Source organism: Streptomyces sp. bgisy159 (genome assembly GCF_057707805.1).
On record NZ_JBYIQX010000055.1, the window covers coordinates 1 to 40,622 of the forward strand.

The 40,622-nt window shown below is 70.3% G+C and carries 41 protein-coding genes and 3 pseudogenes; 23 read left to right on the forward strand and 21 right to left on the reverse strand.

What is annotated here, in order from left to right:
• Positions 1-243, forward strand: a 243-nt coding sequence (locus AC3ET3_RS32385; protein WP_435613408.1) for a response regulator transcription factor, incomplete at its 5' end; no start/stop codon positions are given.
• A 70-nt stretch (positions 244-313) separates the two neighbouring features.
• Here AC3ET3_RS32385 and AC3ET3_RS32390 read toward each other — a convergent pair.
• From AC3ET3_RS32390 to AC3ET3_RS32410, 5 genes and pseudogenes are all read right to left on the reverse strand, one after another.
• Positions 314-628 (reverse strand): annotated as a pseudogene (locus AC3ET3_RS32390) (aldo/keto reductase); the annotation flags it as partial.
• Positions 629-683: 55 nt separating this feature from the next.
• On the reverse strand, positions 684-3,077 hold the full coding sequence (locus tag AC3ET3_RS32395; RefSeq protein ID WP_435613409.1) for a beta-xylosidase/alpha-l-arabinosidase: 2,394 nt from the start codon (positions 3,075-3,077) through the stop codon (positions 684-686).
• Positions 3,074-3,892: a carbohydrate ABC transporter permease gene (locus tag AC3ET3_RS32400; protein ID WP_432139618.1), complete on the reverse strand. Its 819-nt coding sequence runs from the start codon at positions 3,890-3,892 to the stop codon at positions 3,074-3,076. The genes AC3ET3_RS32395 and AC3ET3_RS32400 overlap by 4 nt, the downstream gene beginning before the upstream one ends.
• Positions 3,889-4,845: a carbohydrate ABC transporter permease gene (locus AC3ET3_RS32405; protein WP_435613410.1), complete on the reverse strand. Its 957-nt coding sequence runs from the start codon at positions 4,843-4,845 to the stop codon at positions 3,889-3,891. Before AC3ET3_RS32405 ends, AC3ET3_RS32400 begins: the two co-directional genes overlap by 4 nt.
• A 5-nt stretch (positions 4,846-4,850) precedes the next feature.
• A complete protein-coding gene (locus AC3ET3_RS32410) occupies positions 4,851-6,152 on the reverse strand; it encodes an ABC transporter substrate-binding protein (RefSeq protein WP_432139620.1) in 1,302 nt (433 codons plus the stop codon).
• A 147-nt stretch (positions 6,153-6,299) separates the two neighbouring features.
• Here AC3ET3_RS32410 and AC3ET3_RS32415 point away from each other — a divergent pair, with 147 nt between their 5' ends.
• Positions 6,300-7,328: a LacI family DNA-binding transcriptional regulator gene (locus tag AC3ET3_RS32415; protein ID WP_432139621.1), complete on the forward strand. Its 1,029-nt coding sequence runs from the start codon at positions 6,300-6,302 to the stop codon at positions 7,326-7,328.
• Positions 7,329-7,410: 82 nt separating this feature from the next.
• Here the strand turns inward: AC3ET3_RS32415 and AC3ET3_RS32420 are convergent, their stop codons facing one another.
• Positions 7,411-8,232, reverse strand: coding sequence for a restriction endonuclease (locus AC3ET3_RS32420; RefSeq protein ID WP_435613411.1), 822 nt, complete (start codon positions 8,230-8,232; stop codon positions 7,411-7,413).
• A 182-nt stretch (positions 8,233-8,414) separates the two neighbouring features.
• Between AC3ET3_RS32420 and AC3ET3_RS32425 the strand changes: the two genes are divergently transcribed.
• Both AC3ET3_RS32425 and AC3ET3_RS32430 read left to right on the forward strand, forming a co-directional pair.
• A complete protein-coding gene (locus AC3ET3_RS32425; RefSeq protein WP_432139623.1) occupies positions 8,415-8,855 on the forward strand; it encodes an OsmC family protein in 441 nt (146 codons plus the stop codon).
• Between the two features lie 124 nt (positions 8,856-8,979).
• On the forward strand, positions 8,980-9,909 hold the full coding sequence (locus AC3ET3_RS32430) for an amidohydrolase family protein (protein ID WP_432139624.1): 930 nt from the start codon (positions 8,980-8,982) through the stop codon (positions 9,907-9,909).
• 149 nt (positions 9,910-10,058) lie between these two features.
• Here AC3ET3_RS32430 and AC3ET3_RS32435 read toward each other — a convergent pair whose 3' ends face one another.
• From AC3ET3_RS32435 to AC3ET3_RS32445, 3 genes are all read right to left on the reverse strand, one after another.
• A complete protein-coding gene (locus tag AC3ET3_RS32435) occupies positions 10,059-10,730 on the reverse strand; it encodes a DUF2278 family protein (protein WP_432139625.1) in 672 nt (223 codons plus the stop codon).
• Between the two features lie 165 nt (positions 10,731-10,895).
• Positions 10,896-11,042, reverse strand: coding sequence for a hypothetical protein (locus tag AC3ET3_RS32440; protein WP_432139626.1), 147 nt, complete (start codon positions 11,040-11,042; stop codon positions 10,896-10,898).
• A 264-nt stretch (positions 11,043-11,306) separates the two neighbouring features.
• Positions 11,307-12,125, reverse strand: coding sequence for an SAM-dependent methyltransferase (locus AC3ET3_RS32445; RefSeq protein ID WP_435613412.1), 819 nt, complete (start codon positions 12,123-12,125; stop codon positions 11,307-11,309).
• A gap of 93 nt (positions 12,126-12,218) precedes the next feature.
• Between AC3ET3_RS32445 and AC3ET3_RS32450 the strand changes: the two genes are divergently transcribed.
• Complete coding sequence (locus AC3ET3_RS32450; RefSeq protein ID WP_435613413.1) at positions 12,219-12,371, forward strand: hypothetical protein; 153 nt, start codon at positions 12,219-12,221, stop codon at positions 12,369-12,371.
• Between the two features lie 149 nt (positions 12,372-12,520).
• Entirely contained in the window at positions 12,521-13,123 is a 603-nt protein-coding gene (locus AC3ET3_RS32455; protein WP_432158678.1) for a GOLPH3/VPS74 family protein, read from the forward strand.
• A gap of 422 nt (positions 13,124-13,545) precedes the next feature.
• Here AC3ET3_RS32455 and AC3ET3_RS32460 read toward each other — a convergent pair whose 3' ends face one another.
• Positions 13,546-14,121, reverse strand: coding sequence for a TetR/AcrR family transcriptional regulator (locus AC3ET3_RS32460; protein ID WP_432139630.1), 576 nt, complete (start codon positions 14,119-14,121; stop codon positions 13,546-13,548).
• A 53-nt stretch (positions 14,122-14,174) separates the two neighbouring features.
• On the opposite strand from AC3ET3_RS32460, the gene AC3ET3_RS32465 reads away from it, so the two are divergent.
• Positions 14,175-14,996, forward strand: a complete 822-nt coding sequence (locus tag AC3ET3_RS32465) for an SDR family NAD(P)-dependent oxidoreductase (protein WP_432139631.1) — start codon at positions 14,175-14,177, stop codon at positions 14,994-14,996.
• 244 nt (positions 14,997-15,240) lie between these two features.
• Here the strand turns inward: AC3ET3_RS32465 and AC3ET3_RS32470 are convergent, their stop codons facing one another.
• The 7 genes from AC3ET3_RS32470 to AC3ET3_RS32500 form a co-directional block, all read right to left on the reverse strand.
• The gene (locus AC3ET3_RS32470; protein WP_432139632.1) at positions 15,241-15,732 is read right to left on the reverse strand and encodes a LysM peptidoglycan-binding domain-containing protein; all 492 of its coding nucleotides are present in this window, start codon (positions 15,730-15,732) and stop codon (positions 15,241-15,243) included.
• A 264-nt stretch (positions 15,733-15,996) separates the two neighbouring features.
• Positions 15,997-17,022, reverse strand: a complete 1,026-nt coding sequence (locus AC3ET3_RS32475) for a Gfo/Idh/MocA family protein (RefSeq protein ID WP_432139633.1) — start codon at positions 17,020-17,022, stop codon at positions 15,997-15,999.
• Positions 17,019-18,035, reverse strand: a complete 1,017-nt coding sequence (locus AC3ET3_RS32480; protein ID WP_435613414.1) for a Gfo/Idh/MocA family protein — start codon at positions 18,033-18,035, stop codon at positions 17,019-17,021. Before AC3ET3_RS32480 ends, AC3ET3_RS32475 begins: the two co-directional genes overlap by 4 nt.
• Complete coding sequence (locus tag AC3ET3_RS32485) at positions 18,032-18,796, reverse strand: HAD family hydrolase (protein WP_432139635.1); 765 nt, start codon at positions 18,794-18,796, stop codon at positions 18,032-18,034. Before AC3ET3_RS32485 ends, AC3ET3_RS32480 begins: the two co-directional genes overlap by 4 nt.
• Positions 18,793-19,257 carry a PTS sugar transporter subunit IIA gene (locus AC3ET3_RS32490; protein WP_432139636.1) on the reverse strand — a complete coding sequence of 155 codons (465 nt, stop codon included), beginning with the start codon at positions 19,255-19,257 and terminating at the stop codon, positions 18,793-18,795. The genes AC3ET3_RS32485 and AC3ET3_RS32490 overlap by 4 nt, the downstream gene beginning before the upstream one ends.
• On the reverse strand, positions 19,254-19,502 hold the full coding sequence (locus AC3ET3_RS32495) for a PTS sugar transporter subunit IIB (RefSeq protein ID WP_432139637.1): 249 nt from the start codon (positions 19,500-19,502) through the stop codon (positions 19,254-19,256). Before AC3ET3_RS32495 ends, AC3ET3_RS32490 begins: the two co-directional genes overlap by 4 nt.
• A gap of 429 nt (positions 19,503-19,931) precedes the next feature.
• Positions 19,932-20,660, reverse strand: a complete 729-nt coding sequence (locus tag AC3ET3_RS32500) for a GntR family transcriptional regulator (RefSeq protein WP_432139638.1) — start codon at positions 20,658-20,660, stop codon at positions 19,932-19,934.
• A 315-nt stretch (positions 20,661-20,975) separates the two neighbouring features.
• On the opposite strand from AC3ET3_RS32500, the gene AC3ET3_RS32505 reads away from it, so the two are divergent.
• The 6 genes from AC3ET3_RS32505 (at position 20,976) to AC3ET3_RS32530 (ending at position 25,916) form a co-directional block, all read left to right on the forward strand.
• Entirely contained in the window at positions 20,976-22,220 is a 1,245-nt protein-coding gene (locus AC3ET3_RS32505; protein ID WP_435613415.1) for a PTS transporter subunit EIIC, read from the forward strand.
• 41 nt (positions 22,221-22,261) lie between these two features.
• Positions 22,262-22,528 (forward strand): HPr family phosphocarrier protein, encoded by a 267-nt coding sequence (locus tag AC3ET3_RS32510; protein WP_435613416.1) that lies wholly within the window; start codon positions 22,262-22,264, stop codon positions 22,526-22,528.
• A complete protein-coding gene (locus AC3ET3_RS32515; protein ID WP_432139641.1) occupies positions 22,525-22,944 on the forward strand; it encodes a hypothetical protein in 420 nt (139 codons plus the stop codon). Before AC3ET3_RS32510 ends, AC3ET3_RS32515 begins: the two co-directional genes overlap by 4 nt.
• A gap of 1 nt (position 22,945) precedes the next feature.
• A complete protein-coding gene (locus tag AC3ET3_RS32520; RefSeq protein ID WP_432139642.1) occupies positions 22,946-23,725 on the forward strand; it encodes a glucosamine-6-phosphate deaminase in 780 nt (259 codons plus the stop codon).
• 669 nt (positions 23,726-24,394) lie between these two features.
• Entirely contained in the window at positions 24,395-25,309 is a 915-nt protein-coding gene (locus AC3ET3_RS32525) for a tetratricopeptide repeat protein (protein ID WP_432139643.1), read from the forward strand.
• 139 nt (positions 25,310-25,448) lie between these two features.
• Positions 25,449-25,916 carry an ATP-binding protein gene (locus AC3ET3_RS32530; RefSeq protein WP_432139644.1) on the forward strand — a complete coding sequence of 156 codons (468 nt, stop codon included), beginning with the start codon at positions 25,449-25,451 and terminating at the stop codon, positions 25,914-25,916.
• A gap of 253 nt (positions 25,917-26,169) precedes the next feature.
• Here the strand turns inward: AC3ET3_RS32530 and AC3ET3_RS32535 are convergent, their stop codons facing one another.
• The gene (locus AC3ET3_RS32535; RefSeq protein ID WP_432139645.1) at positions 26,170-27,207 is read right to left on the reverse strand and encodes a LysR family transcriptional regulator; all 1,038 of its coding nucleotides are present in this window, start codon (positions 27,205-27,207) and stop codon (positions 26,170-26,172) included.
• Between the two features lie 223 nt (positions 27,208-27,430).
• Here AC3ET3_RS32535 and snpA point away from each other — a divergent pair, with 223 nt between their 5' ends.
• Positions 27,431-28,126, forward strand: a complete 696-nt coding sequence (gene snpA, locus AC3ET3_RS32540; protein WP_435613417.1) for a snapalysin — start codon at positions 27,431-27,433, stop codon at positions 28,124-28,126.
• Positions 28,127-28,389: 263 nt separating this feature from the next.
• On the opposite strand, the gene AC3ET3_RS32545 is transcribed toward snpA, so the two are convergent.
• Positions 28,390-29,400, reverse strand: a complete 1,011-nt coding sequence (locus tag AC3ET3_RS32545) for a GlxA family transcriptional regulator (RefSeq protein ID WP_435613418.1) — start codon at positions 29,398-29,400, stop codon at positions 28,390-28,392.
• Positions 29,401-29,497: 97 nt separating this feature from the next.
• Here AC3ET3_RS32545 and AC3ET3_RS32550 point away from each other — a divergent pair, with 97 nt between their 5' ends.
• The 6 genes from AC3ET3_RS32550 (at position 29,498) to AC3ET3_RS32575 (ending at position 37,010) form a co-directional block, all read left to right on the forward strand.
• Positions 29,498-30,322 carry a dienelactone hydrolase family protein gene (locus tag AC3ET3_RS32550; RefSeq protein ID WP_435613419.1) on the forward strand — a complete coding sequence of 275 codons (825 nt, stop codon included), beginning with the start codon at positions 29,498-29,500 and terminating at the stop codon, positions 30,320-30,322.
• A 435-nt stretch (positions 30,323-30,757) separates the two neighbouring features.
• Complete coding sequence (locus AC3ET3_RS32555) at positions 30,758-31,237, forward strand: hypothetical protein (RefSeq protein WP_435613420.1); 480 nt, start codon at positions 30,758-30,760, stop codon at positions 31,235-31,237.
• 104 nt (positions 31,238-31,341) lie between these two features.
• Positions 31,342-31,989: a hypothetical protein gene (locus AC3ET3_RS32560; RefSeq protein WP_435613421.1), complete on the forward strand. Its 648-nt coding sequence runs from the start codon at positions 31,342-31,344 to the stop codon at positions 31,987-31,989.
• Between the two features lie 468 nt (positions 31,990-32,457).
• Positions 32,458-34,656, forward strand: coding sequence for a glucose PTS transporter subunit IIA (locus tag AC3ET3_RS32565; protein ID WP_432139650.1), 2,199 nt, complete (start codon positions 32,458-32,460; stop codon positions 34,654-34,656).
• Positions 34,657-34,756: 100 nt separating this feature from the next.
• Positions 34,757-35,608: a PRD domain-containing protein gene (locus AC3ET3_RS32570; protein WP_432139651.1), complete on the forward strand. Its 852-nt coding sequence runs from the start codon at positions 34,757-34,759 to the stop codon at positions 35,606-35,608.
• Between the two features lie 562 nt (positions 35,609-36,170).
• Positions 36,171-37,010: a glutamate ABC transporter substrate-binding protein gene (locus AC3ET3_RS32575; RefSeq protein WP_432139652.1), complete on the forward strand. Its 840-nt coding sequence runs from the start codon at positions 36,171-36,173 to the stop codon at positions 37,008-37,010.
• 211 nt (positions 37,011-37,221) lie between these two features.
• On the opposite strand, the pseudogene AC3ET3_RS32580 reads toward AC3ET3_RS32575, so the two are convergent.
• Positions 37,222-37,419, reverse strand: a pseudogene (locus AC3ET3_RS32580) (IS5/IS1182 family transposase); the annotation flags it as partial.
• 87 nt (positions 37,420-37,506) lie between these two features.
• Between AC3ET3_RS32580 and AC3ET3_RS32585 the strand changes: the two are divergent.
• The 3 genes and pseudogenes from AC3ET3_RS32585 to AC3ET3_RS32595 form a co-directional block, all read left to right on the forward strand.
• A complete protein-coding gene (locus tag AC3ET3_RS32585; RefSeq protein ID WP_432139655.1) occupies positions 37,507-38,577 on the forward strand; it encodes a DNA polymerase III subunit beta family protein in 1,071 nt (356 codons plus the stop codon).
• A gap of 23 nt (positions 38,578-38,600) precedes the next feature.
• Positions 38,601-39,110, forward strand: a complete 510-nt coding sequence (locus AC3ET3_RS32590) for a hypothetical protein (protein WP_435613422.1) — start codon at positions 38,601-38,603, stop codon at positions 39,108-39,110.
• Positions 39,111-39,261: 151 nt separating this feature from the next.
• Positions 39,262-39,591 (forward strand): annotated as a pseudogene (locus tag AC3ET3_RS32595) (beta-ketoacyl synthase N-terminal-like domain-containing protein); the annotation flags it as partial.
• Between the two features lie 344 nt (positions 39,592-39,935).
• Here the strand turns inward: AC3ET3_RS32595 and AC3ET3_RS32600 are convergent.
• Positions 39,936-40,514: an AMIN-like domain-containing (lipo)protein gene (locus tag AC3ET3_RS32600; RefSeq protein WP_432139654.1), complete on the reverse strand. Its 579-nt coding sequence runs from the start codon at positions 40,512-40,514 to the stop codon at positions 39,936-39,938.
• Positions 40,515-40,622 lie beyond the last annotated feature (108 nt).

Below are 40,622 nucleotides of genomic sequence, written 5' to 3' on the forward strand. Positions count from 1 at the left end.
GTAGATGCATTGGCGTCCCGCCCCCCCGCGCAACCGATCTCACCGGTGACACCCCGTGAGGAAGAGGTACTGCTCGCCGTCGCCCGGGGACTGACCAACACCGAGATCGCCGACTGCCTGCACATCAGCCTGAGCACGGTGAAGACACATCTGGCGAGTCTGATGGCCAAGCTCGGTGCCCGTAACCGAGTGGAGATCGCGATGTGGGCCTACGAGACCCGCAGAATCCTCCCCGGAAACTGATCCGCGCGAGACGGGCGGAGGCCCTGCCGACGCCGCCCGGGATCACGGCCAGGGCCGGGGGAGAGGCGGCTCAGGTGTCCCCGCCGAGGCTCGACATGAACGCGGGCGGGTAGCGGTCGCCGCGCGCAGCGCCCGGCGGCACCGCCTTCTCGGTCTCCACGAGATCGTCCGCCGTGAGGACCAGGTCCATCGCGGGCAGCGCCTCGTCCAGCCGCTCACGGGTTCGAGCCCCGACCAGTGGGACGAGGTCGTCACCCTGTGCGGCCACCCAGGCGATGGCGAGTTGGGCGACCGTGCACCCCTTGGCGTCGGCGACCCGGCGCAGTGCCTCCACGAGGGCGAGGTTGTGTTCCACGTTCCCGCGCGAGAACCGCGGGCCGGCGGCGGAAGTCCCTTCCGCCGCCGGCCCGCCGTCTCCCCTGGAGGCGCGGTCCCAGGTCCTACGCCGTCGCCGCGACGGCACCCTCCTCGAACAGCGCGTGGAAGCGCCGGGTGTGGTCCACGTGACGCAGCGGACCGTGCAGCGTGACACGTGCCGTCAGGCGGGCGTCGGCGCTGGAGGCGGACAGCCGCAGCTCCAGCTCGCCGGGCTCCACCACGCGCCGGCCGTCGCGGCCGGTGAACGAGGCGAGGTCGGCCGGGACGTTCACCCGGATCCGGCGGGACTCGCCGGCCCGCAGCACCACACGGGTGAAACCCACGAGCCGCTGCACCGGCTGGACCACGGACGCCACCGGGTCGTGCAGGTAGAGCTGGACCACCTCGGCGCCCGGACGCTCACCGGCGTTGCGGACGGTGAACGCGAGGGTCACCTCGCCGTCCGTCGGGGCCGTGTCGGCATCGACCGTCAGGTCGCTCCACACGAACCGGGTGTAGGAGAGCCCGTGTCCGAAGGGGAACGCCGCCGTCGGGTCGACGTTGGAGACCTCGCTGGCCTGCGCGAGCCGCGCACCGAGGTACGTCGACGGCTGGGTGCCCGTGCCGTGGGGCACGCTGACCGGCAGCCGCCCGGAGGGGTTGACCCTGCCGCTCAGCACCCCGGCGAGGGCCGGGGTGCCCTCGGCGCCGGGGAAGAACGACTGCACGATCGCGGCCGACTCCTCCACCGCCCGGCCGAGCGCGTAGGGCCGCCCGGAGAGCAGCACGGTCACCACGGGGGTGCCCGAGTCCAGCAGCGCGTCGAGGAGCTGCTGCTGGGCCCCGGGCAGGGCCAGTGATTCCACGTCGCATCCCTCGCCGCTGGTGCCGCGCCCGAACAGCCCGGCCCGGTCGCCGAGGACGGCCACCACCACGTCGGCGTCGCGCGCGGCCGCCACCGCTTCCGCGAGGTGGGCGGTGTCGCCGTCGTCGATGCCGGTGCCGCGTGCCACGGTCAGCTCCGCGTCGGGGAACTCGAGTCCGAGGCTCTCGCGCAGCGTGGGCAGTGCGATGCCCGCGGGCGTCCCGGGGTGGTGCACGCCGACGTGCTGCGGGAAGGAGTAGCAGCCCAGTACGGCGGTGGCGGCTTCGGCGTTGGGGCCGACCAGGGCGATGCGGGATGGTGCGGCGAGCGGCAGGATGCCGTCGTTGCGCAGCAGCACCACCGCCTCCTCGGCGATCGTGCGGGCCAGTTCCCGGTTGGCGGGGCTGTCCAGGTCGACCGTGCCGCGCAGCGTGTCGGGGTCGTCCGTGCCGGCCCCGGCCAGCGCCGGAGGCACCGGGCTCCAGTCCCGGTCGAGCAGACCGAGCCGCGTCTTCTGGGCGAGCACGCGGCGCAGCGCGCGGTCGATCAGGGCCTCGGGGACGCGTCCGGCGCGCACGGCCTCGGCCAGGGGCGCTCCGAACGTCTTGACGGTGGGCAGCTCCACGTCGACCCCGGCCTGCAGGGCGGTGCCCGCCGCGTCGGCCCAGTCGCCGGCCAGTCCGTGCAGGATCCGGAGGAACGCGATGCCGAAGTAGTCGGCGACGACCGTGCCCTCGAAGCCCCACGTGTCGCGCAGCAGTCCGGTCAGCAGGGCTTCGTCCGCCGCCGACGGCAGCCCGTCGGTGTCGGTGTAGGCGTGCATGACGGAGCGTGCGCCGCCCTCGCGCACGGCCATCTCGAACGGCGGCAGCAGCACGTCGGCGAGTTCGCGCGGCCCGGCGCTCACCGGGGCGAGGTTGCGCCCGGCGCGGGAGGCGGAATAGCCGACGAAGTGCTTGAGGGTGGCGACGATCCCGGCGGACTCAAGGCCCTGCACGTAGGCGGTACCGATACTGCCCACCAGGTACGGGTCCTCGCCGATGGTCTCCTCCACGCGGCCCCAGCGGGCGTCGCGCACCACGTCGAGGACCGGCGCGAGCCCCTGGTGAACACCGACGGCGCGCATGTCACGGCCGATCGCGGCGGCCATCCGGCGGATGAGGCCGGGGTCGAAGGAGGCTCCCCAGGACAGCGGCACGGGGTAGGCGGTGGCCTGCCAGGTGGCGAAGCCCGCCAGGCATTCCTCGTGGGCCACGGCCGGGATGCCGAAGCGGTTGGCGGCGGCGATCCGCGCCTGGGTGCGCATCAGCGACAGCGCGCCGAGCGCCGGGTCGACGGGCGCGGTGCCGAAGGGACGGGTCAGCTGGCCCAGCCCGGCCGGCAGCAGGGCGTCGAGGTCGACGGCGTCGTCCATGTCGTGCTGGTGCGGGGCGACTTCGCCGCCCTCGGCGGAGGCGCCGACCCACACGCCGTACAGCTGGGCGATCTTCTCGTCGAGGGTCATGGCCTCGATCAGCGCCGATACCCGGGTGTCGGTGTCGTGGGCGGAATCGTTCCACAGGGGGGTCTGCGGGGTTTCGGGGGTGGTCTCAACGGCCACGTTGTGGGTCACTTTCCTCCGACGCCCATCAGACCCTGGACCAGGGCGCGACGGGCGAACAGGTAGACGAGAAGGACGGGCACCATGGACAGCGTCACCGCGCCCAGCAGGCCGGGGATGTCGACGCCGTGCTCGGTCTGGAAGTTGTACAGGCCGAGCGTGACGACCTTGGTGGAGTCGGACTGGGTCAGGACCAGGGGGAACAGGAAGCCGTTCCACGCCTGCAGGGCGGAGAACACCACGATGGTGGACAGTCCGCCCCGGGACAGGGGCAGCACCAGCTGGAAGAACATCCGCCACGGGGTGGCGCCGTCCACCGCCATCGCCTCGAACAGCTCGGGAGCGATGTCGCGCATGGCGCCGCTGAGGATCAGCGCCGACATCGGCAGGCAGAACGCCGCCGTCGGCAGGATGACGCCGAGCAGGTTGTCGTACAGCCCGGCCTCGCTGATCAGGTAGAACATCGGGACGATGACCGCCTGCGCGGGGATCGCGAGGCCCAGCAGGAACAGGCGGAAGATCTGCGAGGTGACCCGGCTGCGGCTGCGCACGATGGCGTACGCGAGCGGCGGCACCAGGGCCAGCACGATGGCCACCACGCACACGGTGACCAGCAGGGTGTTGAAGAAGTACCGCCCGAAGCCCGAGTCGAAGGCGCCGGTGTAGTTGTGCAGGGTGAAGGTGTCCGGCCAGGACACCGGGCCCTTCTTGGCGTAGTCCTCGCGGGTGCGCAGGGTCGCCGCGAGCAGCACGTACAGCGGCATGCCGACGAAGAGCAGCCACACCAGCGATCCGGCGCCGGCCAGGTAGTTGGGGCGGCGCCTCATGACACACCCTCCATGGAACTGCGCATCTTGTCGTAGCCGGAGACACGCACGACGATCAGGGAGATGACGGTGGCCGCCACGACCAGGCAGAGCGCGATCGCCGAGCCGGCGCCGAAGTCGAAGCTCTTGAACGCCTTTTGGTACATGTAGTAGGCGCTGATCGTGGTGTCGGTGCCCGGACCGCCCTGGGTGAGGATCAGAACGGTCTCGAAGGTGGTGAGCCCGCCGACGATCATGAGGATCATCGAGGTGATCATCGAGTTGCGCAGCTGCGGCAGGGTGATGTGGAAGAACTGCCGGTAGCGCCCGGCACCGTCGATCTCGGCGGCCTGGTACAGGACCTGGGGAATGGCGCGCGCGGCGCCCTGGTAGATCAGCGTGTGGAACGGCGTGAACTGCCAGGTGCTCACGAACGCCAGCACGCCGATCGCGGTGGTCTGCTCTCCGAACAGGTTGCCGTCACCGAACAGCCAGGTGGCTCGCGCGGGGATGCCGAAGTTGGGGTCGAGCAGCGCCCGCCACAGCACGGAGACCGCGGTGGCGGACAGCAGCAGCGGGATGAAGTAGATCGCGGAGAGAACCGCACGGTTGCGCTGCTGGCCGGCGGCCCACACGCCGAGCAGGATGCTGAGCGGGGTCTGGATGGCGACACCGAGCGCGGTCAGCAGCAGGGTGAGCCAGATGCTCTTGATCATCACCGGGTCGTCGAGGATCCGGTTCCAGTTGTCCGTACCGACCCACCGGGGTGAGCCGAGGCCGTTCCAGCTCATGAACGACAGCACCGCCACCATGATCAGCGGCGCGACGGCGAAGAGGGCGAAGAACAGGGTGGCGGGCAGCGTCCAGACGAAGCCCGGGCGCCCGACCAGGGCGGCGGAGGAGCCCTCCGGCCGCCGCCGGACCTCCTTGCGGGTCCCGGCGGCGGTGGGAGCACTCTTGGTCTGAGTGGTCATGGGTGTCATTCGGTGGGCAGGGCCTGCATGGCCTTGATGAATCCGTCGGCGTCCAGCTGGCCGTTGAAGAACTGCTGCACGGCCTGGTGCATGGGCGTGCTCGCGGCCGGCGGGTAGGCCTGGTCCCACGAGAGCTGGAACGACGGGGCCGCGGCGACCAGGTCGTACTGGAAGCGCGAGTACTCGGGGCTGGCCGAGGTGTCCAGGAACTTCGGCACGTTCGTCGTGGTGGGCAGGTTGCCGATGGCCATCTGCGCCTTGACGAACTCGTCGGAGTACATCAGCTTCAGGAACTGCTGCACGGCCTCGGGGTGCTTGGTCTTCTTCAGCACCGAGTAGAAGTTGTTGGTGTTGCCGACGACGTCGTCCGGGTCGCCCTTGCCGTCGGCGAGTGTCGGGAAGGTGGAGTAGCCGAGGCCCTTGGCCGCGAACTCCTTGGCGTCCGTCTGCTGCTGGGAGTAGTACCAGGAGCCCATCAGCTCGAACGCCGCCTTGCCGGAGGCGACCAGCGCCGGGGAGGCGCCGTTGGTGTACTTCACCGAGTCGTAGTTGGTGCCGAAGGCCCCGGCGTCCACCAGCTCCTTGATCTTGCCGAGGGCCTTCTTGCTGTCCTCGCTCGCCCAGGCGTCCTTGTCGCCCTCCAGAGCCTTCTGGAACAGCTCGGGACCGGCGACACGGTCGTAGAGGTACTCGAACCACATCAGCGTCGGCCACTGGTCACCGCCGCCGAGGGCGATCGGGGTGACGCCCTCCTTCTTGAGCTTCGTGACCGCGGTGAGCAGGTCGTCCCAGGTCTTGGGCGGCTGCACGCCGGCCTTGTCGAGGACGTTCTTGTTGTGGAAGAGCAGCACCGGCTGGGTGCCGCGCATCGGTATGCCGTAGGCCTTGTCGTCGATCACGGCGCTGTTGAACACCGAGGGCAGGAACTTGTCCTTGAGGTTCGGGTCCTTGGCGATGAAGTCGTCGAGCGGCATCAGCAGGTCGGCCTTGACGAACGGCTGGATGCTGCCGCCGCCCCAGTTGAAGAAGACGTCCGGCGCCTGTGGCGTGCCGATGATCGTCTGCAGCTTCTGCTGGTAGTCGGCACCGGGGATGGTGTCGAGCACGGCCTTGACGTCCGACGTCTTGTTGAAGGTGTCCACGATCTGCTTCTCGACCTTGTTGCTGGCGTCGCCGTAGACCAGGATGTGGATCTTCCCGTCGTTCGACGAACCGCTGCCGCTGCCCCCGCAGGCCGTCAGGCTCACAGCCATGGCGAGGGTGGCGCCGCAGGCGAGCAGTCCGTGCAACCGCGTGCGTGTCTTCATCGTCCGCCTTTCGAAAATTTCGGCAGCATTGCCGAAAGTCCATGCGGACGGACAGTAGGGTGCGACGCGATGTCTGGTCAATGACCTTGCTGGCACGCATCCAAAGCGTTATCCCCGCTCGTGACGCAGTGGCCTATCCTGCCCTGCATGTACGGTGACGACGATGGGGTGGGCGAGGGGCGTGTGACCCTCGCGACGGTGGCCCGAAAGGCAGGAGTATCACTTCCGACTGTTTCGAAGGTGCTGAACGGGCGGGCGGACGTCTCCCGGACGACACGCGCCAAGGTGGAACACCTCCTGCGGTCCCAGGGCTACCGCCGCCGCCCGTCCGGCCCTTCTCACGCCCCCCTCGTCGAGCTGGTCTTCCACGAACTGGAGAGCGTGTGGGCCGTCGAGCTCATCCTCGGCGCGGAGAACATCGCCAAGGCGAACGGCGCGACGGTCGTCCTCACCGAGAGCGGCACCCGCCAGGCGCCCGCCGAGGACTGGATCGAGGGGGTGCTCAGGCGGCGGCCGCTCGGCGTCGTCCTGGTCTTCTCCACGCTCCCCGAGCCGGTCAAGCGCCGGCTGCGCTCCCACGACATCCCCTTCGTCATCATCGACCCCGCCGGAGACCCCGACCCCGATGTTCCCTCGGTCGGCTCGGCCAACTGGTCGGGCGGACTCGCCGCCACCCGCCACCTCACCGAACGCGGACACCGGCGCGTCGCCGTGATCACCGGACCCGAGGACCTGATGTGCTCCCTGGCCCGCCTCGACGGCTACCGCTCCGCCATGGCCATGGCCGGTCTGGACGCCGACCCCGCCCTCGTCCGGTACGGCGACTTCCACGTCCACAGCGGCTTCGGCCACGCCATGGACCTGCTCGCACTCCCCGACCCGCCCACAGCGATCTTCGCCGGCAGCGACCTGCAGGCCCTCGGTGTCCTGCAGGCGGCGCGCCTACGGGGCCTGAGCGTCCCGCGGGACCTCTCCGTGGTCGGCTACGACGACGTCTCCCTCGCCCAGTGGGCCAGCCCGCCCCTCACCACGATCCACCAGCCCCTGCGCCACATGGCCGAGGAAGCGACCCGCATGCTCCTTCAGCCGGTGACCCCCGGCCGCGCGGCCCAGCGGATCGAACTGGCCACGAGACTGGTGGTGCGCCAGACGACCGCCGCCCCGGTACGGCGGTGACATCGCCGGCGCACCCCGACCGCTGCGAGGCGGGCCGCCGGTGCGGGGAGGCGTCCTTCCTGTGGCGCTGTGCCACGGGCGTTCAGCCGGCCGGGATCTCCTGCCAGGGCGACGGCGCCGTGCCCGCGGCCCATGCGCACAGCGCTTCCTCGTCGACGCAGACGATGCCGCACTGCTCCGCGTACTCGAGCGCGGGCTGCGTGAAACCGCTGGTCGTGACGAGGAGGGCGAGGTCGGCGCCGTGGACGGCGAAGCAGGTACCGCCGAAACGCTGGAGGTCCTGGGAACCGACGTTGTTCCCGTCGCCGTATCGCTTGCACTGGATCACCAGCCGACGCCCGTCCGGGGTGTTGGCCACCACGTCGGCCCCCAAGTCCCCGGCGCCACCCACGACTTCGACGCCCGTGCAGCCGTCGCGTCCGCACAGGGCGGCTATCTCCGCCTCGAATAGCGCGGGGTCCTCGGCCGGACCCGGCTCTTCTTCCTCCCCCGTCACCGGATCGGTGGCCGGGCACGGCTCCTCTTCCTCCCGCGGGGCGGGGAGAACGACGTCCGGGCAGGGTTCCTCAGGGACACCCGTCCGCGTTCCGGCCGGGGCGGGCGGCGCGTCGAAGGCGTCCACGGCCGTGTGTGCCGCCTGTTCCAGTGTCTCGGTGGCGTGCCGTGCGAGGCGGGAGGGGGAGAGCCTGCGGCGGCGGTGTATCCAGCGCAGGAGGAGGGCGGCGCCCACGCCGGCGAGCGCGAGGACCCACTCGGGCCGGTGCTCGAACGCCCTCGCCATCGCTCGCACGACTGCTCCGGCCAGCGCGATGAGGAGGGCGAGCAGCGCGAAGAAGGCGGCCGTGACGCGCAGACTGAAGCGCGGCTCACGCTTTGGTCCTGTGGGACGAACGGGCTGGCTCATCGTGGTGGTACCTCCCCGGATTGCCGACGTGTGCGACCTCCCGTCTGCCCGAGATCGCGAACTTCAACGCGGCGCGGGGACGGGGCCGTCTGCGGGTGGTCGGTCGGCACCCGGGGGCCTTCGGCCATGTCCTGCCTCCCGTCGCCGGCGCCCCACGCCGGGACGAGGGCTACTGTCTCGGCATGACCGACAACGACCTGCGCTCCGTCACGGTCGAGCGCACCAGCACCGGCCGCTACGTCGCCACCAACGACCGCGGCGGCACGATCGCCTTCGGCACCGCCTCCGGTCCCGCCGCGGACGCCGGGTTCACCCCGGTCGAACTGCTGCTCGCCGCGCTCGGGGGCTGCACGGCGGTCGACGTGGACGTCGCCACCAGCCGCCACGCCGAGCCGGACGAGTTCCGCGTCACGGCGACCGGCCACAAGACCGGTGACGAGCTCGGCAACCGGCTCACCGGCCTGCGGGTCTCCTTCTCCGTCTCGTTCCCGGACGGCGAAGGGGCCGACCGTGCGCGGGCGATCCTGCCGAGGGCGGTGAAGGCGTCGCACGACCGGCTCTGCACGGTCAGCCGCACGGTGGAGACCGGCACGCCGGTCGCCACGGAGATCGAGGAGGCCTGAGGCCCGCGGCCGGCCCAAAGTTCCCGGCTCCGTCGGCCGGGCTCGGCGGGGTGACGGATCCCTCACCCGCCGACAGCGGTCAGGGGCTGGACCCGGCCCCTGCGCCCAGCCGATCGTGGACGCCATGGACGATCACGCAAGGGCACCCGTCGACCGGGCCGGCCTCGTCGAGGCCGGCCCGGAGGAGGCCTTCGAGGTACGCCGCTTCTCGGCCCGGCTCGGCCTGCCCGGCCTGGTCGACGTGCACACGCACTTCATGCCCGAGCGCGTCCTGCGCAAGGTCTGGGACTACTTCGACAGGCTCGGCCCGCTCACCGGCGGCATCGAGTGGCCGATCACCTACCGGGCCGAGGAGCGGCAACGGGCATCCCTGCTGCGGGAATTCGGCGTCCGCGCCTTCACGGCGATGCTCTACCCGCACAAGCCCGGCATGGCACGGTGGCTGAACGACTGGGCCGTCGGCTTCGCCCGCCGCACCCCGGGCTGCCTGCACACCGCCACCCTCTTTCCCGAGCCGGACGTGCGGGCGTACGTCGGCGAGGCCGTCGAGGCGGGTGCCCGGGTGTTCAAGGCGCACGTCCAGGTGGGGGCGTACGACCCGGCCGACGAACTCCTCGACGGCGCCTGGGGACTGCTGGCCGAGGCCCAGGTCCCCGTGGTGATCCACTGCGGCTCCGGACCCGCCCCCGGCAAGCACACCGGCCCCGAGCCGATCGCCCGCGTCCTGGCCCGCCACCCACGGCTCCGGCTGATCGTGGCCCACATGGGGATGCCCGAGTACGAGGACTTCCTGGGCCTCGCCGAACAGTACGGGCAGGTGCGGCTGGACACGACCATGGCGTTCACCGACTTCGCCGAGCGGCTCGCGCCGTTCCCCCGCCGGGCCCTGCCCCGGCTCACGGACCTCGGCGACCGCATCCTGCTCGGCTCGGACTTCCCCAACATCCCCTACCCGTACCTGCACCAACTCCGCGCACTGGAGCGCCTCGGCCTGGGAGACGACTGGCTGGGCGCGGTGTGTCACGACAACGGGGCACGGCTGTTCGGTCTGTGAGGGGAGCCACGGTGGGGCAGGCCCCGGCGTGACCTGCCCCGGGCCCGCCCGGGGCACACCGGCGCCGTCGTGCTCCCGGCAGGCGTCCGGGCGACGCGTGCAGAGCGGTGACATGTGTCGCGGTCGTTGCCGCCGTTGCGGGCCGTGGCTCAGGTGGGCGGGTGTCCGGCGCCGTCGGTGCGGTCCGCTTGGCTGGAGAACTTGTTGAGGAAGACGTCGTAGCGGCCGTCGGGGCGGTGTGCGATCGTCGCTCCGTCCTGCCAGATGCCGTTCTCCGGCCACCACTGGGAGTCCGCCGGGTCGCCCTGGTTCTGGTGGACGTTGTGCATGCCGAGGTCCGCGTGGGGCCGGTTGTCGAAGGGTTCTCCGAAGACGAGGACGCGCTGCCCGGGCACCAGGATGCCCTCCAGCGCGGTGGCGGCCTCGATGTTGCTGCCGGCGTGCCAGGGCCGTGAGCCGAACAGGTCGAGGAGTTGCTGGAGCCAGGACGGCGGGCGCCGCTCGAACAGGACGCCGGAGCGGTCCACCAGCGCGGGATGGCGCAGGTAGTCCAGGGCGCCGGACTCCGGTCGCCGGTCCAGCTCGTGGTAGCCGGGAGGCAGTGTCACGGCCGGTTCCAGGGCGGCGGCGTCCAGTGTGAAGGTCTTCCACCGCACACCCACACTGGACTTGTGGCTGTCGACGTCGACGGCACAGTGGTAGCGACCGTCGGGCGCGTCCACCTCCATGTTGACGTGGAACCAGCGGCCCTGGTCGTCCGGCTGGTCGCGGTGGTGCCCGTGCAGGGTTCCCGAAAGCACGCCGTAATGGTCGAAAGGCATGCCACCAGTGAACCACCGTGAACGCGCTACGTGGTTCACCGGTGACTTCCGGTGCGGCCCCGGAGTCGAGGCCAAAGGTGCCGGTCCGTCAGGCACCACGCGACGGGAGTGGCGCCGCGCGGGGTGCCGCCGGCCGGCGGGAGCGGCGGCGGCAGCCCCGGCTCGTCACCGGCGGGTGCGCAGCTTGCCCAGGAGCCGCTGGGCCTGGGCGCGTCGGCGCGGATCGGCTGCGGCGCGGCGGGCCCGGTCCATGGTGCGCCGGCCCTGCGGGCTCCGCGCGAACCGCTTGATCTTCTCGAGTACTGCGGACACGTCACTCCTCCCCTCGGATGCCCGGCTTCCGGCCGGGCTGCGTGGGTTCACGGTTACCCCGGAACGGCCGGTCCAGCCCTGCGGAACCGCGGTCGTGCGTCCACCCCGCGATCGGCCGGCACCGCCACAGCGAGGCGAACGCTCCGTCGGCGCGGCTGCGTCCTGGGAAGTGGCGCAGGAGGTGCCACCTGATCCGGGTGTCCGGCCCAGCCCCCGGCATCCGCCTCACCGATGGGCGGGCGGCGCGCGGTCCGGGCCTGCGGGTCAGGGCTTGCGGGCCAGGGCGGCGGCGATCAGGTACTCCCACACGGTCAGTTCGCGCTCGCCGCTGTTCCCCCACGGGGTGTTCGCCGGATCGGGACGCCACAGTGCGGCGGGGACGATACCGGGTTCCAGGATCTCCAGCCCCTCCAGCAGGGAGGCGATCTCGGCGTCGGTGCGCCACCGGCCGCGGCCGAACGTCTGCTGGAGTACCCGCTCGGCCTCCTCCGTCTCCGCGTTGTGGCCGGACCGGAAGTGGCTGACGAAGAAGTAGCTGCCGGAGGGCACCTGTTCGCGCCAGTACCGGACGATGCCCAAGGGGTCCTCGTCGTCGTTCACATGGTGCAGGATCGCGCTGAAGACGACGCCGACGGGACGGTCGAAGTCGATCAGCTGCGTGGTGTCGAGGTGCTTACGAACCTCCTCGGGGTTGCGGACGTCGGCCCTGATGAACCGCGTCCGGTCGTTCTCCTCCAGCAGCGCACGCCCGTGCACCAGAACCTGGGGGTCGGTGTCCACGTAGACGACCCGGGACTCGGGTGCGTGCCGCTGGGCGACCTGGTGCACGTTGTCGGCAGTGGGCAGACCGCTGCCGAGGTCGATGAACTGCCGTACCTCCGAGGTCCTCACGATCTCCGCTATCGCGCGGGTGAGAGCCGAACGGTTGGCGAAGGCGATGGCGACCGATCCGGGCAGATCCCGTTTGAACACATCGCCGATCTCCCTGTCCACGGCGTAGTTGTCCTTGCCGCCCAGGAGATAGTCGTACACCCGGGCGATGCTGGGTTTGGTCGCGTCGATACGGGATCCGTCATCCGTCATGGCCGACATCTTCCCCCGGAACGCCGCCGGTCGGCCAGTCCGGCCAACGGCGGTACGGGACAGGGCCGTCGGCGTGGGGCGGGGGTCATCACCATGCGTCTCGGCGACCTGGTCGTGGTCTCCGACGCCACCCCTGAGCGCCGGTCCCAGCAGCTGAAGGGCGACGTGATCACGTTCCCCGGAGCCGGCACCGCGGGCAACGAGGTGCCGGGCGCCGTCCTGGGCGCCGCCGGCGGCGACACCTGACAGCCGGTGAGCGGGGCGCGACCGGGCCAGGACACGAGGGGTGCGGACCGCGGGCGGGCTTCCCCGGGAAGCGGGCGACGGCGGCGCTACGAGCGGTAGCCTCGGGGACGGCCGCCCCGTCCACAGACCCGGAGTCGCCCATGACCGGCATGACCACTGCACAGGACCTCGCGATCGTCGCCGCCGGCCCGCCGGCCGACCCCACCGTGGAGCAGGGCGACCTGTCGATCGCGCTGGCGGGGGCCGAACTCCTCGACCTCGTGGACCGCGAGGCCGTATCGCTCGACGAGGACCGGATCGTTCCCGGTCCGGCCGCCGAGGACGAGGACCCGCTGCTGCGCGAGGCAGCGTCGCTTCTGGTCCGCCGCACCCCCTACGAGACCGTGGAGGACTGGCTGTGGCGCCGGGGCAACGGCCTGGCCGTCCGCTACCGCGACGCCCTCGCGGCCCAAGGGCTCACGACACCCGCACGCGCGCACCGCACACCGTTCCGCAGGCCCCGGGCGGCCCCGGCCGATTCCGCCGCCCTGGACCGGGCGGCCCGGCGCTGGACATCCGGCGAACCCGTCCTTGCCGGGCTGGCGGCAGCCGCCCGCATCACGGACCCGGCGGACGACACGTCCGTCGGCCTGACGGACGCACAGGCGACCGTGCTGGGCAGCGTGCACCAGGCGATCACGGAACTGGCGGCCGAGCGGCAACGCCGATCCATCGAAGCGGCGGCCTTCGACAACATCTGGCGCGGCAACTGAGCACCGAGCACGAGCCTGCACGCCCTCACCGGCGGAAGCCAAAGGGATGCTCCCCCGATTTTTCGACGCTGAAGATCTTCGACGCCGGAGATCCTCCGGGTGCTGGTCGAAACCAGATGGGAAAAGAGGCCCTCGGCTCACCCAGGTCCGGCCCACCGTGACCCGCCCAGGATCTCCCCGGAGGCCGGTGGAACACATCGAGCCGACTCCCCTCACCGGCACCTGACCGGCGACCCCGGCCTGCTCCGCCGTCCTGCCCTGGTCTGCGCGGGTGGCCGACCACGCCCGGTCACCCCTCTCGTAGGCAGCGACGGCACGGTCGTGTGCCGCGCCCGTCCCCACTCCGCCCCTGCCCCCACGCTCCAGCCCGCCCGCTGCCCCGATGCGGCGCCCTCTGCCCCGGGCCGCGGAAGTGGCGGTGGTCAGGGAACAGAGACGCCGCGGACGATCTGGTCGGTGAGCGCTTCCACGAACGTCGGGTCGGTGGGGTCCTGCCGCGCGGCCGCCCGGCCGAGCACCGCCATCAACGCGGACCCGAGGATGGCGTTCGCGGCATCGGCAGGGCTCTCGAACGTGAAGGCACCCCGGTCCCGGCCTTCGATCAGCAGGTCGCGGAGTGGACGGGCGATGCGGGCGTCGTTGGCCTCGAGCGCCGTGTTCATGCGTCCGGCGGCTCCCAGGGCGCTCAGCAGCCCCGCGCACATTCCCGGGTGGGCCCCCAGGTAGCCGACTATCGCCTTGACGACCGAACGCAGCCGTACATGGGCTGGCGCCGCCGGGGCGACCGCCGCGGCCATCTGCTCCGCCCCCTGGTCGACGTGGGCGGCGAGCAGAAACGCCAGCAGATCCTCCCGCCCGGAGAAGTAGTAGTACAGCGTCGCCCGGGATGCCCCGACCATCCGCGCGACGTCCTCGAGGCGCGGCTCCGCATCGAGCCTGAGTACCTCCTCGCTTGCCCTGAGCAGTCGGTCGGTCAGGTCGGGCGGTGGTGTCTTCATGGTCTTGAGGGTACCCGTTGAGCCGTACCGCGGTTTGGACTACAGTCTAGATCATGGTTCAAACACAATATGTACAGCGATACGGCCCGTGGGCGATCGTCACGGGCGCCTCCTCGGGGATCGGGCAGGCGTTCGCGGAACATCTCGCCCGCCAGGGCATCCACCTCGTCCTGGTCTCCCGGACCACCGACCGGCTGCGGGAACTGGGGAACGCGCTCACCGCAGCGCACGGCGTCCGTCACCGCGTGCTGGCACTCGATCTGGAGGAGCCCGACGCCGCCACGCGCCTCGTCGAGGCGACCGCCGACCTGGACGTCGGTCTGCTCGTCTCGAACGCCGGGGCGGGACGGCCCGGCCTGCTGCTGGAGCAGGATCTGGCGGCACTCCACAAACGCTTCCAGTTGAACGCGGTCTCACATCTCGAACTCGCTCACCACATCGGCCGACGGCTCGTCGCCCGTGGCGGCGGCGGGATACTGCTCGTGGCCGCACTCGGGGGGCACGGGATACCTCACATGGCCCATGACAGCGCCGCCAAGGGCTACGTGCTGAACCTGGGCGAGGCCCTGCACCACGAGTTGAAGGGGGCCGGGGTGGACGTGACCGTGCTCCTTCCCGGGAACGTGGAGACACCGATCATCGACAAGCTGGGGATAGACCGTAAGTGGATGCCCCTGCGCACCCTGCCGGCCGACACCGCGGTCCGCGAGGCGATGCGCGCACTGGCCAAGGGCAGACCCCGGCACGTACCCGGACGCTTGATGCGCAACCTGAGCCGCCTCCTGCCGCGTGCGCTGTCGGTCCGGGTGAACGGCCGGATGCTGGGTCGGGCCGCTCAGGCCCTGCAGACGCGGGAGGCAGGGGCGCGGGCCTGATCGCAGCCGAAGGCGTCGACCTTGCCGGACGCCGCCTTCCGCTCGGTGCGCCCAGGTTCCCGCAGGAGCCGGGCGCCCACGCTGACGCCCGGCGGCCTGGGAGTCCCGACCCGCACGAGCGCCGTACGGCTCGGTCCCCGAGGGACGGTGGGTCATCCGGCCACGATGGACCCGGTGACTCCAGGGACCGGCCGTCCGGTGCTGCGGGCCTTCACGAGCGGAGACGTGGAGGTGCGCGTGACCTTCAGGAACCGATCGGTATCCGCAGCACCTGGCCGGGGACGATCACATCGGGGTCGTCGATCCGGGTCGGATTGGCGCGCACGATGCGGGTGTACAGGGACGCCTCGCCGTAATGGGTCTCGGCGATCGCTGACAGGGTGTCCCCCGACCGCACCGTGTACTCCCGGTAGCCGACATAGTCATCCACGATCCGCGGCGCGTAGATCACGGGAACCGACACCCTGTGGACCTCGCTGCCGTCCTTGGCGCTGACCTCGAAGATCTGCACCAGGAGGCGGTCCCGGCGAAAGTCCGTCCCGCCGACGTCCACTTGAAGCTGGAACGCCGCGTACTCGCCCGTTCCGCCCCCGACCGAGAAGTGGCCGGTGACCTCGTGGTGTCCGTCGGTCACCCGGTAGTGGAGCGTCGCCTCGAAACCCGTGCCGATCCCGCCGATCAGTATCGGGTTGCCCACAAGGTCGAACTCATCGGGCTGTTCGATGGTGTTGGCCATGGTTGATCCCTTTGTCTGTCGATTCCTCCTTCTCCCACCGTCGCAACGGCCTCGCATGCCGGTCAAGTGGCATCGCCCGCCGTGCTTGTGACGCCATGTCGGATCGGTGGCGCCGCCGGAGGGAGGACGCCGCCGCACGCGGGTGACGGCCTCGGTAGATGTTCGGCGAGGACGACCGGAACGTGGCGCGCCTGCCTGGGGCGTGGCGGTCAGCACCCGCGTGTGCCGGGGCAGTCAGCGAACGTCGGCGTGTCCGTGGGACGGTCAGGCCGCCGCGACGGCGGCGGGTTGTCCGGTGATGAGGGATCGGTAGGCGGCGAGGACCACGCGAAGGGTGCGTAGTCCTGCGTGTCCGTCGGGGTGGGGGCGTCGGCCGGTGCGGGCGGCGGTGAGGAAGTGGTTGAGCATGGCGGCGTTGAGGTCGGTGGCGGCGGGTTCCCAGCGGGGTGTGGCGTGAAGGGCGTCGTAGCCGGTGAGAAGGGGCGGGAAGGCGTCGAACTCGGCCAGGGCGGCTTCGGTGACGCAGGTGAGGGTGAGGCCGCCCCAGGTGGGGTGGGTGGCGGGATGGCTCCAACTGCAGTCGATGGTGGCGACCAGGCCTCGGGGATAGGTCAGTGTGATCAGGCCGGCGGTCTCGACGCCTCCCGCCGGCTCATCGGATGCGGGGGAGAGGTGGGTGTTGGCCACGGCGTGGACATGGTCCGGCTGTTCGCCGTCGAGGAGGACGTCGAGGAGGTCCGCGACGTGAACCGTGTGGTCCATGACGGCGCCGCCCCCGGAGAGTGCGGGGTCGGTGAACCAGGAGCGCTCCAGCGCCGGCGGCGAGGAGTTGTTGACGCCGTGGACACTCAGGAGCCGGCCGAGCGAGCCGTCCGCGAGGTTGCGCCGCAGGGAGGTGAAGGCGGGGTGGAAGCGTACGGGGTAGGCGGTCATGAGACTGACGCGGGCGGACTCGCAGGCTTCGATCATGGCCAGGGCGTCCGGTTCGGTGGTGGCCAGCGGTTTTTCGCACAGAATGTGGGCTCCCGCGGCGGCCGCCTGTTCGACGAGGTGCCGGTGGCGGGTGTTCTCGCTGGTGATGATGACGGCGCGGGGCTGTTCGGCGAGGGCTGCTTCATAGCTGGAGCGGTAGGAGACGCCCAGTTCGTCGGCGAGGGCCTGGCCGCGGGTGGGGTCCGCGGGGTCGGCGTCGGGGTCGGCGGTGACGAGCTCGATGTCCGGGCGCTCGTGCAGCAGTCGCACGTAGGTCGCTGCGTGGACATGGGCGAAGGACAGGACGGCGACCTTCATCGGTGGTTCTCCTCCGTGAGGGGATGCGAGTGGGTGTCGTCGACCGCGACGGCCCGACCGGTGGCGGCGGATCGTCGCGCCGCTGCGGAGATGCGGACGGCTGCGACGCCGTCGTGCGCGCTGACCCGAGGGGGTGCGCCACCCTGGAACGCGGCCGCGAACTCGCTGATCTGCATGGCGAACGGGTCCTCACCGAAGCCACCGGTCGGAACACCGTCGCCCTGTGCGGCGGGGCTTCCGCTCACACGCAGCGAGGGGTGGGCGAGGGAATCATGGGTGAGGGTGCCGTGCGTGCCCGCGACGTGGAAGGTGTAGCGGAACGGGGTGGCCGGCGGACCCCAGACGCCCAGGACCTGGGAGATCACGCCCGAATCGTGGGTGAGGGTGGCGCTTCCGGTTGCCACGGGGCCGTCGGGGGCGGTGGGGTTGCCGCGCTGGGTGGCGTGGACGCGGGTGACTTCACCGAAGAGCCAGCGGGCAATGTCGATGTCGTGGAGCATCTGGTCGGTGACGATACCGCCGGAAAGGGCAGGGTCGGCGAACCATTCGCTCCAGGTGGGATAGCGGCCGGCGCGTGTGAAGCGGGCGACGGCCACTCGCCCGAGGGCGCCGGACGTGACGGCGTCACGGAGGCGGACGTACGCGGGGAAGAACCGCACCACATGACCGGGGTAGAGCAGTCGGCCCGCCCGGTGGGCGGCGTCGGCCATGCGCTGGGCGTTCTGCGGCGTCAGGGCGAGTGGCTTCTCGCACAGGACGTGCGCTCCCGCCGAGAATGCGGCGAGGGCGATGTCGTGGTGGGTGGTGGTGGGCGTGCAGATGTCGACGATCGCCGCCCAGCCCAGGGCTTCTTCGAGCGAGGCGGCTTCGGTGAGGCCGAACTCCTCGGCGAGCGGGGCGGCTTGCCCGTCGGTGGAGAAGACTCGGATGCGTGCGCCGAGTGCGATCCAGGCCGGTATGTGCGTACGGGCGATGAATCCGGCGCCGATCACGGCCACGTCGAGTCTGTTCATGCTCGGTTCTCCTCGTCGTTGCTTCGTCCTGCCGCATGGCGTGCTCGAAGGGCGCCGCGGACGCCGCGCACGCGGGCGGAGGTGAGGTCGGGGACGGTCCAGCGCGCTCCGGCGGAGGTGAGGTCGGTCGCGGCGGCGGTGGTGGTGACGCCGACGATGTCCCGTACTCCGGCAGCGACCAGGGCATGGACGCCGGAGGGCGAGTCCTCGAAGGCCAGGCAGTGCTCGGGCCGGGCGCGCAGGGCCGCGCACGCCTTCAGATAGCCCTCCGGGGAGGGTTTGCCCGCGGTGGTGTCCTCGGAGGTGACGACCACGTCGACGAGGTGCCGTACGCCGAGGACCTTGTCGAGGAGATGCTGCGCCCACGGGGCGCCGGCGCTGGTGATGACGGCCACCGGGTACTTCACGCGTAGCTGCTGGATGAGTGCGGCAGCGCCCGGTACGGCCTCGATGCCGTCGGCGTGTTCCAGGGTGAAGGCCGTCATGGCGGAGAGCACGGCTGCGACGTCGGTGCCGGTCCAGGGCCCGGGAACGGCGGCGATGACGTCTCCGGGCCGCCGCCCCATGTAGTGCCGCTCGTAGTCGGAGTCGTTCACCGTGACGCCCCAGCTGTCGAAGAACGCCTGCCAGGCAAGGCGGTGGACCCCTTCACTGAGGACGAGGGTTCCGTCCAGGTCCAGCAGGACTGCCTCGCACCGATCTGCGGTGCCGGAACCGTGCGCACCCGGCCGGCCGGGGGTGCCGCGGCGAGCGGCCGTCACGACGCCGCCCAGCTGAACATCAGGGCCCCGGCACGTATCGGTCCGCCGGCCGACGGCGCCTGCGCCGATCCCGGTGCGCTGTCCAGGACGACGACGGGACAGATGGCGGACAGACCCCGCGCGCGAACCGCGTGAGGGTCGAACGTGATCACGTGCCGGCCGACCTCGACCCGTTCTCCTTCGCTGACGTGCGTGCGGAATCCTTCTCCGTTCAGCCGGACGGTGTCGATGCCCAGGTGTACCAGGACAGCCGCCCCGCCTTCGGCCACGATGACGAACGCGTGCGGGCGCACCACGGTGACCTGGCCGCTGACAGGAGCCGCGACATCGACGGGCCGCCGGGCGTCGGCAGGCTCCACCGCCATTCCCGAACCCACCATCTGAGCGGCGAAGACCGGGTCCGGGACGTTGCCCAGCGCCGCGAGGGTCCCGGACAACGGGGCGTGGACCTCAAGACTCACAGCAGCTCCTTGATGTCCTCGGCCAGCGAGTCCGCCTCCGGGCCCACGACGACCTGTACGACACCGGCCGAGACGAGCACGCCGAGAGCCCCCGCCTTCCTGAGAGCGTCGACGTCGACGGCCTCCGTGTCGCGCACCTCGGTTCGCAGCCTGGTGATGCAGGCCTCGATCTCGGCTATGTTCCCGGTGCCGCCGAGCCCCTCGACGATCAACCGCGCTTTCTTGGACATGTCTGTGCCCCTCATGGATGAGCGTGCCGAACGGCGTCCATCGACCGCCGCAAGCAGAACTGGTAAGTACCAGTAGGGACCAGAAGATAGCGGGTGAGGGCTTGGTGGGCAACTAGGGCATGTGCATGTCAAACATGCGGGTCCGGGCGGGGCCGGGAGATGGACGCCGACGGTCGAGTGCGGCACGGGCCGGCGCCGTCCCGCACGCTTCCTGTGTTCTTGTCGCGCCGACGGAGCCTGCCGCGCGGCGGGCGCCGGCGTGTCCGGCGAATGAGATCTTGACCGGCGTCGACCGCGGGGGTGGCGCTCGGCGGACGGCGAGCCTGCGCCCGGTCCGGCCGGCCCTCGAGGCGCGTCGCCGTGCCTGAGGAGGTCCTTGCCGAGCGGGGCGTTCGTGCCGCGGAGGGCGAAAGGGGTGTCCGGCCTGGGGTGGGATGCGGAGGATCAGTTGTCGGACAGGGTCATGTGCAACTGGTAGCGGTCGGCGCGGAACCATGAGCGCGCGTGCTCGACGGGCTGCTTGCCGCTGAAGGCGATGCGGTCGAACGTCATGACGGCAGTGCCCCTGGGGATGCCCAGCAGTGCCGCCGTCTCCGTCGAGGCGGGCCCTGCCCCGACGGTCTGCTCAGCTCGGTCGACGGGCATTGCGAAGCGGGAGGCGAGAGTGTCGTAGACCGACGCCGTGAAGTCGACCGAGTCCAGATCGGGCAGGAGCTGTGCGTCGTACCAGGCGTCCTCGACCGAGATGGGCGTTCCGTCGGCCAGCCGCAGGCGGCGAACGTGCCAGGCTTGCCGCTCCTCGGTCATCCCCAGGGCTTCGGCGGCGGCCGATGTGGGGGGCTCCTGGCTGACGGAGAGGACCACGGTGCCCGGTTCCAGGCCGAGTCGGCGCATGTCCTCGTGGAAGGAGGCCAGGCCCAGCTCCGAGCGGTGGGTGCGTTCGGCTACGAAGGTGCCGCGCCCGTGCACCCGTACGGCCAGGCCTTCCGCCACGAGCTGGCTCAGGGCCTCCCGCACCGTCACCCGGCTGACCCCGTGGTCGACGCACAACTGCCGCTCGCTGGGCAGTGCATCGCCGGGCGAGAGCTGGTTGGTGCACATGTCGACGAGGATCGCCCGCAGTTGTGCGTGTTTGGTCAGCATGCCCTTGCCGGCGATCTGCTGTGCAGTCACTGCGACCCCACTCTCGATTCCCGGGAGGCGCCGTCGCGCCCCTAGCTGGTTACTACCAGTATGCAGCATGCGGGGACTCGCTGTTCCGTAGCGGCGCCGCCCGGGGTTCGCGAGCGATGGATCGGGTGCCGGCGTCCGGGGGGAGTTCCGCCGCTCCGGACCATTGACAGGTCCTGACTCCAGGGTCATCCTGTGGGGCAACGCAACTGGTTACTACCAGACAATACCAGTGGGTTCGGCTTGCTCGGCCACTTCGCGCTGCGTTCCCGCCGGCTCTCCCGCGCCCCGCCATCCGCTCACTCCTCGAGGTTCGTCATGAGCACCGACACGTCCACATCCGCAGGCCGCCGCCCGGGCCTGGCCGGCCTGCAGAAACTCGGCCGCAGCCTGATGCTGCCGATCGCCACGCTCCCCGCCGCGGGCCTGCTGCTCCGGCTGGGGCAGGACGATGTCCTGGGCAGGTTCTCCGCCCTGCAGGACACCGCCCACGTGATCTCCGCCGCCGGCGGAGCCCTCTTCACGCACCTGCCGCTGATCTTCGCCGTGGGCATCGCGATCGGCTTCGCCAAGAAGGCGGACGGCTCCACAGCACTGGCCGCGGTGGTCGGCTACCTCGTCCTCGACGGCGTCTTCGCGGCGATGTCCCCGGTCGTCCTGAAGGGGAAGCAGGACCTCGCGGGCGAGCAGGCCGTCGTCAACTTCGGCGTCCTCGGTGGCATCGTCATCGGTCTGCTCGCGGCGATGCTCTGGCAACGCTTCTACCGCACCGCGCTCCCGCCCTATCTCGGCTTCTTCAGCGGCCGTCGACTCGTTCCCATCCTGACCGCCGTCACCGCCCTGGTGGTCGGGGTCCTGATGAGCCTGATCTACCCCCTGTTCAACAGTGGCCTCACCTGGGTCGGCGAGGCCGTCGACGCGAACAGCGTCGTCGGCGGCGGCATCTACGGAACGGCGAACAAACTGCTCATCCCGCTCGGCCTGCACCACATCCTCAACTCCGTCGTGTGGTTCATCATCGGCGACTACCAGGGCGCCCACGGCGACCTCAACCGGTTCTTCGCCGGCGACCCCGAGGCAGGCATCTTCATGACCGGATTCTTCCCGATCATGATGTTCGCCCTTCCCGCCGCCGCCCTGGCCATCTGGCGCGAGGCCCGCCCCGAACACCGCAAGGCCGTCGGCGGAATCATGCTCTCAGCGGGACTTACCAGCTTCCTCACCGGCATCACCGAGCCGATCGAGTTCGCCTTCCTCTTCGTCGCATGGCCCCTGTACCTGGTCCACGCCGTGCTGACGGGAACGTCCCTCGCCCTCGTCAACGCCCTCGGCATCCACCACGGGTTCACCTTCTCCTCGGGACTCATCGACTACGTCCTCAACTGGGGCAAGGCCACCCACCCACTGTTGCTGATCCCCATCGGCCTGGCCTACGCCGTCGTCTACTACGTGCTGTTCCGCTTCGTCATCCGCCGCTGGAACCTGCGCACCCCCGGGCGCGAGGACGACAACCAGGACACCCCGGAAACCGACCGAGACCGCCGGCCCCAGCCCGCGGCCTGACCGGAAACGCACACCCCGTCCCCTTCGAAAGGAACCCGTCCATGGCGCAGCGCGTCGTCTCCATCGGCTTCCGCAGCGGCCTGCACGCGCGGCCCGCCGCGACCTTCGTCCAGGCCGCCGCGCAGGCACCTCTGCCGGTCACGATCGCCGTCGAAGGCAAACGCCCGGTGGCCGCCGGCAGCATGCTGGGCGTCCTGTCGCTCGCCGTCGGCCACGGCGACCAGGTCATCCTGACCGCGCAGGGCGAACACGCCGAGGCCGTTCTCGACGAACTGGCCGACCTGCTGGGCAAGGAGTCCGACGCGTGAGCCCTGGCTTCGCCACGATGACCGGCTGCGGCGTCGGCCCCGCATCGGCATCCGTACCCGTGGTCCGTGTGACGCCGCCGGCCGTCCTGCCCCCCGAGGAAGAGCCGCGAGCCGCCGCCGGCCGCTCCCTGGCGATGGGGGAGTCCGGCACCGTCGAGCCGTACCCCTCGGCCCACCGTCGGCGGGCACGCGTCAGGGCCCCCCGCCTCACCGGCACACGGATGCGGATCACGGCGCCGACGGCCTCCCTCGCCGAGGAAGCCGCCCAGCCACCCGACCTCGTCCGCGGCATCGGCGTGCAGAGCGCAGAGCTCTCGACCGAAGCGACTTATGCCGCCCTCCACACCACCCCGCCCCCCGTCGGGGAGAGGAGCGACGCACCCGGCAAGGCCGCCTACGACCGGGAGGTAGTGTGAGATGGAGGTGGTGATCCGCCCCGACACCGATGCGGTCGGCCGCACGGCCGCCGGCATCCTCCAGCAGTCGCTGGCCGACGGTGTGACCACTCTCGGACTGGCCACCGGCTCCTCGCTCCTTCAGGTCTACCGCGACCTGGCCCGCCGCCACCGCCGCGAGAACCTCACCTTCAGCGGCGTCGACGCCTTCCTGCTCGACGAGTACGTCGGGCTCCCGGCCGCGCATCCGCACACACCGGCACAGGTGGTACGGCGCGAGCTGGCCGATCATGTCGACCTCGACCCGGCCCGGCTCCACTTCCCCGCCGGCACGGCGACCGACCCCACCGCGGAAGCGCGTCGCTTCGAGCGGCACCTGAACGAGACCGGGCCGGTGGGCCTGCAGTTGCTGGACATCGGAGTGAACGGCCGCATCGGCTTCAACGAGCCGGGCTCCTCGCTGGCCTCCCGCACCCGGCTCAAGACTCTCACCGACGCCACCCGCCGGGAGAACGTACGTTTCTTCGGAGGTATCGACGACGTCCCCCGCCACGTCATCACCCAAGGGCTCGCCACGATCGGTGAGGCGGCCCACCTGGTGCTGATCGCCACCGGCCCGCACAAGGCCCGCGCGGTGGCGGCCGCCGTGGAAGGCCCGGTGACGGCGGCCTGCCCCGCCTCGGTCCTCCAACTGCACCCCCACGTCACCGTCGTGGTGGACGAACTCGCCGCATCACGACTGGAACACGCGGCGTACCACCGCTGCGTCGCACGTCACAAACCCGTCGGCCAAAGGTACTGAGGACGCCTCCCGCCCACGGGAATCGCCGTCGGCCTCGGCGGTACCACGGCCAATGCAGCGCGCCGCGACCGGTGCAGCGCGCCGCGACGGCCACGGCATCGCCGAGGAAACCCTGCGCTCGGAACGCCCTCCCCGAACGCACAGGATGCGGTCGTCGCCACAGTCGTGCGGCGACGGCACTCACCGAGTCCTGCGCGTGCGGGCCGTCGGTCCCTGCGTACCCGGACCGGACCTCGGCCGGACTCCGGTCCGTTCGGCCTGCCCGCGCGATCACCGACGCATCGCCCGGGCGGGGCGACATGACAGCGACCGGACCGCGCCCGGCCGTATGTCCGCCGAAGCCCGTCACAACGACCGGCGCGCCGGCTCGCACCAGCCGCGGGATCTCCCGGCTGGGCGCCGACGCCGGGTTTTCCGGCGCGGCCGATCACCCCGAGACAGCCATGGGCACCCCGCCTCGGCAGCCCGGATGGACTGAGCCTTGTGGGGCGCCCCAGGCCCGTGCACAGCCAGCCGGGTCTCCGCGGCGTGGCAGCGGCCGGCTCCGCCTCGCTGCCGCATCACCGACCAGACGGACGGAAGGACCAGGTGGCCATGTGGCCCCGACGACATCAACGACCACCTCGCCGACTGCGCCCGGCATTGGACGACAGCCTGCTCGCCCGCACCTTGACACACCTCGAGGCCCAGATCGCCGCCCAGGGCAACAATCTGGCCGAGGCGAACGAACGCGGCGCCCTGACCTACCCCATCGAACAGGCTCTGCGCGACCCCGGCCGCGACTGGGACCGGCGCATGCACCGCCTGCTCGTGCTCAGCGCCGTTCCCGAGGCCACCGTGCTCGCCCGCCAGTGGCGAGAACGGGACCGCACCAACGCCGACGCCCTGCTCCTTCAGGTGTTCGCCGACATCCACCGCTCCCGCGCCATGGGGGCGGCCCTCGACATCGAAGGCACCGTGAGCCTGTGTCGGCGCGCTGCGGAACTCGCGCCCGAGGACCCCGCCCCCTGGATCGCCCTGCTCAGCTGCCAGCGGCTGCAGCGAGCCCCCGTGAGGGCTGTGCAGCCGGTGTGGGAGGCCATCCGGGCCCGTGACCGGTGGAATCGGGAAGCGCACCGGCAGATGCTGCGCTACGTCTCTCCGGAGGAATGCGGCTCCAATGCCCTGACCTTGCAGTTCCTCGACTCCTTCGCTTCCGTCGCGCCTTCGGGGAGCCCCGTGTCGGCCTTCGCCCTCACCTCCTCCCTCGACCGGTACCGCCGGGTCCTGGCGGCAGGCGGAATTCCGGCGCTGACCGCGCACCGGCACTGGATCCGACGGGAGGAGCTCGCGCTCGTCGACCAGGCCGTCGAGACCTGGCCACAGCCTGGCTTTCTCACCCACGCGGCCGCACTCGCCGACCTCAACCTTCTCGCCTACGTCCTGATGCGGGCCACGCGTCCGCGCGAGGCATGGCCGGTCTTCGAGGCGATCTCCGCGGTCGCCACCGGGTGGCCCTGGGAGCTCGACGGCGACGCCCTGGAGCAATTCCAGAAGGAGCATCGTCGAGCCTTCCGGGCGGCGAACCGACGCACCGACCGCTGATTCCCGAGCACACGGCTCAAAAGATGCAGGCCGGACCCTCTTGACAAGCCACAGCCCGCTCCGCAAGCTGGTCATATCTGGTTATTACCAGTAAGCCCGGCGTATTGCTCGCCGCATCCGCGAAAGACGCGAGGCTGCCATGACTACTGAGGCACTCACCGAACCGCCAGGGCCGTTTCAGGTGCTCGAAACGGGGCTTGGCAGCCGCGAAGCGGTGGACGGTCATCTCGATCTCAGGGGCATGGGGTCCGAAGACGTGAGCCGGGTACGCCACCTCGCGCAAGCCTTCCTCGCGCGCTTGCACGTGCCGTCCTCGATGTGCGAGGACGCCCTGCTCGTCATCTCCGAGCTGGTCACCAATGCTGTCACGCATGCCCGCCCGCCGGCGGTTCTCCGGATCCGCTGTGCTCCCTGCATGCTCCGGATCGAAGTGACGGACGGCGGTCCGCGGCTCCGGCAGTCGCCGCGGACCGATCCGATGGAGGAACACGGCCGCGGTATGTACATCGTTGCCGCCCTCGCGAGCCGCCATGGCACCTCGGCGCACGAGAACGGCGCCACTCGATGGGCGGAACTGAGTCCTCACGCCGCCTCGTCAGGTCCCTGAGGAGTGGTTCAAGCGTCGCCGCGCGGCCGGGCACCAGTTCCGGCAGACGTATGCGTCACCGGTGAAGATCGCTGGGAGCAGGTCAGGTGGGCGAACCCGTGGCGGACCCGGGCTCCGCGGCCCTGCTCAGTGTGTCGGCCGGGGCCCTGGACTTGGGCGGGATGTCGGGCGGATGGCGGGACGCACTGCGGTGAGCTGATCTGCAAGTTCTCCGCCATGGCCGGGAAATGACGTCAGATCCCGGTCCGCCGGCTCAACAGCAGGCGCTGGGAGCCGCCGGACGCGCGGACGTCTGGGCGGGACAGCCCGGTGTGCGCCGGCAGAGTGGGGGCTCGGCTGCGCCATCGAGCGGTGGGAGGGGCCGACGGGCTCGCTCCAGCCACTCCCGGTAGGCCGGGGCAGCGTGGGCCACCGACCAGTAGGACTCCTCCAGTTCGGGGTACACGTCGTCCAGTTCGGCCTCCGAACGGGCCGCGAGGACAAGGCGTACGCCGATCGGGTCACCCTCCAGAGGACGGATCGCGAGGTCGGGACGGGGATGCGCGGTGGGCTGGACCACCGTGACCACCTCGCCGCTGGCAGCCAGCGAGTACGCGGTGAGGTAGTCGCCGTGCAGCATCTCCGACTCCAGGCCGGCCGCTCGCAGCGCCCGGCCCAGGGCATCCCACTCCCCGTCGACCGTCGAATCGACCATCCAGCGGTCGTCGGCCAGGTCGGTGAGCAGAACCTGCCGCCGGGCCGCCGCCGGGTGGTCCGCCGCGAGCAGGACGAACTGCGGTTCGCGCTCGACGAGAACGCGCAGGCTGATCCCCGGAGGAACGCGCAGCGGACTGCCCTCGACCTCGTGCACGAAGGCCACGTCGAGCAGCCCCGCGGCAACCATGCCGAGCAGGATGTTGGCAGAGACGTTCATCTGCAGGGTGGTTTCGATCCGCGGCGCCCGCGCCCGCAGCAGACGCAGCCAGCCGGGAATGGCACGGCTGGCGGTGGCGCCGATGCGCAACTGGCACCCCGCGGCGGCGCGAGCCGCTGCCGCCCTGGCCTCGGTGACGATCGCCGTGAACTCCCCCACCAGAGGCCTGGCGCGGCTCAGTACGGCGAGTCCCAGTGGGGTGGGCAGACAGCCGGTCCGGGCGCGCATGAAGAGCTGAGCACCCAGCGCATGCTCGATGCGTTGCAACTGCGTGCTCAACGAGGGCTGCGCAACACCGAGTTGCCGTGCCGCCTTGTGCAGGCTGCCGGTGTCGGCGATGACACAGAGAATGCGCAGGTGCCTCACCTCCAGCTCCATGAAAGGAGCGTAGGGCGAGACGGAACGGCACACCAGATGTGCAAGTTTCAGCGAATGCGGAGGAGTCGGTCGAGTCGAACCACTGGGCCGAACTCACCGTCCGAGCGGCTCACCGATAGCACGGCGCTATCTCCAACTGGCATTATCCACAGACCCGTTGGGCTGACGGAAACTCAGAGGCGACCGATCGTTCAACCCCACAGGACGACAAGGAGCCCCCCACATGGCTTCGTTCCTCATGCCCGACAGGCCGAAGAGGTCGAGGAGACTTCTGACGCTCGCCATCGCCCTCGGTCTGGGCCTGGCCTCCGGCGCGCTCGGCACCACCTCCCCGGCGAGTGCCCGGACCACCGCCGAGGCCCCGGACCACAGCTCCGTCGCCGGCTACGTCGGCTCGGCCGCCGACACCGGCGACAAGGCGTTCCTGGACGCCGTTCTGAAATCGGTGGCGAAGCGGCAGGCCTACCGGCCCTCCCTGAAAGTGGTGACCGTCTACTACAACGCCTCACGGGCACCGAGCTTCCGCTCCCAGATATCGAGCGCCGCCTCCATCTGGAACAGCTCCGTGTCGAACGTCAAGCTCCAGGCGACTTCCGGCAGTGCGGACTTCGCCTACTACGAGGGCAACGACCCACGCGGATCGTACGCGTCGACCAACGGCCACGGCCGCGGCTACATCTTCCTGGACTACGCACAGAACCGGCGGTACGACTCGACCCGTGTCACCGCTCACGAGACCGGTCACGTGCTGGGCCTCCCCGACCACTACAGCGGCCCGTGCAGCGAACTGATGTCGGGCGGCGGCCCCGGCCCGTCCTGCACCAACCCGTACCCGAACTCCACCGAGCGCGCACGGGTCAACCAGCTCTGGGTGAACGGCCTCGCCAAGGCCATCGCGCAACTGAACAAGACCGGCTGACGCCGGCGAACGAGGCGGACCGGCCCCCGGCATCCGGTCCACCGCCCTCCGGTACGGACCGCGGCGTCGACCGCGGTCCGTACCGCTGCTGTGTATCCCTGACCGACCACGCCGTGGGCAGCTCTGCCCGGCGCCTGACGACAACCACGATCGCCGCGCCGCGCCGGCTCCACGCGGAGGGCCCACCTCGCGGACCAGCCCGGTTCGTCCAGCGGGTGAACTCCGTCCGGAGGCCGGCCTCGTGGTGCGGTCACGGGCAGTTCTCACGCCTCCGATGGCCGGCCTGCCCCGTGGTGGTCACGCCGACGACGAAACAGTGCGCGGTATTCCCCTGGCCGTCGGCCGGTGTGCCTGACGAAGACGACACTGAACGCCCCGGGGTCGCGGTACCCGACGTCGGCAGCGATGGCTGCGACGGTTCTGGCGGTGGTCTCCAGCAGGTGCCGGGCACGACGCACCCGGGCCGTCTGCAGATACGCGAGTGGCGTCTGGCCGGCTTCGTCGCCGAAGCGGCGGAGCATGGTCCTCGTGCTCACATGGAACTCCTGGGCCAGGACGGACAGGTCATAGCGCGTACTGAGGTTCTGGTCGAGCCATCTCTTCACGCTCAGCGAGAAGTCCTTGCCCACCGTGGGCATCAGCCCCGAGTCGACGTAGGGAGTCTGAGTGGAACGTGCGTCGTCGACCAGCGCGACGCGCGCGGTACGGCGGGCGACGCCGGGGCCGTCGTGCTCGCGGATGAGCTGCAGCGCGAAGTCGTACATGGCGCTGAAGGCGGCCGTGGTCGTCACCCCCGCGTCGGTCACCACCAGACTCTCCGGGCGCAGCCGTACGTCGGCATATCGGCGGGCGAACCGATCCGCGAACAACCAGGACGTGGTCGCCTCGCGTCCGCCGAGCAGTCCTGCTTCAGCGACCAGGAACGCCCCCACGCAGATCGACACGACAGCGGTCCCCGAGGCTGCCTGGGCTCGGATGGACTCCACTTCCGGTCTCAGGTTCGCGAGCGTCGCGTCGAGATCGAGTGCGGGCGAAAGCTCGAAGCCTGGCACGATCAGGACGTCCACCGGGCGAATCGCCGAAACGCCGATGGCCGAGCCGCCGGACGCGACCACACGACGCCGGGGCGAGATGACCGACGTCTCGTAGCTCGGCTGCACCGCTCCCTGCGCCGCGGCGACGTGAGTGGCTATCGCCACGAGGTCGGGGACGCCGAATACCTCCGAGGCGAAACAGCCCGGGTAGGCCAGCACGCCGATGCGCAGCGGATTCATGGGACCCTTCCCTGTCGTGGACGGGTGGCGGCATCGCCCGGAACCATGGCGATGCCGCCACTTCTCAGGAGGGCAGTCACTCACCAACATCTCGGTCATGACAAGGACACGAGGACAGAACGATCCCTTGGACGACTTCGTGCGGAGAGTCGTCGGCGTCGAGGGCGCCGACAAGACGGTCTACGTCGCCGGGTCGGGGCCGGCCGTCATTCTCATGCCCGAGATGCCGGGTATCAGCCCCGACGTCGCGCGGTTCGCGCGTTGGGTGCGCGACGCCGGACTCACCGTGTACATGCCCTCACTCTTCGGTGTCGACGGTGCCTATCCGCTCGCCGAGGCCTACGAGACCGTCGTTCGACGCGCGTGTGTCAGCGCCGAGTTCCGCGCCTTCGCCGGGGGAGGCACCAGCCCCGTCGTCACATGGCTGCGCGGCCTCGCCCGCCTGGCACACGCCGAACGCGGCGGGCCCGGCGTCGGCGCGGTCGGCCTGTGTTTCAGCGGCAACTTCGCCCTGACCATGGCGCTCGAACCCGCTGTCGTAGCGCCGGTGGTCAATCACCCGTCGCTCCCGCTCGACGACCCCTGCGGCCTGGAGATCAGCGACGAGGACGCTGCCGCCGTGGCCGAGCGCGTGGCGCGGGACGGACTGAAGGTTCTCGCCTACCGCTTCGACAACGACAGGTGGTGCACTGGTCAGCGGTTCGCCGCGTACAGAGCACTGCTCGGAAGCGCGTTCGACGGCCGGGTGCTCGAAGGCGAGTGCGCGCAGACGAACCCTCCGCCCTTCTTCCGAGACGTCGTCGGCTGCGCCCACAGCGTCGTCACGGCCCATCTCGTCGACCAGGACGGTCACCCCACCGTGCAGGCCCGGAACGAGATCATCGCCTTCCTGACCGAGCGGCTCGGGGCGCGACCGGACTGAGCCCCGCCATTCTCGGCTCCCTCGGTGACGAGAGGAGGGAGACACGCCCCCGGCCCCCCGTCGCCACCCGTGCTCGACGAGACGAAAGGAAGCGAGCCGTCATGGTCGCTTCGTCCCGTGTCCCCTCTTCGCTCCGGCGGGAGTAACGGGGACATCCACCTCGTGCAGAAGGCTCTGATCGCCCGGGACCACCGCATCCTGGACCACCCGGGCAGGCGTGCTCGCCGGTGTCGTGAGTCGCCGGCGCCTCGCTGGGCCGGCCTCCTGCGTCTCCGCGGCCGGATTCTTGCCGTCTTGATCGCTTCAGTGACAGAGCTGTGACACAGAGGAGCACAACTGACCGCCGAGACGTTCGGTCCAACAGGGCGTGACGACGGCACACGGCCTGCCGTCACCGAGCGCGGCGACACCGCGCGAACTCACGCACTGGGGGAAATGTTGAACACGCTTGCACGCAAGGTTCGTTCGTCGGCCGCGGTCGCGGGGACGGCCCTGCTGCTGGCCGCCGCGGGCCTCAGCCTCGCGCCGACCGCTTCCGCGGAGGAATCGCAGGGGCCGGTCCTCACGGTCGCCACCGCCGCACCCGCGGAGGTCGGACTGGCCGGCCTGCCGGTCGACTTCACCACCAAGGTCTCCAACACCGGCGCACACGACACCTCTTCCGCGCGGCTGATCTACCGGATCGACGGCGGAGCCGGCCTGCCGCCGAACGCCGTGAGCCTGCAGTACCGGCTCAGTGGCGACACGTGGAAGACGGTGCCGCTGACGTACGCCGACCAGCAGTTCTCCGGCGAGCTGCCCGAGACCTTTCCGCTCGCCGCGGGCCAGTCCCGCACCGTGCAGCTGCGCATCGGGGTACCCATGGGCACCCCCACGACGGCGACAGCAACGGCGGTACCCAGCAGCTCAAGCTGACCACGCTCGTCTCCTACGGCGCCGCCGGAGCCGCCACCGGCACCGACGACGACACCATCGAGGTCGACGGCCTCAGCACCAGGCTGTCCGGTGTTCCCGCCACCGTGACCGCCGGCGGCCCCGCCGTCAGCTTCCGGGCCACGGTGACCAACCCCACCCCTTCCAGGTATGAGAACGTCACGGAAACGCTGATCACCAACAGGTACGCCTCCGTTCAGGTGCTGCGCTCCGGGACCTGGAAGACCCTCACGCCGGTCACCTCGAACGCCGAGGGCGACGTGTACGGGTTCAACCTGATCGGCAAGGACGCCTCCCTCGACGCGCACAGCCACACGGTCGTCGAGGTCCGGGTGACCTACCGCAAGGACACGCCCATCGGGAAGACCACGTTGCAGCCGTGTGCGTTCGTCAACCAGGGGCCGATACCGTTCACCGGCACGACCTTCTGCGGACAGCAAGCGACCTTGGCGGTGCTCGCGGCCGGTTCCGCCGGTTCCCCCGACGGCACCCCGACTCCGACCGTGACCGTCTCCCCGACCCCGACCGCCTCCGCCACCCTGATCCCCTCCGCCTCGCCGTCCGCCTCGACCGAGGTCCCGTCCGCGACCTCGGGCACGTCCGGGGCGAGCTCGCAACTGGCGAAGACCGGAAGCGGCGGAACGCCCGCGATCGCCGCGGCGGCCGGCGCCTTCCTCCTGGCCGGAGCCGGGGCAGTGGGCATCGTGTTCCTGCGCCGCCGCACGCGGGCCTGACACCGCACGTAGCGGGGGCACCTCCTGTCCGGCCAGGTCGGGAGGTGCCGCGTGCTGGTGAGCCGGTCACCGAGCGAGTGACGGACGCGGCTCCTGTCCTGTGCGGCTTCGTCGGGCAGGGCGGGACGGCATGCCCGACCGTGTCCCGCGTCGCCGAGCTGACGGTCGTGCGTGGGGTGGTGAGGGGTGAGCGGGGAGTGCGACAGAGCAGCGCGTCCTGCCCCGGCCCACCCCTGCCCTGTCTGGTGCTACAGTGTGGCCCGATCGATCTCGATCGCAGGATTGTTACTCTCCGAGGACGCCACCGTCGTCGCATCGCGACGCACACGGCGGAGTACCGCTTGAGGAGAGGCAAGGCCTGGGTGGCGCCGTGTGCGCGACCCGGGCCTTTTTTGTTGCCCGAATCCGAGCGGGAGAGATCGCGGACCTACGCAGGGACGGCAGGAACAAGGGATGCAGGGACGCATCATGAACACACCCGCACCGGGGACCGACGGGCTGGCGGAGGAGATCCTCCGTGGCGTCGGTGGAGCAGAGAACATCGAGAGCCTCACGCACTGCGCGACGCGGCTGCGCTTCCAGCTCCATGACGGCAGCAAGGTCGACCAAGCCGCGCTCGACGCCCTCGACGGCGTCATGGGCACGGTGCCGCAGTCCGGAGACCGCTTCCAGATCGTGATCGGCGGCGCCGTCGCGAACGTCCACTCCAAGATCATCAACTTGCCGTCGATGAGCCGCTCCGGCGCGGCGCGCCCGAAGTCCGACGCGGAGGTCAAGGCCGCGGTCCGCGCCAAGGGCAGAGGCCGCTTCGCCTGGCTCGACAACTTCTTCGAGTACCTCTCCGACTCGTTCCGCCCGCTGCTCGGCGTGCTGCTGGGCGCCTCGCTGATCATCGCGATCGCCTCGGTCCTGGACGCCCTGGGCGTGGTCGACTTCCGCGCCGAGGACAAGTCGGCCACCTGGGTGTTCGTCGACGCGATGTGGCGTTCGGTGCTGTACTTCCTGCCGGTCATGGTCGCCTACAACGCGGCCAAGAAGCTGCAGATCGACCCATGGGTGGGCGCCACGGTGATGGCCGCGGTGATGACCCCGAACTTCACGGGGATGCTCAACCCCGATTCCGGCATCCCGGGCGTCACCTGCTCCACCAACTCCACCCTGGGCACCCAGCAGTGCGTGGCGGACGTCTTCGGCCTGCCGCTCCAGCTCAACGACTACGGCGGCCAGGTGTTCGTACCGCTGCTGATGGTCGCCCTGCTCGCCCTGGTCTACAAGGGTCTGCAGCGCGTGTTCCCGGAGAACCTGCAGCTGGTCTTCGTGCCGTTCTTCAGCATGCTGATCATGATCCCGGTGACCGCCTTCCTCATCGGCCCCCTGGGAGTCTGGGCCGGCAACGGCATCGGTGAGGGCCTGGCCTGGCTGAACGACAACGCCCCGATCGTCTTCGCGATCTTCATCCCGCTGCTGTACCCGTTCCTGGTGCCGCTGGGCCTGCACTGGCCGCTGAACGCGCTCATGCTGCAGAACATCAACACCATCGGCTACGACTTCATCCAGGGCCCGATGGGCGCCTGGAACTTCGCGTGCTTCGGCGCGACCGCGGGCGTGCTGCTGCTCTCGATCCGCCACCGCGAGCCGATCATGCGCCAGACCGCCACCGGCGCCCTGGCCGCGGGCCTGCTCGGCGGCATCTCCGAGCCCTCGCTGTACGGCATCCACCTGCGCTTCAAGCGGATTTACCCGCGCATGCTCGTCGGCTGCCTCGTGGGCGGTGTGATCGTGGGCGTCCTGGGCGGCGTGGACACCGAGGCGTTCGCCTTCACCTCCGTGCTGACCATCCCGGTCTTCTCCCCGGTGGGCGTCTACCTCATCGCGATCACGGCGGCCTTCGTCACCGCGATGGTGCTCGTCTACCTCTCCGACTACCGCACTCCCGAGGAGCGCGCCCAGGCCAACGCCGAGCGCGACGCCGCCGAGGCCGCCGCCCATGGTGAGGCCACCGACACCACCGCCCGCGGTGAGGCCACCGGCGCAGACACTCACGGTGAGACCGCCACTCACGGTGAGACCGCAGCGGTCGGCGACCGCGAACTGGTCACCGTCGGCGCCGCCTCCACGGAAGCCCGCGCCGACGCCACGGGCCCCGCCACCCCCGCCGCTTCCGGCGGCGCACCCACCGCTGCCGCTGCCGGCACTCCCACCACTGCCGCGAACAGCACCGCGCTCGGTGCGCCGGTCGCCGGCCGCGTGGTCGGCCTCGACGAGGTCGAGGACCCGGTCTTCTCCTCCCGTGCGCTCGGCGAGGGCGTGGGTATCGAGCCGGCCGACGGCCGTGTCGTCGCCCCCGTCGACGGCGAGCTGATCACTGTCACGGAGACCGGCCACGCCTTCGGCATCCGCACCGCGGACGGCGTCGAGATCCTCATCCACATCGGGATCGACACGGTACAGATGCAGGGCGAGGGCTTCGACGTGCACGTCACGGCCGGCCGGCAGGTCAGCGCCGGTGACCTCCTGGCCGAGGTCGACCTCGACGCCGTACGCGCCGCCAACCACCCGACCGTCACGCTCATGACCGTCCTGAACACCGCGGACCTCGCCGCGGTGGAGCCCCGCACCGGGCAGGACGTCACCACCGGTGACCTGGTGGTGACCGTACGGCGGTGACGTCCCGCCGCCGGTCCGGCGCGCCCATGCCCCTTACCATGATGGGCGCGCCGGACCGGGAGTCGGCAGGACGGGGAACGAACAGGAGGGTGGGACGGCGGTGAAGGTGCTGCGGGTCCTCAACAACAATGTGGTCCTCGCCCGCGATGAGAAGGGCCAGGAGGTTATCCTCACCGGACGCGGCATCGGCTTCAGCTCCAGCCAGGGCAAGCGTGTCGATGCCGCCCTGGTCAAACGGGTCTTCGTCCCGGCCGACGGCCGTGACCCCGACCACTTGGCCGAGGCTCTCGCCCTCATCAGCGAGGAGGTGCTCCACGCCGTCGTGACCGCTCTCGGCGAGGTCGGCATCGAAGAGCGCGAGTCCACCCGCCCCACCCTCGCCATCGCCGTCGCCGACCACGTCGCCGGCGCGCTGGAGCGGGCCGCGCGGGGCATCGCCATCGAGTATCCGCTGCGCGCCGAGGTCCAGACCCTGTACGCCACCGAGTACGTCCAGGCGCAGCGCCTGCTGAGCGCCCTCAACAAGCGCCTGACCCCGAAACTGGACGCGTCCGAGGCGACGGCGCTCGCGCTGCACCTGGTCAACGCGGGCTTCGTCTCCGGTGATCTGTCCTTCACGTACACGATGACCGGGGTCATCCAGCAGATGCTCGCCGTGGTGCGGGAACGCTACGGCCTGGGTGTCTCCGAGGCCTCCATGAGCGCGGCCCGGTTCATCACCCACGTGCGCTACCTCTTCGTACGGATCCAGCAGCAGCGCCAGCTCAAGGGCCAGGAGTCCACGATCGGCAAGGGCATCCGCCAGCACTACCCGGACGCGACCCGCACCGCGCAGCAGCTGGCGACGATCGTCGAACTGCGTCTGGGACAGCAGCTGAGCGAGGACGAGATCTCCTACCTCGCACTCCATGTGGCCCGCATGACCATGGATGTCAACGGCACCGCCACCTAGCACTGGACAGCACCGTGAGAGGCGACATCGACGGGCCGGTGCCTCTCCCGCTCCCGCGGCCGTCTTCCCCCGCAGCCTGCCTGACGGCGCCCGGTCGACGGCACGACCGCCCAGGGACCATTCGCTTGAGGTAAGTGCTGAGCCTGCTTGCTTGCGTAGGACCGATACCGGGTGCCTGCGTACCTACTGCGGAGTACGTCGCATCTGCGTAATTGTGATCCTCAAGTTCGGCTCAGATGTGATGACGCCTGTCGTCTCACCTCCCTACTGTCCTCCGCAGCCGAGGAGGACGGAGTCGCGGCGATGACCGGAGTACGGCTGGCCAGGCAGTCGGGGATCGCCATGCCAGGCATGGTCGGGAATGAGTGCCGTGCAGTCCCGAGCCACGTGACCGCGGGCGACGTCCGAGGTCACACGACCCGCGACGAACCAGGTGGCTCGCGCGGCGACCGCACCGGCTGCCTCGTGTCGAGATTCTCGCATCACTGAGCCTCGTCCTGCTCGGGGCGCCGTACGCGACCCGCACCGCGGCATCACACGGATCACACGAAGGATGTTCACCATGAGACCCCACAGAGTTCCTGCCGCGGCGGCGGTCGTGCTGTCCCTCTCCGTGACCGCGACGGCCTGTGGCAGTGAAAGCGCTCAGGGCACCGGGTCGGGGTCCCACGCCGGTGAGACGATCAGAATCGGCATCAAGTTCGACCAGCCGGGTCTGGGCCTGCAGGAGCCTGACGGCAAGTTCTCGGGCTTCGACGTCGACGTGGCGACCTATGTGGCCAAGGAGCTCGGCTACGACCCCAGCCGGATCGAGTTCGTCGAGACCAAGAGCGCGGACCGCGAGAACGCGCTCTCCAGCGGCGACGTGAAGTTCGTCGCCGCCACGTATTCGATCACCGAGGAGCGCAGGCGGAAGGTCGACTTCGCCGGACCGTACCTGCTGGCTCACCAGGACCTGCTGGTCAAGTCCAGCTCCGGCATCGAGGACGGCAGTGATCTCAACGGCGGGAAGCTGTGCTCGGTGGCCGGCTCCACCTCAGCGAAGAACGTCAAGAAGGAGATCGCACCGGAGGCCGAGCTGAGTGAGTACAGCTCCTACTCGGAGTGCCTCGCAGGTCTGCAGAGCGGCGCGGTCGACGCGGTGACCACGGACGACTCGATCCTGGCCGGGTTCGCCGCGCAGAAGCAGTACGAGGACCAGTTCGTGCTGCTTGGTCTGAAGCTGAGCAACGAGAACTACGGCATCGGTGTGAAGAAGGGCGACACCGCCACTGTGGAGAAGATAAACGAGGCCCTCGAGAAGATGGTCAGCGACGGTTCCTGGGGCACGGCCGTGAAGAGGAACCTCGGCCTGACCTACCAGTACGAGCCCGCACCGAGAATAGGTGTCGTGAAGAACTGACCTGGGCCTCCCTGCGATGGTCGGGGGACACGGTTCGTTGATCACGCGGCGAGCGTGAGTTCAGTCGTTGGGCTGCGCAGGCCGGGGTGGCATGGGGCATGTGCTGTTGCTGATAGCCGCCTCGGCGGACTGTCGTTGGACAGCCTGATCCCCGGCCCCGACAGTCACCACTGGTGGTGGGGGATGCGCAGCCCAGGACTGTGTCCTGCACGGTGAGGCGGACCAGCCGCCTGTAGCAGCACAGAGCTGCGTCGAGGCCGAGAAGGGCCAGCCAGTTGCGGGCATGGCGTTCGTGGCGGGGGTTGAGTCGGGGGTAGCCGGACAGCCACGAGATCGTCCGCTCGGGCACCCACCCGCGGCGGCCCAATCGTTCGCTGGGCTCGATGCCCTCGCGGGCGATACGGGGGCCCGGCCCGGCCCGGCGGGCGCCGCCGGGCCGCGCCGATGTGCTTGTCGGTGTTGACCTTCGAGTCGGTTGAAGGTCGATGATGACGCGGTGCCGAATGATGAGCTGATGCCGATCGGGGCCTTCGCCCGACTCAGCGGGCTGACCTCCAGCGCATTGCGGTTCTATGCCGACTCCGGGCTGCTGCCACCTGCCGAAGTCGACCCGGTCTCGGGCTACCGCTACTACAGCGCCGACCAGGTGGCGCGGGCGAACACGCTGCGTCGGCTCCGCGAGCTCGCCATGCCACTGGTTGCCGTCGAGGCTGCACTTGGTTCCGGGGCCGACGAGGTATCCCGGCTGCTCGACGAGCATGTCGCGAAGGTTGTCGAGGATGCGGCAGTCGTGCTGCGGAAGGCTGCTGTCATCAAGTCCACGCTCGGCGATGCGCCAGGTCTTCCCATTGCGGCGGTGAAGGGGCCCGTGCTGGCGGATGCAGCCGAGCAGGTCCTGACCGCGACCGCACATGAGCCCGGGATGCCTGCACTCGCCGGTCTGCGCATCGAGGCGAACAGTGAGGCGGTCACCCTGACCGCGACGGACCGATACCGGCTCTCCACTCGGACCCTGGTGCCGGCTGAACCACCGGGGCAGACGTGGGCCGGCACGGTCAACGGCGACGAACTGCGCGCTGCGGTCGCCAGGATGCGCCGCAGTCCGCTGGTGCGACTGGAAGCGGTCTCGCACGGGATCTGGTTCCGCGTGGCCGACCGGGAGGACCGGCACTGCCGGTTGCTGCCCGAGGAGTTCCCCGACTATCGGCTGATGCTCGCGTCACTGGGCGAGGTCACCACCCGCGCAACGGTCCCGAAGGAACTGCTCCTGCGAGCCCTGGAAGAACACCCCGGCGAGCGCATCGCGCTGCACATCGCCGACCACGGAGTGAACGTCGTGTCAGCGGACGACGAACACCCCGGCATCTCGGTACCGGCCACCGCTACGGGCCAGGCCCTCCAGATCTGGTTCGAGCTGACCACGCTCTATCCCGCCGTGAGCACCGCGATCGGCCCCGACGTACTGCTCGACCTGCGAGGACACGACCAGCCGGTCACGATTCGCTCCGCCGACCGCGGGGATCTCACCACCCTCGCCATGCCCATCAAGCCCGACCACCCCGCCTGAGAAAGACGATGAGGGAACAGCTCATGACCACCGCACCCGCCGGCCCCGACCCGACCATGCAAGCCATCGGCCAGGCCATCGCCGAGGGACGAGCCGGTGACACCACCTCCGCCCGCCAGAAGCTGCTGAGCCTATGGTCCGTGATCGGTGCCACCGGCGACCCGCTGCACCGCTGCTCGCTCGCCCACTGGCTGGCAGATCTCTACGATGATCCAGCTCAGGCTCTCGCCTGGGACGTCCGGGCTCTGGACGCGGCCGACGCCGTGACCGACCAGCGCGTACAGGAGCACCACGCCGGCCTCCACATCGCCGGCTTCTACCCCTCCCTGCACCTCAACCTCGCTGACAACTACCGCCGACTCGGCTCCTTCGAAGCCGCCACCGAACACATCAACGCAGCCAGGACGCATGCCCCCAGCCTTCCCCAGGATCCCTACGGTGACCTTCTCCGCGGCGCCATTCAAGAGGTCGCCGAAGCCATCGCCCTGCGGGACCGGTCACGGCGAGCCTCTGCACCTGGTTCCACTGCGTGACGCACAGGAACGCACCCCTCACCATGGAGGGACGACATCACCCCGGACGCGACGCCGGGCCGACCGGAGATGGACCCCGTCGCCCTCGCCGAGTTCGCCCTGATGCTCGAGGAGAGGCTCGGAGTAAAGAAACCAGCGTCTCCAGCAGCGCGGACCGGACGCGGTATCACCTCTCGCCTTCCCCATGGTCAGCCCGAACCTGGCCGCCGGTGAGGTCTCCATCGACCTCAAGGCCCGCGGCGTCTGCCTCACACCGGCCACCGCCTGCGCTTCTGGAGTCACCGAGATCGCCCTCGCCCACGACCTGCTCGCAGCCGGCCTGTGCGACATCGTGGGGGCCGACGGGGTGGAGGTTCACGTCCCGCGCATGAAGGCCGTCCTCTCGACGCACCTGATCGGGTTCACCGCCCTGTTCCTCCACCAGGGCACCGCCCACCTCATCAAGTCCATCCGCGTGTCCTTCCGTGTACAGACTCTCTGACCTGGCGTTCCTGCGGTGACTTCCCTTCTCGGACCCGTGCAGACCGCTCCGTGCGCCCGCGGGGGATGGACCCTCCAGCGGCCTGTTTCGGGGATGGTCCCCTGCGGGCCAACGGTCATGGCGGCGGCGTAAGCGACGGTCACCGGTCTTCTCCCGGTCCCGCTCGAGCCGGCTTGCTTTCGGGTTGGCCGGTGCTGCCGAGCCGGGCGGCTGCTGCCGGTGAGGGGCCGGTACGGCCGGAGGAGCCGCACCGGCCGGACAACATCAGGGTTTCCGGATGCGGAGGTCGACGGGATTGGCCGGCTCCGTCGGCCGGCCACCGGAATGCGGGGGCGGCGGCGGTGTCAACGGCCGGTCCATGAGTGTGCGACGTCCACCACCACGCGGTCGGTGAGTACCAGCACCCGGAAGGGCAGCCGGGCGCGTACGCCCAGCCCGATCTGAGTATCTCCTTCGAAGCTTCCGCCGAAGCGGGCGTCGCGGAAGGTCCGGTAGCCGGTGAGGTCCACTCCGGGCAGGGGGAGACCGGGCCGCGCCGGGTAGGTGGGGGCGCCGGTGTCGGGGTGGTATGAGGGTGCCATGGCCCGCACCTCGATGACGGCTGCGCCGGCGACAGGGATGACACGGCCCGAGCCGTCCTGATGGAGTTGACTGACGTACCTCACGCGGTAGCCGGTGCCGGCGCCCGCGCCGGGAACGTCGATGACCATCCGGTCGAAGCAGGCGTGGCGGCCGGTCCTGACGTTCTTCACCGATGCCGTTGTACTCGCGCTGCGAATTTTTTCGAAGCTGCCCCAGCCGGTCGGGCAAGCGGATTGCGCGACGGCGGAGGGGGCGGGGGTGGCCTGGGCGGGAACGGCGGGGACCGTCAACGCGGCGCTCATCAGCACCAACGTCACCCAACGTGTTCGGTTCATTTTCATTTCGTCCCCCGACAGTGCGAAGGGTTGTGTTATTGGCTGAGACAGAGGCCTTGCCGGAATGGTTGCACTAATACTGCAGCCGCAGTTGCTGTGACGGTCGGTCTGGCC

Coding starts and splice junctions, on each gene's coding strand:
- AC3ET3_RS32400 (WP_432139618.1), bottom strand. CDS start 3,892: ATGAGGCGCCGCCCCAACTACCTGGCCGGCGCCGGATCGCTGGTGTGG.
- AC3ET3_RS32405 (WP_435613410.1), bottom strand. CDS start 4,845: ATGACCACTCAGACCAAGAGTGCTCCCACCGCCGCCGGGACCCGCAAG.
- AC3ET3_RS32410 (WP_432139620.1), bottom strand. CDS start 6,152: ATGAAGACACGCACGCGGTTGCACGGACTGCTCGCCTGCGGCGCCACC.
- AC3ET3_RS32415 (WP_432139621.1), top strand. CDS start 6,300: ATGTACGGTGACGACGATGGGGTGGGCGAGGGGCGTGTGACCCTCGCG.
- AC3ET3_RS32420 (WP_435613411.1), bottom strand. CDS start 8,232: ATGAGCCAGCCCGTTCGTCCCACAGGACCAAAGCGTGAGCCGCGCTTC.
- AC3ET3_RS32425 (WP_432139623.1), top strand. CDS start 8,415: ATGACCGACAACGACCTGCGCTCCGTCACGGTCGAGCGCACCAGCACC.
- AC3ET3_RS32430 (WP_432139624.1), top strand. CDS start 8,980: ATGGACGATCACGCAAGGGCACCCGTCGACCGGGCCGGCCTCGTCGAG.
- AC3ET3_RS32435 (WP_432139625.1), bottom strand. CDS start 10,730: ATGCCTTTCGACCATTACGGCGTGCTTTCGGGAACCCTGCACGGGCAC.
- AC3ET3_RS32445 (WP_435613412.1), bottom strand. CDS start 12,125: ATGACGGATGACGGATCCCGTATCGACGCGACCAAACCCAGCATCGCC.
- AC3ET3_RS32450 (WP_435613413.1), top strand. CDS start 12,219: ATGCGTCTCGGCGACCTGGTCGTGGTCTCCGACGCCACCCCTGAGCGC.
- AC3ET3_RS32455 (WP_432158678.1), top strand. CDS start 12,521: ATGACCACTGCACAGGACCTCGCGATCGTCGCCGCCGGCCCGCCGGCC.
- AC3ET3_RS32460 (WP_432139630.1), bottom strand. CDS start 14,121: ATGAAGACACCACCGCCCGACCTGACCGACCGACTGCTCAGGGCAAGC.
- AC3ET3_RS32465 (WP_432139631.1), top strand. CDS start 14,175: ATGGTTCAAACACAATATGTACAGCGATACGGCCCGTGGGCGATCGTC.
- AC3ET3_RS32470 (WP_432139632.1), bottom strand. CDS start 15,732: ATGGCCAACACCATCGAACAGCCCGATGAGTTCGACCTTGTGGGCAAC.
- AC3ET3_RS32475 (WP_432139633.1), bottom strand. CDS start 17,022: ATGAAGGTCGCCGTCCTGTCCTTCGCCCATGTCCACGCAGCGACCTAC.
- AC3ET3_RS32480 (WP_435613414.1), bottom strand. CDS start 18,035: ATGAACAGACTCGACGTGGCCGTGATCGGCGCCGGATTCATCGCCCGT.
- AC3ET3_RS32495 (WP_432139637.1), bottom strand. CDS start 19,502: ATGAGGGGCACAGACATGTCCAAGAAAGCGCGGTTGATCGTCGAGGGG.
- AC3ET3_RS32505 (WP_435613415.1), top strand. CDS start 20,976: ATGAGCACCGACACGTCCACATCCGCAGGCCGCCGCCCGGGCCTGGCC.
- AC3ET3_RS32510 (WP_435613416.1), top strand. CDS start 22,262: ATGGCGCAGCGCGTCGTCTCCATCGGCTTCCGCAGCGGCCTGCACGCG.
- AC3ET3_RS32520 (WP_432139642.1), top strand. CDS start 22,946: ATGGAGGTGGTGATCCGCCCCGACACCGATGCGGTCGGCCGCACGGCC.
- AC3ET3_RS32530 (WP_432139644.1), top strand. CDS start 25,449: ATGACTACTGAGGCACTCACCGAACCGCCAGGGCCGTTTCAGGTGCTC.
- AC3ET3_RS32535 (WP_432139645.1), bottom strand. CDS start 27,207: ATGGAGCTGGAGGTGAGGCACCTGCGCATTCTCTGTGTCATCGCCGAC.
- snpA (WP_435613417.1), top strand. CDS start 27,431: ATGGCTTCGTTCCTCATGCCCGACAGGCCGAAGAGGTCGAGGAGACTT.
- AC3ET3_RS32545 (WP_435613418.1), bottom strand. CDS start 29,400: ATGAATCCGCTGCGCATCGGCGTGCTGGCCTACCCGGGCTGTTTCGCC.
- AC3ET3_RS32550 (WP_435613419.1), top strand. CDS start 29,498: ATGACAAGGACACGAGGACAGAACGATCCCTTGGACGACTTCGTGCGG.
- AC3ET3_RS32555 (WP_435613420.1), top strand. CDS start 30,758: ATGTTGAACACGCTTGCACGCAAGGTTCGTTCGTCGGCCGCGGTCGCG.
- AC3ET3_RS32565 (WP_432139650.1), top strand. CDS start 32,458: ATGAACACACCCGCACCGGGGACCGACGGGCTGGCGGAGGAGATCCTC.
- AC3ET3_RS32575 (WP_432139652.1), top strand. CDS start 36,171: ATGAGACCCCACAGAGTTCCTGCCGCGGCGGCGGTCGTGCTGTCCCTC.
- AC3ET3_RS32590 (WP_435613422.1), top strand. CDS start 38,601: ATGACCACCGCACCCGCCGGCCCCGACCCGACCATGCAAGCCATCGGC.
- AC3ET3_RS32600 (WP_432139654.1), bottom strand. CDS start 40,514: ATGAAAATGAACCGAACACGTTGGGTGACGTTGGTGCTGATGAGCGCC.